Origin of the sequence: Plantibacter lichenum (assembly GCF_050587525.1) — a bacterium.
Taxonomy (GTDB): domain Bacteria; phylum Actinomycetota; class Actinomycetes; order Actinomycetales; family Microbacteriaceae; genus Plantibacter.
The window spans coordinates 1-55,319 of record NZ_JBOBFT010000020.1 but is presented as its reverse complement, the minus strand read 5'-3'; the positions used below and the strand labels follow the sequence as shown (position 1 = coordinate 55,319).

General features: G+C 68.8%; 51 protein-coding genes, 1 tRNA gene, 1 pseudogene and 1 riboswitch. Of the genes and pseudogenes, 26 read left to right on the top strand and 27 right to left on the bottom strand.

Translation table 11 applies throughout. The annotated features are described in order from the left end of the window. Both ACQ3HB_RS19985 and ACQ3HB_RS19980 read left to right on the top strand, forming a co-directional pair. Window positions 1-191 (top strand): annotated as a pseudogene (locus ACQ3HB_RS19985) (hypothetical protein); the annotation flags it as partial. Between the two features lie 167 nt (window positions 192-358). Next, window positions 359-853 (top strand): GNAT family N-acetyltransferase, encoded by a 495-nt coding sequence (locus ACQ3HB_RS19980; protein ID WP_430922568.1) that lies wholly within the window; start codon window positions 359-361, stop codon window positions 851-853. Window positions 854-867: 14 nt separating this feature from the next. On the opposite strand, the gene ACQ3HB_RS19975 is transcribed toward ACQ3HB_RS19980, so the two are convergent. Continuing rightward, window positions 868-1,437 carry an NUDIX hydrolase family protein gene (locus ACQ3HB_RS19975; RefSeq protein ID WP_430922566.1) on the bottom strand — a complete coding sequence of 190 codons (570 nt, stop codon included), beginning with the start codon at window positions 1,435-1,437 and terminating at the stop codon, window positions 868-870. 149 nt (window positions 1,438-1,586) lie between these two features. Between ACQ3HB_RS19975 and ACQ3HB_RS19970 the strand changes: the two genes are divergently transcribed. From ACQ3HB_RS19970 to ACQ3HB_RS19960, 3 genes are all read left to right on the top strand, one after another. Continuing rightward, a complete protein-coding gene (locus ACQ3HB_RS19970; RefSeq protein WP_430922565.1) occupies window positions 1,587-2,231 on the top strand; it encodes an alpha/beta hydrolase in 645 nt (214 codons plus the stop codon). 66 nt (window positions 2,232-2,297) lie between these two features. Further along, window positions 2,298-7,091: an ATP-dependent helicase gene (locus tag ACQ3HB_RS19965; RefSeq protein WP_430922563.1), complete on the top strand. Its 4,794-nt coding sequence runs from the start codon at window positions 2,298-2,300 to the stop codon at window positions 7,089-7,091. 35 nt (window positions 7,092-7,126) lie between these two features. After that, on the top strand, window positions 7,127-7,900 hold the full coding sequence (locus ACQ3HB_RS19960) for a DNA-formamidopyrimidine glycosylase family protein (protein ID WP_430922561.1): 774 nt from the start codon (window positions 7,127-7,129) through the stop codon (window positions 7,898-7,900). Between the two features lie 95 nt (window positions 7,901-7,995). Here ACQ3HB_RS19960 and ACQ3HB_RS19955 read toward each other — a convergent pair whose 3' ends face one another. Further along, window positions 7,996-8,895 carry an HAD family hydrolase gene (locus tag ACQ3HB_RS19955; protein ID WP_430922560.1) on the bottom strand — a complete coding sequence of 300 codons (900 nt, stop codon included), beginning with the start codon at window positions 8,893-8,895 and terminating at the stop codon, window positions 7,996-7,998. A gap of 165 nt (window positions 8,896-9,060) precedes the next feature. On the opposite strand from ACQ3HB_RS19955, the gene ACQ3HB_RS19950 reads away from it, so the two are divergent. Further along, window positions 9,061-10,653: an AMP-binding protein gene (locus ACQ3HB_RS19950; RefSeq protein ID WP_430922559.1), complete on the top strand. Its 1,593-nt coding sequence runs from the start codon at window positions 9,061-9,063 to the stop codon at window positions 10,651-10,653. A gap of 31 nt (window positions 10,654-10,684) precedes the next feature. On the opposite strand, the gene ACQ3HB_RS19945 is transcribed toward ACQ3HB_RS19950, so the two are convergent. The 3 genes from ACQ3HB_RS19945 to ACQ3HB_RS19935 form a co-directional block, all read right to left on the bottom strand. Further along, window positions 10,685-11,677: an SDR family oxidoreductase gene (locus tag ACQ3HB_RS19945; RefSeq protein ID WP_430922557.1), complete on the bottom strand. Its 993-nt coding sequence runs from the start codon at window positions 11,675-11,677 to the stop codon at window positions 10,685-10,687. A 332-nt stretch (window positions 11,678-12,009) separates the two neighbouring features. Beyond that, a complete protein-coding gene (locus ACQ3HB_RS19940) occupies window positions 12,010-12,213 on the bottom strand; it encodes a hypothetical protein (RefSeq protein ID WP_430922555.1) in 204 nt (67 codons plus the stop codon). 156 nt (window positions 12,214-12,369) lie between these two features. Continuing rightward, a complete protein-coding gene (locus ACQ3HB_RS19935; protein WP_430922553.1) occupies window positions 12,370-13,197 on the bottom strand; it encodes an SDR family NAD(P)-dependent oxidoreductase in 828 nt (275 codons plus the stop codon). A gap of 263 nt (window positions 13,198-13,460) precedes the next feature. On the opposite strand from ACQ3HB_RS19935, the gene ACQ3HB_RS19930 reads away from it, so the two are divergent. From ACQ3HB_RS19930 to ACQ3HB_RS19915, 4 genes are all read left to right on the top strand, one after another. Next, window positions 13,461-14,330 carry an aldo/keto reductase gene (locus ACQ3HB_RS19930; RefSeq protein ID WP_430922552.1) on the top strand — a complete coding sequence of 290 codons (870 nt, stop codon included), beginning with the start codon at window positions 13,461-13,463 and terminating at the stop codon, window positions 14,328-14,330. 137 nt (window positions 14,331-14,467) lie between these two features. After that, a complete protein-coding gene (locus ACQ3HB_RS19925) occupies window positions 14,468-14,704 on the top strand; it encodes a DUF2795 domain-containing protein (RefSeq protein WP_430922550.1) in 237 nt (78 codons plus the stop codon). 117 nt (window positions 14,705-14,821) lie between these two features. Continuing rightward, on the top strand, window positions 14,822-15,718 hold the full coding sequence (locus tag ACQ3HB_RS19920; RefSeq protein ID WP_430922549.1) for an SDR family oxidoreductase: 897 nt from the start codon (window positions 14,822-14,824) through the stop codon (window positions 15,716-15,718). Window positions 15,719-15,788: 70 nt separating this feature from the next. Then, window positions 15,789-16,136 carry a hypothetical protein gene (locus ACQ3HB_RS19915; RefSeq protein WP_430922547.1) on the top strand — a complete coding sequence of 116 codons (348 nt, stop codon included), beginning with the start codon at window positions 15,789-15,791 and terminating at the stop codon, window positions 16,134-16,136. Window positions 16,137-16,217: 81 nt separating this feature from the next. Here ACQ3HB_RS19915 and ACQ3HB_RS19910 read toward each other — a convergent pair whose 3' ends face one another. Both ACQ3HB_RS19910 and ACQ3HB_RS19905 read right to left on the bottom strand, forming a co-directional pair. Next, on the bottom strand, window positions 16,218-17,393 hold the full coding sequence (locus ACQ3HB_RS19910; RefSeq protein WP_430922546.1) for an alcohol dehydrogenase catalytic domain-containing protein: 1,176 nt from the start codon (window positions 17,391-17,393) through the stop codon (window positions 16,218-16,220). 98 nt (window positions 17,394-17,491) lie between these two features. After that, a complete protein-coding gene (locus ACQ3HB_RS19905; protein ID WP_430922545.1) occupies window positions 17,492-17,923 on the bottom strand; it encodes a DUF7882 family protein in 432 nt (143 codons plus the stop codon). A 309-nt stretch (window positions 17,924-18,232) separates the two neighbouring features. Between ACQ3HB_RS19905 and ACQ3HB_RS19900 the strand changes: the two genes are divergently transcribed. After that, complete coding sequence (locus ACQ3HB_RS19900; protein WP_430922543.1) at window positions 18,233-19,378, top strand: hypothetical protein; 1,146 nt, start codon at window positions 18,233-18,235, stop codon at window positions 19,376-19,378. A 99-nt stretch (window positions 19,379-19,477) separates the two neighbouring features. On the opposite strand, the gene ACQ3HB_RS19895 is transcribed toward ACQ3HB_RS19900, so the two are convergent. Then, window positions 19,478-20,881, bottom strand: coding sequence for an L-serine ammonia-lyase (locus ACQ3HB_RS19895; RefSeq protein ID WP_430922542.1), 1,404 nt, complete (start codon window positions 20,879-20,881; stop codon window positions 19,478-19,480). Between the two features lie 189 nt (window positions 20,882-21,070). Beyond that, window positions 21,071-21,168, bottom strand: a riboswitch (glycine riboswitch). 157 nt (window positions 21,169-21,325) lie between these two features. Between ACQ3HB_RS19895 and ACQ3HB_RS19890 the strand changes: the two genes are divergently transcribed. The 3 genes from ACQ3HB_RS19890 to ACQ3HB_RS19880 all read left to right on the top strand — a co-directional run bounded on the left by ACQ3HB_RS19890 (window position 21,326) and on the right by ACQ3HB_RS19880 (window position 23,524). After that, window positions 21,326-21,610, top strand: a complete 285-nt coding sequence (locus ACQ3HB_RS19890) for a hypothetical protein (RefSeq protein WP_430922540.1) — start codon at window positions 21,326-21,328, stop codon at window positions 21,608-21,610. 196 nt (window positions 21,611-21,806) lie between these two features. After that, window positions 21,807-22,697, top strand: a complete 891-nt coding sequence (locus ACQ3HB_RS19885; protein WP_430922538.1) for a LysR family transcriptional regulator — start codon at window positions 21,807-21,809, stop codon at window positions 22,695-22,697. Between the two features lie 125 nt (window positions 22,698-22,822). After that, the gene (locus tag ACQ3HB_RS19880) at window positions 22,823-23,524 is read left to right on the top strand and encodes a type 1 glutamine amidotransferase domain-containing protein (protein WP_430922536.1); all 702 of its coding nucleotides are present in this window, start codon (window positions 22,823-22,825) and stop codon (window positions 23,522-23,524) included. On the opposite strand, the gene ACQ3HB_RS19875 is transcribed toward ACQ3HB_RS19880, so the two are convergent. After that, window positions 23,502-24,479 (bottom strand): arsenic resistance protein, encoded by a 978-nt coding sequence (locus ACQ3HB_RS19875; RefSeq protein WP_430922534.1) that lies wholly within the window; start codon window positions 24,477-24,479, stop codon window positions 23,502-23,504. The genes ACQ3HB_RS19880 and ACQ3HB_RS19875 overlap by 23 nt on opposite strands. A 71-nt stretch (window positions 24,480-24,550) precedes the next feature. Between ACQ3HB_RS19875 and ACQ3HB_RS19870 the strand changes: the two genes are divergently transcribed. After that, window positions 24,551-25,516, top strand: coding sequence for an SDR family NAD(P)-dependent oxidoreductase (locus ACQ3HB_RS19870; RefSeq protein ID WP_430922533.1), 966 nt, complete (start codon window positions 24,551-24,553; stop codon window positions 25,514-25,516). 359 nt (window positions 25,517-25,875) lie between these two features. After that, a complete protein-coding gene (locus ACQ3HB_RS19865) occupies window positions 25,876-26,250 on the top strand; it encodes a nuclear transport factor 2 family protein (protein ID WP_430922532.1) in 375 nt (124 codons plus the stop codon). A 57-nt stretch (window positions 26,251-26,307) separates the two neighbouring features. Here the strand turns inward: ACQ3HB_RS19865 and ACQ3HB_RS19860 are convergent, their stop codons facing one another. Continuing rightward, complete coding sequence (locus ACQ3HB_RS19860) at window positions 26,308-30,009, bottom strand: DEAD/DEAH box helicase (protein WP_430922530.1); 3,702 nt, start codon at window positions 30,007-30,009, stop codon at window positions 26,308-26,310. A gap of 178 nt (window positions 30,010-30,187) precedes the next feature. Here ACQ3HB_RS19860 and ACQ3HB_RS19855 point away from each other — a divergent pair, with 178 nt between their 5' ends. The 3 genes from ACQ3HB_RS19855 to ACQ3HB_RS19845 are packed head-to-tail and all read left to right on the top strand — an operon-like array spanning window position 30,188 to window position 32,941. Then, window positions 30,188-31,723 (top strand): SDR family NAD(P)-dependent oxidoreductase, encoded by a 1,536-nt coding sequence (locus ACQ3HB_RS19855; RefSeq protein WP_430922529.1) that lies wholly within the window; start codon window positions 30,188-30,190, stop codon window positions 31,721-31,723. A 9-nt stretch (window positions 31,724-31,732) separates the two neighbouring features. Next, window positions 31,733-32,020: a putative acetyltransferase gene (locus ACQ3HB_RS19850; RefSeq protein WP_430922527.1), complete on the top strand. Its 288-nt coding sequence runs from the start codon at window positions 31,733-31,735 to the stop codon at window positions 32,018-32,020. Between the two features lie 9 nt (window positions 32,021-32,029). Then, window positions 32,030-32,941, top strand: coding sequence for an arginase family protein (locus tag ACQ3HB_RS19845; protein WP_430922526.1), 912 nt, complete (start codon window positions 32,030-32,032; stop codon window positions 32,939-32,941). A 16-nt stretch (window positions 32,942-32,957) separates the two neighbouring features. Here the strand turns inward: ACQ3HB_RS19845 and ACQ3HB_RS19840 are convergent, their stop codons facing one another. Beyond that, window positions 32,958-33,368 carry a VOC family protein gene (locus ACQ3HB_RS19840; protein ID WP_430922524.1) on the bottom strand — a complete coding sequence of 137 codons (411 nt, stop codon included), beginning with the start codon at window positions 33,366-33,368 and terminating at the stop codon, window positions 32,958-32,960. Window positions 33,369-33,378: 10 nt separating this feature from the next. Then, window positions 33,379-33,819 (bottom strand): helix-turn-helix transcriptional regulator, encoded by a 441-nt coding sequence (locus ACQ3HB_RS19835; RefSeq protein ID WP_430922522.1) that lies wholly within the window; start codon window positions 33,817-33,819, stop codon window positions 33,379-33,381. Between the two features lie 322 nt (window positions 33,820-34,141). On the opposite strand from ACQ3HB_RS19835, the gene ACQ3HB_RS19830 reads away from it, so the two are divergent. Continuing rightward, window positions 34,142-34,651: an SRPBCC family protein gene (locus tag ACQ3HB_RS19830; protein ID WP_430922521.1), complete on the top strand. Its 510-nt coding sequence runs from the start codon at window positions 34,142-34,144 to the stop codon at window positions 34,649-34,651. Between the two features lie 142 nt (window positions 34,652-34,793). On the opposite strand, the gene ACQ3HB_RS19825 is transcribed toward ACQ3HB_RS19830, so the two are convergent. The 5 genes from ACQ3HB_RS19825 to arsB all read right to left on the bottom strand — a co-directional run bounded on the left by ACQ3HB_RS19825 (window position 34,794) and on the right by arsB (window position 39,785). After that, window positions 34,794-35,600, bottom strand: a complete 807-nt coding sequence (locus tag ACQ3HB_RS19825) for an aminoglycoside phosphotransferase family protein (protein WP_430922519.1) — start codon at window positions 35,598-35,600, stop codon at window positions 34,794-34,796. A gap of 136 nt (window positions 35,601-35,736) precedes the next feature. Then, window positions 35,737-37,227 (bottom strand): FAD-dependent oxidoreductase, encoded by a 1,491-nt coding sequence (locus tag ACQ3HB_RS19820; protein WP_430922517.1) that lies wholly within the window; start codon window positions 37,225-37,227, stop codon window positions 35,737-35,739. 13 nt (window positions 37,228-37,240) lie between these two features. Next, window positions 37,241-38,227: a thioredoxin-disulfide reductase gene (trxB, locus tag ACQ3HB_RS19815; RefSeq protein ID WP_430922515.1), complete on the bottom strand. Its 987-nt coding sequence runs from the start codon at window positions 38,225-38,227 to the stop codon at window positions 37,241-37,243. A gap of 8 nt (window positions 38,228-38,235) precedes the next feature. After that, window positions 38,236-38,670, bottom strand: a complete 435-nt coding sequence (locus ACQ3HB_RS19810; protein WP_430922513.1) for an arsenate reductase ArsC — start codon at window positions 38,668-38,670, stop codon at window positions 38,236-38,238. A gap of 20 nt (window positions 38,671-38,690) precedes the next feature. Beyond that, on the bottom strand, window positions 38,691-39,785 hold the full coding sequence (gene arsB / locus ACQ3HB_RS19805; RefSeq protein ID WP_430922512.1) for an ACR3 family arsenite efflux transporter: 1,095 nt from the start codon (window positions 39,783-39,785) through the stop codon (window positions 38,691-38,693). A gap of 114 nt (window positions 39,786-39,899) precedes the next feature. Between arsB and ACQ3HB_RS19800 the strand changes: the two genes are divergently transcribed. From ACQ3HB_RS19800 to ACQ3HB_RS19785, 4 genes are all read left to right on the top strand, one after another. Further along, window positions 39,900-40,250 (top strand): ArsR/SmtB family transcription factor, encoded by a 351-nt coding sequence (locus ACQ3HB_RS19800; protein ID WP_430922510.1) that lies wholly within the window; start codon window positions 39,900-39,902, stop codon window positions 40,248-40,250. A gap of 30 nt (window positions 40,251-40,280) precedes the next feature. Next, window positions 40,281-40,586: a hypothetical protein gene (locus ACQ3HB_RS19795; protein WP_430922509.1), complete on the top strand. Its 306-nt coding sequence runs from the start codon at window positions 40,281-40,283 to the stop codon at window positions 40,584-40,586. Window positions 40,587-40,728: 142 nt separating this feature from the next. After that, window positions 40,729-41,412: a SatD family protein gene (locus ACQ3HB_RS19790; RefSeq protein ID WP_430922507.1), complete on the top strand. Its 684-nt coding sequence runs from the start codon at window positions 40,729-40,731 to the stop codon at window positions 41,410-41,412. Further along, window positions 41,409-42,272, top strand: coding sequence for a hypothetical protein (locus ACQ3HB_RS19785; protein WP_430922506.1), 864 nt, complete (start codon window positions 41,409-41,411; stop codon window positions 42,270-42,272). Before ACQ3HB_RS19790 ends, ACQ3HB_RS19785 begins: the two co-directional genes overlap by 4 nt. A 37-nt stretch (window positions 42,273-42,309) precedes the next feature. Here ACQ3HB_RS19785 and ACQ3HB_RS19780 read toward each other — a convergent pair whose 3' ends face one another. Together ACQ3HB_RS19780 and ACQ3HB_RS19775 are read right to left on the bottom strand one after the other, a co-directional pair. Next, a complete protein-coding gene (locus ACQ3HB_RS19780; RefSeq protein ID WP_430922504.1) occupies window positions 42,310-42,600 on the bottom strand; it encodes an antibiotic biosynthesis monooxygenase family protein in 291 nt (96 codons plus the stop codon). Window positions 42,601-42,737: 137 nt separating this feature from the next. Beyond that, a complete protein-coding gene (locus tag ACQ3HB_RS19775; protein WP_430922503.1) occupies window positions 42,738-44,228 on the bottom strand; it encodes an MFS transporter in 1,491 nt (496 codons plus the stop codon). 99 nt (window positions 44,229-44,327) lie between these two features. Between ACQ3HB_RS19775 and ACQ3HB_RS19770 the strand changes: the two genes are divergently transcribed. Continuing rightward, complete coding sequence (locus tag ACQ3HB_RS19770) at window positions 44,328-44,735, top strand: MarR family winged helix-turn-helix transcriptional regulator (RefSeq protein ID WP_430922502.1); 408 nt, start codon at window positions 44,328-44,330, stop codon at window positions 44,733-44,735. A gap of 308 nt (window positions 44,736-45,043) precedes the next feature. Here the strand turns inward: ACQ3HB_RS19770 and ACQ3HB_RS19765 are convergent, their stop codons facing one another. From ACQ3HB_RS19765 to ACQ3HB_RS19750, 4 genes are all read right to left on the bottom strand, one after another. Further along, window positions 45,044-45,526 (bottom strand): AAA family ATPase, encoded by a 483-nt coding sequence (locus tag ACQ3HB_RS19765; protein ID WP_430922500.1) that lies wholly within the window; start codon window positions 45,524-45,526, stop codon window positions 45,044-45,046. Between the two features lie 47 nt (window positions 45,527-45,573). After that, window positions 45,574-45,915 (bottom strand): HepT-like ribonuclease domain-containing protein, encoded by a 342-nt coding sequence (locus tag ACQ3HB_RS19760; RefSeq protein WP_430922499.1) that lies wholly within the window; start codon window positions 45,913-45,915, stop codon window positions 45,574-45,576. Beyond that, window positions 45,905-46,210 (bottom strand): nucleotidyltransferase family protein, encoded by a 306-nt coding sequence (locus ACQ3HB_RS19755; protein ID WP_430922497.1) that lies wholly within the window; start codon window positions 46,208-46,210, stop codon window positions 45,905-45,907. The genes ACQ3HB_RS19760 and ACQ3HB_RS19755 overlap by 11 nt, the downstream gene beginning before the upstream one ends. A gap of 144 nt (window positions 46,211-46,354) precedes the next feature. After that, a tRNA-Ser gene (locus ACQ3HB_RS19750) sits at window positions 46,355-46,444 on the bottom strand. A gap of 198 nt (window positions 46,445-46,642) precedes the next feature. Here ACQ3HB_RS19750 and radA point away from each other — a divergent pair. Further along, window positions 46,643-48,004: a DNA repair protein RadA gene (radA, locus tag ACQ3HB_RS19745; protein WP_430922496.1), complete on the top strand. Its 1,362-nt coding sequence runs from the start codon at window positions 46,643-46,645 to the stop codon at window positions 48,002-48,004. A gap of 188 nt (window positions 48,005-48,192) precedes the next feature. Here the strand turns inward: radA and ACQ3HB_RS19740 are convergent, their stop codons facing one another. The 4 genes from ACQ3HB_RS19740 to ACQ3HB_RS19725 form a co-directional block, all read right to left on the bottom strand. Further along, a complete protein-coding gene (locus tag ACQ3HB_RS19740; protein ID WP_430922494.1) occupies window positions 48,193-48,597 on the bottom strand; it encodes a dehydrogenase in 405 nt (134 codons plus the stop codon). An 82-nt stretch (window positions 48,598-48,679) separates the two neighbouring features. Then, window positions 48,680-49,342 (bottom strand): hypothetical protein, encoded by a 663-nt coding sequence (locus tag ACQ3HB_RS19735; RefSeq protein ID WP_430922492.1) that lies wholly within the window; start codon window positions 49,340-49,342, stop codon window positions 48,680-48,682. A 112-nt stretch (window positions 49,343-49,454) separates the two neighbouring features. Further along, window positions 49,455-54,386: an ExeM/NucH family extracellular endonuclease gene (locus tag ACQ3HB_RS19730; RefSeq protein ID WP_430922491.1), complete on the bottom strand. Its 4,932-nt coding sequence runs from the start codon at window positions 54,384-54,386 to the stop codon at window positions 49,455-49,457. A 285-nt stretch (window positions 54,387-54,671) separates the two neighbouring features. Continuing rightward, window positions 54,672-55,181 (bottom strand): amino-acid N-acetyltransferase, encoded by a 510-nt coding sequence (locus tag ACQ3HB_RS19725; protein ID WP_430922489.1) that lies wholly within the window; start codon window positions 55,179-55,181, stop codon window positions 54,672-54,674. Window positions 55,182-55,319: the final 138 nt, after the last annotated feature.

Sequence of the window (55,319 nt, the reverse complement as noted above, 5' to 3'; positions counted from 1 at the left end):
CCGGTGGCGCAGGCGCGGCGCAGGGCCAGGGCGGCGCTCGCTCCGGCGGCTCGCGTGGGGGCGCCCGCACGGAAGGCGCCGCGGCGTCGACCGGTGGAAGCCGTTCGCACTACAGCACGGGCTACGCCTCGAACTCGCAGGCACCCGCCGCATCGTCACGCCCCCGCACCAACCGCCGGGCACAGAGCTAAGCTCCACACCTCCCGCTCGAGGAGGACCTCCGTTCAGGAGGAACTGCAGGCCAGCCGCATATTGCGGCTGGCCTTCGGTCTGTGCGGGACTCCGCGGTCCTCGATGTCGCCCCGCGGGGCGCATCGGTCGATTTGGGCTGGGCGGCTGGGCGGGTTACGGTCTCACCATGAACGCCAACGCTGTTGTTCGACCCATCCGTGACGTCGACGCCGAATCCCTCGGTCGTGTGCACGCCACCTGCTGGCACGAAACCTACGACCACCTCATCAGCGAGGCCACCCTCGCCAAGCTGTCCCCTCGCCGCATGGCCGAGCTGTGGACGCACTGGGCCGCGCAGGGCCCCGAATACACGCACTTCGCCGCGCTCGTCGACGGCGAGATCGTCGGCTTCTCCGGATCGGGTCCGGGACGCGACGACGACATGCCTCGCGAACGCGAGCTCTACTTCGTCTACCTGCTCGACGCCTGGCACGGCACCGGCATCGGCCAGCAGCTCTTCGACGCGGCCATCCCCGCGGACCAGCCCGCCTACCTGTGGCTCGCGGCCGACAACCCGCGTGCGCACCGCTTCTACGAGCGCAACGGTTTCCGTGCCGACGGCGCCGCGCGCACGGAGCCGTTCCTCGGCGAGACGATCGACGAGGTCCGTCTCACGCGCTGAGCGGAGAGCCCGGCTCAGCGCAAGCGACCGACGGACGCGAGAGCCGCGCGGAGGAGGGTCCCACGACCGCCCTCCATCTCAGCGGCGATCGCATCGGTGCTCGCCTCCTCCGGCGTCATCCAGGTGATCTCGAGCGCGTCCTGACGCGGCTCGCACGTACCGGTCACCGGGACGACGTACGCGAGGGCCACGGCGTGCTGCCGGTCATCGGAGTACGGCGACTGCCCCGGCAGCGGGAAGTACTCGGCCACCTGGAACGGAACCGGAGAGGTCGGTAGCAGCGGGAACGCCATGGGGCCGAGGTCCTTCTCGAGGTGCCGGAAGAGCGCATCGCGGATGGTCTCCCCGTACATCACCCGACCCGAGACGAGCGTGCGCGTCATCTCGCCGAGCGCGGTCGCCCGCAGGAGCACACCGACCTCCGTCACGATGCCGACGCCGTCGACCCGGACGGGCACGGCCTCGACGTACAGGAGGGGCAGTCGACGGCGGATCTGCTCGAGCTCCATGTCCGACAGCCAGCCCGGATTGGAGTCGCCGGGCAGGTCGGGCTCAGGCGTTGGGTCTGGGGTGCGAACACTCATGGTTCTTTCTTACCCCATGGATGCTCCGGACGCGTCGTCACCGCGCGACGGGACGGATCACGAGACGGTTGATCCAGCATCCGGGGAACGCCGATGACGGCGGCCCGTGCGACGATGGATCGCACGATCGCCAGCACCGGGAGGAACCCATGACCGACGCACCCGTCATCGACGCCGACGCCGTCCTCTGGTCGGCGGGAGCCACGGATCGCACCGATCGGCCGCTGCTGGTCCTCCTCCACGGCTACGGTTCCCACGAGGGCGACCTCTTCGGCCTGGCCACCTACCTCCCTCTCGAGCCGGTGATCGCCTCGCTCAGGGCGCCACTGCCCGCTCCGTGGCCCGTCGACGGCAACTCCTGGTACCCGCTCGAGCTGCCGGGCGATCCCGCTCCGGCCGGAGTGACGGCGGCGGCGCGAGCGGTCCTCGACTGGATCGACGCCCTCGAGGTCGCGCCGACCTCGATCGGCCTGCTCGGGTTCTCCCAGGGCGGCTCGCTCACCCTGCAGCTCATGCGCCTCGCGCCGGAACGGTTCGCCTTCGGCGTCGTCCTCGCCGGGTTCGTCGCCTCGGGCGAGATGGCGGGCGATGCCGACCTCGCCGTGCGCAAACCGCCCGTCTTCTGGGGACGGGGAACCGAGGACCAGGTCATCCCGGACGCCGCTGTCGCCCGCACGACGGACTGGCTGCCATCGCACTCGACGCTGTCCGGCCGCATCTACGAGGGACTCGGGCACTCCGTCAGCGAACAGGAGCTCGCGGACATCCGCGCGTTCCTCGACCGCCAGTACTGACGACCACACCCGTCACGATTCCGCCACCCTGGACGCCGTGTCGGTGGTGTGATGGATGATGGACGGATGAGCGACGTGCTCGACCGATTCTCCCCGGCCACCCGCGACTGGTTCCAGGGGGCGTTCGTCGCGCCCACCCCCGCGCAAGCAGGTGCGTGGGATGCGATCTCGCGCGGAGCGCACGCACTCGTGGTCGCCCCGACGGGCTCCGGCAAGACGCTCTCAGCATTCCTGTGGTCCATCGACCGGCTCATGTCGCAGGACCTCCTGACGGACGGCCTGATCGCTCCGGGCTCAGCACCCGCCGCTCGCCGCGGCACGCGCGTCCTCTACATCTCGCCGCTCAAAGCACTCGGCGTCGACGTCGAGCGGAACCTGCGCACGCCGCTCGTCGGCATCGGTCAGGCCGCCCGGCGCCTCGGCGTGGAACCGCCGCACGTGAGCGTCGGCGTCCGCTCCGGGGACACGCCGTCGGCCGATCGCCGCGCGCTCGTGAAGGAGCCGCCGGACATCCTCATCACCACGCCGGAATCGCTCTTCCTGATGCTCACGAGCGCCGCCAGGCAGACCCTCACCTCGGTCGACACCGTCATCATCGACGAGGTGCACGCCGTCGCGTCCACGAAACGCGGCGCCCACCTCGCGGTCTCGCTCGAACGACTCGACGCCATGCTCGAGAAGCCCGCCCAGCGCATCGGCCTCTCCGCCACAGTGCGCCCGGCGGAAGAGGTCGCTCGATTCCTCGGAGGCAACGCAGCCGTCGAGATCGTGTCGCCTCCGGCCGCGAAGACCTTCGACCTGAAGGTCGTCGTCCCGGTCGACGACATGACGAACCCGGATGCGGGGATGGCGGGTGCCGGCCGACCAGACGCGTCGGGCGAAGGCGGCGGCTTCGACGGCCCGACCCCGCACGGCGACACCGGCGGGGAGGACCGTGTCGGCAGCATCTGGCCGCACGTCGAGGAGGCGATCGTCGACCGCGTGCTCGCGCACCGCTCGACGATCGTGTTCGCCAATTCACGGCGGCTCGCCGAACGCCTCACCGCACGGCTCAACGAGATCTACGAAGCCCGCATGACGGAGACAGACCTCGTCACACCGGGCGCAGGACGTCCGCCGGCGCAGCTCATGGCGCAGAGCGGGCAGACGCGAGGCTCGGCATCGCTCGCGGCAGTCGCGGCGGCACCGGCAGCACCGGCGCCCGGCAACGTCAACGACGCCGCTTCCGCCGACGAGCCCCTGCTCCTCGCCCGCGCCCACCACGGTTCCGTCTCGAAGGACCAGCGCGCCGGCATCGAGGACGACCTGAAATCAGGGCGCCTCCGCTGCGTGGTCGCCACGTCCAGCCTCGAACTCGGCATCGACATGGGCGAGGTCGACCTCGTCATCCAGGTCGAATCGCCGCCGAGCGTCGCGAGCGGGCTCCAGCGCATCGGTCGTGCAGGCCACCAGGTGGGCGAGATCTCTCGCGGGGTCCTCTTCCCCAAGCACCGAGCGGACCTCGTGAGTACGACCGTCGCCACGGAGCGCATGGAGGCCGGGCTCATCGAGTCGATCGCCGTGCCCGCGAACCCGCTCGACATCCTCGCCCAGCAGACCATCGCCGCGGTCGCGCTCGACGACCTCGACGTGGAGGCGTGGTTCGCCACGGTCAAACGCAGCGCACCCTTCGCGTCGCTCCCCCGCTCCGCCTACGAGGCGACGCTCGATCTCCTCGCCGGCCGCTACCCCTCGGACGAATTCGCCGAACTGCGCCCCCGCGTCGTCTGGGACCGCGACGCGGGAACCCTTTCTGGCAGACCCGGAGCGCAACGGCTGGCGGTCACGAGCGGCGGAACGATCCCCGACCGCGGGCTCTTCGGCGTCTTCATGGTGGGCGAGGCCGAGGGTGCCGGATCCCGGGTCGGCGAGCTCGACGAGGAGATGGTCTACGAGTCTCGCGTGGGAGACGTCTTCGCACTCGGCGCCACGAGCTGGCGCATCCAGGAGATCACCCACGACCGCGTGCTCGTGACGCCGGCATTCGGCCAGCCCGGTCGTCTGCCCTTCTGGAAGGGCGACGGCATCGGCCGCCCCGCGGAACTCGGTCGCGCGATCGGCGCGTTCGTCCGCGAACTCGACACGACTGGCAACGGCTCCACGCCCCGCCTGGAGGCCGCCGGACTCGACGAACGGGCCATCACCAATCTCGTCTCCTACGTTCGCGAGCAGAAGGAGGCGACGGGCGTCGTCCCGAGCGACACGACCCTCGTCGTCGAACGATCCCGCGACGAACTCGGCGACTGGCGCGTCATCCTCCACTCCCCCTACGGCATGCGCGTGCACTCCCCGTGGGCGCTCGCGGTCGGCGCGCGGGTCCAGGAGCGGCTGGGCGTCGACGGCTCCGCCATCGCGAGCGACGACGGCATCATCGTGCGGCTGCCGGACACGGAGAGCGAACCGCCCGGAGCGGAACTCTTCGTCTTCGAGCCGGAGGAACTCGACGCGCTCGTGACCCAGGAGGTCGGCGGGTCCGCGCTCTTCGCCTCCCGGTTCCGCGAGTGCGCGGCGCGGGCGCTGCTCCTCCCGAACTACAGCCCGCAGAAGCGGTCGCCCCTCTGGCAGCAGCGGCAGCGATCCGCGCAGCTCCTCGAGGTGGCCAGGAAGTACCCGACGTTCCCGATCATCCTCGAGACCGTCCGCGAATGCCTGCAGGACGTCTATGACCTGCCCGCGCTCGACGCGATCGCGCGGGAGCTGCAGGCGCGCACCATCCGCATTGTCGAGACCACGACCGATCAGCCCTCCCCCTACGCCCGCTCACTGCTCTTCGGCTACGTCGGCGCGTTCATGTACGAGGGCGACAGCCCGCTCGCCGAGCGCAGAGCTGCCGCGCTCGCGGTCGACAGCACGATGCTCGGCGAGCTGCTCGGCCGCGTGGAACTCCGCGAACTCCTCGACCCGGCCGTCATCGAGCTGACGGAACGCGAACTGCAACGCCTCACCGAGGACCGCAGGATGAAGGGCGTCGAGGGCGTCGCCGACCTCCTCCGCCTGCTCGGTCCGCTCACCGTCCCGGAGATCGCTGAACGCTGCACGTTCGAGGGCGTCGCGGTGTCCGCCGATGCCGTCGCCTCCCCCGTCGCGGAAGGCGTCGCAGCGCAGACCGCTGCAGCGCAAGCGGCCGTGACCACGCTGGAGCGAGCGAAGCGCGTCATCCGGATCCCCATCGCTGGAGACGAACGCTTCGCCGTCATCGAGGACGCCGGTCGTCTGCGGGACGCGCTCGGATCCCCGCTCCCCATCGGCATCCCCGTCGCCTTCACCGAGCCCGTCGCGGACCCGCTCGGCGACCTGATCGCCCGCCACGCGCGCACCCACGGCCCAATCACAACGGGCGAGGTCGCGAAGCGCTTCGGTCTCGGCACCGCCGTCGTCCAGCACGCGCTCAGCCGACTCGCCGACGCCGGTCGCATCGTCCGCGGCGAATTCCTCCCCGCAGGCCGCGGCGACACGACGAGCACCGACCCGCGCGACAACGGCGAGTGGTGCGACGCAGGGGTCCTCCGCAGGCTCCGCATCCGGTCACTCGCCGCGCTCCGCCACGAAGTCGAACCCGTCGACCATGCGACGTTCGGCCGTTTCCTCCCGTCGTGGCAGCACATCGGCGGGTCGCTCAAGGGAATCGACGGAGTCGCTGCCGTCATCGACCAACTCGCAGGCACGTTGATCCCCGCGTCGGCATGGGAGTCGCTCATCCTGCCGTCTCGGGTCTCCGACTACAGCCCGGCGATGCTCGACGAGCTCACGGCGACGGGCGAGGTCGTGTGGTCCGGTGGCGGAACCCTGCCGGGCAACGACGGGTGGGTCGCACTGCACCTCGCGGACACGGCGCCGCTGACCCTCCCGATCGCGACCGACCACGTCCCCGACGCCCTGCAGACCGAACTGCTCGCCACGCTCGGCGGCGGCGGCGCATACTTCTTCCGGCAGCTGGCCGAGTCGGTCGGGTCGACCGATGACACCCTCCTCGTGAACGCGCTCTGGGAGCTCGTGTGGGGCGGGCTCATCACGAACGACACGTTCTCGCCACTGCGCACGCTCGTCGGCGCGGGCAAGTCCGCGCATCGTGTGCAACGACAGACGCCGCGCGCACGCATGTACCGCGGCCACTCCCTGCAACGGCCCACGATGGCCACACGAGCCACTCCGACACTCGGCGGCCGCTGGTCGATCCTGCCGCTCGCCGAACAGGACGCCACGGTCCGCGCGGCTGCGACGGCGGAGACCCTCCTCGAACGGTACGGAGTCGTCACGCGCGGCTCCGTGATGAACGAGGGGGTCGTCGGCGGCTTCGCGCTCGCCTACCGCGTGCTCAACACCTTCGAGGAGAACGGCCGCTGCCGACGCGGCTACTTCGTCGAACGGCTCGGCGGCGCGCAGTTCGCCGCATCGGGAACGGTCGACCGGCTCCGCGGCTTCGTCCGCACCGATGAGTCGCCGGCCTTCGACGCCGTGACGCTCGCCGCGACCGACCCCGCGAACCCATACGGCGCCGCCCTGAACTGGCCGGGCGCCGACGCGACGGGCGTGAAGCACCGTCCGGGCCGCAAGGCCGGCGCGCTCGTCGTCCTCGTCGACGGCGTGCTCGCCTGCTACCTGGAGCGCGGCGGCAAGACGGTCCTCACCTTCGTCACCGACGCCGACGTCCTCGCCGCCGCCGGACGATCGCTCGCCCACACGGTGCGGAGCGGCAGGGTCGAGAACCTCGCGGTCGAGAAGGTCAACGGCGAGTTCGTGCTCGGGACGGCCACCGGGATCGCCCTCCGAGAAGCAGGATTCCAGGAGACACCCCGTGGACTCCGGCTGCGCCGTGGGTAATCTGGTCTCCAGGAACGACCACGGAGGTCCGCGCCATGCCAGAAGGTGACACCGTCTTCCAAGCCGCGCGTCGACTGCGAGAGGCGATCGGCGGCGAGACCGTGACCGGCTTCGACCTGCGCGTGCCGCACTACGCGACCGTCGATCTCACGGGCAGCGTCGTCCACGACGTCATCCCGCGTGGCAAGCACCTCCTGCATCACATCGGCTCGGAAACCGTTCACACACATCTCAAGATGGAGGGCGTGTGGCACGTGTACCGGCCGGGCGAGCACTGGCATCGGCCCGCGTGGAAGGCGCGCGCGATCATCTCGACGCGCGAGTGGATCACGGTCGGCTTCGATCTGGGGATCGTCGAGGTCTTCCCGACCGTGGAGGACTCGGAGCACTTCGGCTGGTTGGGCCCTGATCTCCTCGGGCCCGATTGGAACGAGGAGGAGGCGATCGCGAGGCTCGCCGCAGACCCGCGGGAGATCCACGTCGCCCTGCTCGACCAGCGCAACCTCGCCGGCCTCGGCAACGAGTACGTCAACGAACTGTGCTTCCTCCGAGGGATGCTGCCGACGAGGCCGACGAGCGAGGTCGACCTGCCCGCGACCGTGCACCTCGCGCATCGGCTCATCATCGCGAACCGTGATCGCCGCAACCGGGTCACGACGGGCGACACCAGGCCGGGCCGCACCTCGTGGGTGTTCTCGCGCGACGGGCAGCGATGCCTCCGCTGCGGAACGCGCATCAAGCGCGGCAAGCTCGGCGCCGACCCCACGGCGCTCCGCGACACCTACTGGTGTCCGTCCTGCCAGCGGTGAGGCCCTTCGACAGGCTCAGTGACCGGGACCGACAGGCTCAGCGACCGGAGCGGCAAGCTCAGCGGCCGGGGCCGGTCCCTGAGCGTGTCGAAGGGCTAGACCTGGTCGTCGTCTGTGGCCTCGCCGCGCACCATCGCCGCCCAGCGGGCCAGGTACAGCGCTCCGGCCTCGTCGTGGATGAGCGAGGGGTGGCTGAGGACGGGGTAGGGCTTCTCGGGCACGCCGTCTGCCGGGCGGACGTCGACGTGCGCGACCCTGTGGCCGTGCTCGTGCAGCCAGTCGGCCATCGCGTAATCGCCGCGGGAATCGCCCATCGTCCGCCACGAGAGCGGGAGCGGTCCGCCGTCGGCTTCGAGCAGTTCGAACGCGCGCTCCGCGCCGAGGTCCTTGCCGAGCCGTGACGACTCGATGTCGGTGGAGATGATCGTAGGGTCGATGCGGTACTGCACGAGCCCTGCCGCGTCAGGGAAGACGTCGTGGCCGTGGACGATGCCGACGCCGCGGCTCGCGAGCTCCGCCTGCGCCTCCGCGTCGAAGTGGCCGCGGACGGCGTCGTACTGCTCCGGCGTGACATGCACGTGCTGTTCGACCGAGACCATCGCGCGTTTGGTCGCGTCGAAGAACACGGTCTCCGCGTAGCGTGCCTCGACGATGCGCTCGACGGCCTCCGGGTAGCCCTCGGGCAGTGCGACGGTGTCGTCGACGCGGAGCTCGTCGATCCCGTCGGCGGTGAAGCGGAACCAGACGGCGCCCTTCTCGCAGATCCCGTAGAGCCGGACGTCGTCGGCGAGTCCGGCGGCCTGGAGCGGCGGGACGACGACCTCGCGGAGGAATGCGTCGCTGCGGCCCGTGTTGAAGGCGATGGGCACGCCCGCGTTGGCGAGTTCGGCGAGATCGGAGGCGATGCTCGGGATGTTGATCGTCCGCGTGATCGGGCTGGCGATGGGCCCGTCCACGTCGAGGAGGAGGCCGAGGATGGGGCGCTGTGCATTCACCCAGCCAGCCTAGCCGCCCGCCCAAACCTCCGTTTTCGTGCAATCCGCCCCTTTTCGGAGGCACATCTTGCACGAATACGGAGGTTTGGGGGTGGAGGGAGGGACTCGGCATAGACTCTGTTCACCTCCGATGGCGGAGGCGTCACGACATCAAAGGAGATTCTCGTGTTCAGCAGCCCCTTGCCCGACGTCGACGTACCCGATCTCAGCGTCTACGACTTCCTCTTCGGCAGCATCACGCCCGTCGACCTCGACCGCGTCGCTCTCGTCGACGGCTCGTCCGGAGCGGAGACGACGTACCGTCAGCTCATCGGGCAGGTGAACGCGCTCGCGGGCGCCCTCGCGGCACGCGGCATCGCCGTCGGCGACGTCGTCGCGCTCCACTCGCCCAACGTGCCGGCCTTCGCGACCGTGTTCCACGGCATCCTCCGCGCCGGAGCGACGGCGACGACCGTCAACGCGCTCTACAACGCCGAGGAGATCGCCGCCCAGCTGCGAGACGCCCACGCCACGATGCTGTTCACCGTGTCTCCGTTGTATCCGCAGGCGAAGGAAGCGGCGGCCGCGGTCGGCATCCCCGACGATCGGGTCATCGTCCTCGACGGCTTCGACGGACACCTCTCGCTCCGAGACCTCCTGAGCGCGCGTGAGCCCGCACCGGACGTGTCCTTCGATCCGGCCACCCATCTCGCCGTCCTCCCGTACTCCTCCGGAACGACCGGGCGACCCAAGGGCGTGATGCTCACGCATCGCAACCTCGTCGCCAACGTGCAGCAGTCCACCCCGCAACTCGGCATGGTGCCGGACGACCGCATCCTCGCCGTCCTCCCGTTCTTCCACATCTACGGGATGACGGTGCTCCTGAACCTCGCCCTCTCCCGCCGCGCCTCGCTCGTCACGATGCCCCGCTTCGACCTCGTCGAGTTCCTGCGGATCATCCAGGACTTCCGATGCACGTACGTGTTCATCGCCCCGCCGATCGCCGTGGCCCTCGCGAAGCATCCGCTCGTCGACCAGTACGACCTCTCGAGCATCCACACGATCTTCTCCGGCGCCGCGCCCCTCGACGGCACGCTCGCGCACGCGGTCGAGACGCGCCTCGGCTGCCGTGTGCGCCAGGGCTACGGCATGACCGAGATGAGCCCCGTGAGCCATGCGATCCCGCTCGACGCGACCGACGTGTCCCTTGACTCCGTAGGGCTGACGCTGCCCAACATGGAGTGCAAGATCGTGGACCCGGAGACCGGCCTCGAGGTGGAGTACCCGGCCGACGGCGAGAGCGTCGCCGGCGAACTCCTCTGCCGCGGACCGAACATCATGCTCGGCTACCTCGGCAACGAGGAGGCGACGAAGGAGACGCTCGACGACGACGGCTTCCTCCACACGGGCGACATCGCGACCGTCGACGGTCACGGGCGCGTCCGCATCGTCGAACGTCTCAAGGAGCTCATCAAGTACCACGGCTACCAGGTCGCGCCGGCGGAACTCGAGGCGCTGCTGCTCAGCCACCCGGAGATCGCGGACGCGGCCGTCATCGGGGTTCCGGACGACGACGGCCAGGAGGTGCCGAAGGCGTTCGTCGTCCGACAGGGCGATGCGACGCCCACTGCAGAGGACATCATGGCCTGGGTGACCGAACGGGTCGCGCCGCACAAGAAGATCCGCCGAATCGAGTTCATCGACGTCATCCCGAAGTCGTCCTCGGGCAAGATCCTCCGCAAGGATCTGCGAGCGGCGGAAGCGGCGGCGCGGGCCTGAGGTCCTCGGGCCCGCGCTGCGTCGGCCCCGGCTACTCGGGACGGGCCGCTGCGACGAGCCGATCGAACGATGCGTCGAGCGCTTCGTCCACGACCTGACGTTCCGGGTGGGCGTCGTAGTAGTCGACGATCTCCTCAGCGCCCGTCCAGAACGGAACCATCGTGCGGAACTCCGGAACGACCGTCCGCAGCTTCGTGGTGTCGAAGATCATCGAGTGCGCCTTGTCGCCCAGAAGGCCCGGGCCGAGCGACGGCACCTCGGCCGCGATGCCCTCGGAGGAGACGTGCACGAGGTCCGGCTCGACACCGGCCGCGGCGCCGAGCCACGAGTAGATCTCGTTCCAGGTCGGCGCGTGGTCGCCCGTGATGTGGAAGGCGTCGCCGATGACGTCCGGCCGGCCGAGGAGACCCGTGAAGCCGACCGCGAAGTCGTCCGTGTGGGTGATCGTCCATCGACTCGTGCCGTCGCCGTGGACGACGACGGGCTTGCCTGCACGCATGCGGGCGATGTCCGTCCAGTGGCCGATCGTGGGGATCGAGGTCCGGTCGTAGGTGTGCGACGGGCGGACGATCGTAATGGGGAACGCGGCATCGCGGTAGGCGGCGACGAGGAGGTCCTCGCACGCGATCTTGTCGCGCGAATACTGCCATTCCGGGTTGACCAGAGGCGTCGACTCCGTGACCGGGAGCCGCGAAGGCGGCGTCTGGTAGGCGGAGGCCGAACTGATGAAGACGTACTGACCGGTGTGCCCTTCGAAGCGGGCGATGTCGTCACGCACCTGTTCGGGCGTGAACGCGAGGAACTGGCTCACGACGTCGAAGTCGCGGCCGCCGATCGCGGCCTGGACCGCCGCCGCATCGGAGACGTCGGCCCGCAGCAGTTCCACGCCGTCGGGCAGGGGCCGTTCCGAGGAACGACCGCGATTGAGGACGGACACCTCATGCCCCTGCTCGACCGCGCGTTGCACGCACGCCGAGCTGATGACACCGCTGCCGCCGATGAACAGGATCCGTTTCGCGCTCATCCGTCCATCCTGGCACGGCGGGTGTCCATCGCGATCGATGCGGACGGAATGCACAGAGCGGGTGCGCGACGGGCGAGAGCGCGGACGGTGTGCAGGCGGACCGTGTGTGTGCGGACGATGTGTGCGCGGACGGCCGGCCCCCGGACTGGCCGTCCACGCCGTGAGGGGTCCGGACGCCGACTCATCCGGCCAGGGCACCATGCCTGGTTCAGAGCGGCGTCGGGGGCGGGACCCTTCGACGGCCATCGTACGTCCGCCACCGCCCCCGTTCAAGGGGCTTTCGACGGACTCGTGGGCGGCAGCCCCGAGCCCCGCAGCCTTCTGGCCTGACGCTATCGACGAGCCTTCACTGCGCTCATTCCAGCGATGACGAGCGTCAACAGGACGCCGGAGACCATGCCCCAGAGGATCGGTGTCGTGGGCCCGCCGATGAGGAGCGCGACGAGGGCGAGCACGGCGAAGCCGCCCGCGAGGATGAGCCAGGTGGCCCATTCCGGTCGCGGCCGTTTCGACTGCTGCTGCTGTTCGGCGTCCACCAGACCAGCCTAGATCGCGCGGGTAACACCCGGTCACTGAGCCGCACCGGTCACTGAGCCCGTCGAAGTGCCCCACACCGCACCCTTCGACGAGCTCAGGGACCAGATCCGGTCACTGAGCCCGTCGAAGTGCCCCACGCTCAGGTCCGACCCGCATCACCGCGCGGCGAGCATCGCCTCGCTCCGGTCCCACAGCTCACGGGCGAGCGCGGGATCGGACGCCTGCCGGCTGGACCTGGCGACCTTCCGCTTCACGTAGTACTCGCCGGGCTTCCAGTCGAGGCCCGGCTGCGTCTCCGCGAGCCAGAAGAGCGTGTCGGCCCCTTCATCGGGCGAGGTGAGGAAGCGACGGCCGAGCGCGGTCGTGTACATGAACCGCATCGCACCGTCCGGCGAGTTCGAGAAGTTCGTGGCGATCGTGCCTGGGTGGAACGACGCCGCGGACAGGCCGTCGCCCCCGTACCGGCGCTGCAGTTCGTGCGCGTGGAGCACCTGGGCGAGTTTCGCGTTGCCGTAGGCGCGCGTCGCCGAGTAGGAACGTTCCGCGTCGAGGTCGTCGATGCGCAGCTTGGAGAACAGTCGACTCGCGGCGCTCGACGTGTTGATCACGGTGGCCTCCGATGCGATGAGCCGGTCGTGCAGGAGCGACGTCAGGAGGAACGGGGCCAGATAGTTGACCTGGAACGTCTGCTCGTGGCCGTCGACGGTCGTCTTCCGCGCTCCGAAGATCCCGCCCGCGTTGTTGGCGAGCACGTCGATGCGCGGGTAGCGCTCGAGGAGCTGCGCCGCGAGGACCTCGACCTGCGCGAGTTCGGAGAAGTCGCTCACGAGGGAGTCCGCGCCGAGCGCTGCGGCCACGGCAGAGGTCTTCTCCGGCGAGCGCCCTACGACGACGACCTGTTCGCCCGCCGCAGTGAGCGCTTTCGCTGCTGCCGCGCCGATGCCGTCGCTCGCACCCGTGATCACGATCGTTCGTCCGGACACGTGTCCTCCTGTCGGCCGCGGGTCGACGCGGTCGTGCTCAGCCTAGATCGTGCCTGCAGTGTGGTGAGCGCGCCGGCGGAAGGAGGCCGGGGCGGAAGGAGGCCGGGCGCAAGCGAGGTTCGAGCGTGGTCGAAGCACGTATTCCCGCGCCGGGCGTCCCATCGCTGTCAGCGGAATCCATCCGATCGGGGTCGTTCCGTCACGACGCGGGCATAGGCTCTGATCCGTCCCACCCACCGTCCCCGGACCTGTTTTGGAGCATCATGTCGGATACGTCCACCCTCTCCGCCGCCGCGAGCGGCACGTTCCTCCTCGGCGGCGACCGCCCCGTCAACCGTCTCGGCTACGGGACGATGCAGCTCACGGGCGAAGGCGTCTGGGGCCCGCCCGAGGATCCTGCTGAGGCCGTTCGCGTGCTGCGCCGCGCCGTCGAACTCGGCGTGAACTTCATCGACACCGCCGACTCCTACGGTCCCCTCGTCGCGGAACCGCTCATCCACGAAGCGCTCGCGCCCTACAACGACGACCTCGTCATCGCGACGAAGGCCGGCCTGTCCCGCTCGGGCCCAGGCGACTGGCGTGCACTCGGGCGCCCCGAGTACCTGCGACAGCAGCTGGAGATGAGCCTGCGCATCCTCGGCCAGGAGCGCATCGACCTCTTCCAGCTGCACCGCATCGACCCGAAGGTGCCGCTCGCGGACCAGGTGGGCGAGCTGAAGCTCCTGCAGGACGAGGGCAAGATCAGGCACATCGGGCTGAGCGAGGTCTCCGTCGACGAGCTCGTCGCCGCCGGCGAGATCGCGACGATCGCCTCGGTCCAGAACCTCTACAACCTGACGAACCGAAAGTCGGAGGCGCTGCTCGACCACGCCGAGGCCAACGGCATCGCGTTCATCCCGTGGTTCCCGCTCGCCACCGGTGGCCTCGCCGCCCCCGGAGGCGTCCTCGACGACCTCGCGAAGCGACACGATGCCACCCCGTCGCAGCTCGCGCTCGCGTGGCTCCTGAAGCGCTCGCCCGTCATGCTGCCGATCCCCGGCACCTCGTCGGTCGCTCACCTCGAGGACAACGTGCGCGGTGCTGAGCTCGACCTGAGCGATGCGGACTTCGCCGAGCTGAGCGCGCTCGCATAGCCCGAAGATCCGAGTACCCGGCTCACCCCGGATCGACCCGCGAGAGGCGGCGTCGACGGCTCCCCCGGCCGTCTACGCCGCCTCTCGCGCAATTGCAAGCGCTGGTTTCCCGTTCCCTGTCCGCGCACACTGGTCGCATGATCGACACGACCCGCCCCACGGACGCGGAGCTTCGGCGCGAACTCGCCGAGGCCGCCCTCGTCTCATCGCTGCGCACGATCGACTTCCCGGCCTCCCGCGACGACCTCGTCCGTGTCGCGATGGAGGACGGGCTCGACCAGGAGAGCATCGACGCCCTCCGCTCGCTTCCGGAACATGCGTACGAGGGCACCTTCCACGTCATTCGCGCGATCGAACAGGGCGCCTCGACCTGATCGTCCTCAGGCACGGAGGATGCGGTCTCGCGCAGAGACTGTCAAGCCCCCGACACCCCGCGGGCCGTGCTCGTAGCCTCGAAGGACCGAACACATCGAGCGAGAGGATCCACCCGCATGGGCACCGACCAGTACACCCTCGAGGACCCCACCACCCGCTACCCGCGCATCTCCCCGCCGGAGCAGGAGCAGCCGGAACCGGGTCTCGATTCGGAACTCGACCCCAAGGCCGACCTCGGTGAGGAGAGCTACCGTGGCACCGGCCGTCTGCTCGGCCGGAAGGCGCTCGTGACGGGTGCGGACTCCGGCATCGGTGCAGCGGTCGCGATCGCGTTCGCCCGAGAAGGCGCGGACGTCGCGCTCTCCTACCTGCCGAGCGAGCAGTCCGATGCCGAGCGCATCGCCGCCCTCGTCCGCGATGCCGGTCGCACCGCCGTGACCATCCCCGGCGACGTCCGCGACGCGGAATTCTGCCGTCGCCTCGTGCAGGAGGCGTCCGACGGACTCGGCGGCATCGACCTCCTCGTCAACAACGCGGGCAAGCAGGTCTTCTGCGAGCGCCTCGAGGACCTCTCGGACGACCAGTTCGACGACACCTTCCGCACGAACGTCTACGCGATGTTCTGGATCACGAAGGCCGCGCTGCCGCTCATGATGCCGGGCTCGACGATCATCAACACGACGTCGATCCAGGCGTACAACCCATCGCCGGTGCTCGTCGACTACGCCTCGACGAAGGCGACGATCAACGCGTTCACGAAGGGTCTCGCCCAGCAGGTCGCACCGCGCGGCATCCGGGTGAACGCGGTCGCTCCCGGCCCCATCTGGACGCCGCTGCAGGTCACCCACGGGCAGCCGCAGGAGAAGATCACCGAGTTCGGCCAGGACACCCCGCTCGGTCGCGCCGGACAGCCTGCGGAGCTCGCTCCCGCGTACGTCTTCCTCGCTTCGGGCGAGTCGAGTTACGTCGCTGGCGAGACGCTCAACGTCAACGGCGGAACGCCCACACCGTAGCCGATCGGCCGAGCACACGAGGAGCAGCCACGGCCCGGCCTGCGCGACGGAGGGGAAGGGAAGGAACGACATGACGGTGAAGCTGAATCGGGCGGCGCTCGCGCATGCACGCAAGCTCATCACGGACGGCGACGTCGTTCACGACGACCGCGACGACTGGAGCGAGGCCGCACCGACCGCGGATGAGGAGAACCGATTCATCGAGCGCCACGGCTTCGGCGAGTACGGCCGGTGGCATCTCGGTGTCGACGACGACAAACCGGAGGACACGAAGGGGCACTACAGCTTCCCCTTCGGCGACTTCCGGAAGGTCCGTCGCGGCGGCGTGATCTCCCTCGAGAGCCGTGCAGCTCAGAACGATCATGACGACATCGCGAAGGCCTCGAAGGAGCTGCTCGACCTCATCGATGGCGAGTAGCGCCGGGCAGCTGGCGGGAGCCCCTGCCGCCGACACGAAACCTCCGTTCCGCGAACACGCGTGGGAACGGAGGTTTCGTCGTCACGGCTGCAGGACGACCTTGACGCAGCCGTCCTCCTTCTTCTGGAACGTCTCGTACATCTCGGGCGCACGATCGAGCGGCACCCGGTGGGTGACGAGGTCGAGGGTGCCGAGCGGGTCGGACGGATCCTCCACGAGCGGCAGGAGCTGTGGAATCCACCTGGCGACGTTGCACTGCCCCATCCGGAGCGTGATCTGTTGGTCGAACATCGACTTCATGGGCAGAGGGTCGAGCTCTCCCGCGTAGACGCCGCTCAGCGAGACGACCCCTCCGCGTCGCACGAGTTCGAGCGCGCCGTGGAGAGCGGCGAGCCGATCGATGCCGGCGTGCTCCATGGCAGGCCGGGCCACGGCGTCCGGCAGTAGCCCCACCGCAGCTTGTGCGAACGCTGCTCCCGGTGAACCGTGCGCTTCCATCCCCACGGCGTCGACCACCGCATCCGGACCGCGCCCGTCCGTTGCGTCGCGGACTTCCGCGATCACGTCATCGGTGAGATCGTACGTCCTGATGCCGTGCCGCTCGGCCATCGCCCGCCGTTCGGGGACGGGGTCGATCGCGTGCACCTCGTACCCGCGATGGGCTGCGATCCGCGCGGCGAACTGTCCGACGGGGCCGAGACCGAAGATCCCGATCGAACCGCCCTCGGGAACGTGGGCGTAGTGGACGCCCTGCCAGGCCGTCGGGAGGATGTCGCTCAGGAAGAGGTAGCTGTCGTCAGGGAGTTCGGCGCCCACCACGATGCAGTTCGCGTCGGCGAGGTGCACCCGCAGCAGTTCGGCTTGTCCACCGGGGACTTGTCCGTAGAGCTTCGTGTAGCCGTAGAGGGTCGCCCCGCTCCCGTACTCGGTGACCTGCGTTCTCTCGCACTGCGACTGCAGCCCCCTGCGGCACATGAAGCAGTCGCCGCACGCGATCGTGAACGGGATGACGACGCGATCGCCCGGCTTCACCATCGTGACCGCGGAGCCGACCTCCTCGACGATCCCCATCGTCTCGTGGCCGAGGACGTCACCGCGATCGATGAACGGCCCGAAGAGCTCGTACAGGTGAAGATCGGAACCGCAGATCGCCGCAGAGGTCACACGGATGATCGCATCGGTCGGCTCGATGATGCGTGGATCGGGCACCGTCTCGACTGAAACCGTTCGTTTGCCCTGCCAGGTGAGTGCTCGCACGTCCTGTCCCTTCGTCGTGAACCTCCACCATCCGCGCGCGGACGGGGCCGGACAAGGGGTGGAGGCTGCGCGACAGGGGTGCTACGGGACGATGCCGATCAGGGCGCGGCGGTGGACGTGCTGGACGTGCCGGCGGTTTTCGCGGTCGCGTTCGTCTTCGCGTTCTTCGCCGCCTTCGCCGCCTTCGCCGCGGACGTGCGGGCGGTCTTCGCGACCGGCTGCGCGTCGGAGGCATCGAGTTCCGGGCCGATGTGGAGGTCGCCGGACTTGTTCGCGTCCTGCATCATCGATTCGAGCCAGGTGCGGTTGAGCTCCGGACGCGTCGCGTCGTCGAACTCGAACTGGAGTGAGATCGAGGGGTGCATCCAGATGGACACGCGTCCGCCGCCTGCGTCCTCGCTGCGCTGCCACGAGACGGTGAAGGACTCGTTGCGGCGGAGCTTCATGACAGCGATGGACTTGACGTGCGCGAGGGTTCGGTCGTCGAGCTCGAGTTCTCTCGCGGAGCTGCCGTAGATCAATCTGCCCATCGGGACGGTTCCTCACTCGGATCAGGTTGTCGCGCTTTCACCGGCGGTGATCGATCCGGGCGCGGGATGTGTTGCCCACTGGGCACGCTCCCATCGTAAACGGACACTCGTTGACCTGCGCCTTCCCACCCCTCCCCACACCTCCGTTTTCGTGCAAGAAGTGCCCTCGAAAACGTGCGGATTGCACGAAAACGGCGGTGTGGAGGATGCAGGGGCGACCCGTTCATCGCGTCGGGTGCTGCTAGCGTGTGCCCGGGGCCATCGCAGGCACCGCTATCGCGCAGGGGGCTCCGCATGCACAATCGATCGATGAATCGTCCAGGCATCGTCTTCGGAGGTGTCGCTCTCGCGGCTCTGTTGTTGTCCGGCTGCAGCGCGCCTGCCGCACCGCGGAGCACGTCCGCATCGCCCACGGCAACCGCGGCTGGAGAAGCCACCGCACCGAGCTTCCGTCTCCCGCTGGGCTGCGACGACCTCGTCTCGGCGGCCGACGCGGAGTCTGCACTGCAAGCGCCTGCGACCGCCACGGACTGGCCGACGTCGTCCGACCACGCTTCCCTCGCAGACGTCGCCATCCAGAACGCCGGGGGCATTGTCTGCCAGTGGGCGGTCGATCCCGCAGACTTCGGGGGCCAGATCACGGCCACGGACTCTCCGGCGCCTCGACTCATCGTCTCCGTCCTTCCGGACGCCGCGGACGCCTGGAATCCGGGCTGGCAGGGCGACGCCGAAGCGACGGAGACCCGCACCTTCGGTTCGACCGAGGCGTATGCGTCGTGCGGTGACATCGGTTGCCGCGCGAACGCGCTCGTCGGTTCCAACTGGGTCAACATCCTCATCTACAACCCCGGCGCGCAGGTTGCGACGACGTCCCTCGGCACACCGGACGAGACCTTCGAGCACGCGACTCCGGCGTTCACCTCGATCTTCGACCACCTCGCATCGGCCGGCGAACCGGCACCCGCATGGATCCCACCGACAACCTCGAGCCCATCGCCGGCGAACTGCGAGACGCTCTTCCCACTCGCGATCGCCGCATCGGTCATCAACGCGCCAGGGGCGGTCGATGTCCTTCCGGCAGCCGAGGACACGCTCCCCGCCTCATCGACCATCGCGCTCAAACAGGCCGGCGCGCTCACCTGTTCCTACGGCGGCCCAGACGCCACCGCATTCTCCGCGCCGATCACGGTCACCGCGCTCCCGGGCGGCGCATGGGTCCTGCCGAAGCTCTCCTCGGAACTGCCGGCCTCCGGCACCCAGGCGGCGTTCGCGTTGACCGGATCGGCGACGAACCCCGCGCTCATCTGGTGCAGCGAGAACGGGAATTTCTGCGAGGTGCTCTTCAGCTCCGACGGTCAGGCCGTCTCGGTGATGACCCAGCAGTTCTCGGGGGCGACGCCGTCCGCGCGCGAACTCGCGACGTCGGCGGCAGAGCACATCGTGGCGCTCCGCTGACCCCCTCGCCGCCGGGCGTCCCCCGCCACACCTCCGTTTTCGTGCAAGACGGACGTTTTCGAGGGCACCTTGTGCACGAAAACGGAGGTTTGGGGAGGGTCAGCATTCCACGACGTTGACCGCCAGACCACCCATCGCCGTCTCCTTGTACTTCGACGACATGTCCCGGCCCGTCTCCCGCATCGTGACGATGACCTCGTCGAGCGAGACGCTGTGCGAACCGTCGCCCCACAGCGCCATCTTCGCCGCGTTGATCGCCTTTGCCGCAGCGATCGCGTTCCGCTCGATGCACGGGATCTGCACGAGTCCGCCGATGGGATCGCACGTGAGGCCGAGGTTGTGCTCCATCGCGATCTCCGCCGCGTTCTCCACCTGCTCCGGGATGCCGCCGAGCACCTCCGCGAGTCCCGCGGCGGCCATGGAGGAGGCGGAACCGACCTCGCCCTGACAGCCGACCTCGGCACCGGAGATGGACGCCTGCTCCTTGTAGAGCACTCCGACGGCGCCCGCCGCGAGGAGGAACCGCACGACGACATCGTCCTTCTGTTCCGTCGTCGCCGTGTCCATGCCTGGCCCGTAATGCGTCGCGTAGAAGAGGACCGCTGGGATGATGCCGGCCGCACCGTTGGTCGGCGCCGTCACGACCCGACCGCCGGAAGCGTTCTCCTCGTTGACGGCGAGCGCCACGAGGTTCACCCACTCCTGCCAGAACTTGAGGTCCCGATGCGGGTCCTCGGCGCGCAGTCGATCGTGCCAGGCCGGTGCGCGACGCCGCACGTTGAGGCCGCCGGGGAGCGGCCCCGTGCGCTGCAGACTCGAGTTCTTGCACTCCTCCATGACGTCACGGATGTGGAGGAGGCCGGATCGCACGTCCGCTTCGGACCTGGTGACGAGTTCGTTCTGCAGCATCACACCGCTGAACGGGAGACCGTGCTCCGTGCAGTGCGCGAGCAACCCCGCGGCCGTGCGGAACGGCATCGGCACGATCGCGTCGCCCTCCACCCCCGCGGGTCCCGTGCGGGCGACCGGCTCCCCGCCCTCACGGACGACGAACCCTCCGCCGACGGAGTAGAAGACCGCTTCGTGCAGGACGGTGCCCGCGGCATCGGTCACGGCGAAGCGCACGCCGTTCGTGTGGCGGTCGAGGACCGTGAGCGGGTGGAGCACGATGTCGTCCACGCCGTACCGGAGCGGTCGTCGTCCGCCGAACAGGAGCTCGCCCGTCTCGGCGAGCGCCGCGAGACGCGATTCCACCTCCTCCGGCAGGATCTCGTCCGGACGGTACCCTTCCAGCCCGAGGAGGACGGCGGTCATCGTGCCGTGCCCTCGCCCGGTCGCCGCGAGGGACCCGTAGAGGTGGACGTCGATGCCCGCGACGTCCTCGAGAAGACCCGCAGCCGTCACGTCCTCGACGAAGGTGCACGCGGCACGCATCGGCCCCACCGTGTGGGAACTCGACGGGCCGATGCCCACCGAGAAGAGGTCGAACACACTGATCGTCATGGTCGGTGAGCCGATGGTGACGGGATGCGGGACATGAGGAACTCCGATGCTGTGGCGCGCACGTGCGCGACCGATGGTCGAATCCCTCCCCGCTCTGTCTCGGACCTGAGAGTTTCCGACCTCCCCTGGCGGGAGAGGACTTGCACCGTCGGTGAGCGACGGCGGACCGTCGCTGCTTTCCAGAGTCGCCCAGCTGCTGCGGTACGGGGGCCTGAGAGATTCCCGGAGAGGATTTGCTCCTACGGCGCCCGCCCAGGCCACAGGCGGAACTCTCCCGCAGCTGCTCGAAGGCGTGTGATGTTGTGCCGCCACGATACACGATCGTGCGGAGTCCGAGAATGGCTGGATTGCAGGTGCGCCCCGGGCCTAACCTGATGACGGACCCGGCACGATCGACGACTGCTCGAGCCGCCGTGGAAGCGCGGGCCACCGAAGGAGTTCGACATGAGCGATCAGAACCTCGAGAACCCGAACATCAACAACCCGGGTCCGCACGACGAGGCGGTCGACGAGGAGCTGCTCACCAACGCGAGCATCAACAATCCCGGCCCGCACGACGAATCCGTCGACGAGGAGCCGCTCGCGAACCCGAGCATCAACAACCCCGGCCCGCACGACGGCCCCGTCGACGACGCCGTCGCCGAGGAGACCGCGACCGTGAACAACCCGGGACCGGACGAGAGTCAGATCCCGCATCACGAGCATAAGGATCACCACCACAAGCACTAGGGCTGCGCTTCGACAGGCTCAGCGACCGGATAGGGGTCCGGTCCCTGAGCCTGCCGAAGGGGGACGAGCTCAGGGACCAGATAGGGGTCTGGTCCCTGAGCCTGTCGAAGGGGGACGAGCTCAGGGACCGGTGGCTGACCCGTGTGGAAGCCGACCGCGTGACAGCCCGCCCGAGCGATGCGAGAATCAGCCTCTGATGGCACTCCACGATCTCGACCACCTCCGCACGTTCCTGACGGTGCAGCGCGCCGGCTCCCTCACGGAGGCCGCGGCCCTCCTCGGGATCTCGCAGCCGACCGTCTCAGCGCACGTCCAGGCGCTCGAGGCGTCGCTCGGCTATCCCGTGCTCGTGCGCGACCGCTCGGGCGCGACCGTCACGACCAAGGGGGCGGCGCTCGCCCGTGAGGTGGCGGTGCACATCGACGCGCTCGACGACATCGCCTCGCTCAGCACGGATGCGGGAGGCACACCCCGAGCCGTGCACCTCGGCGGCCCGGCCGAGCTGCTCACGACGGTCGTCCTGCCGAGGCTCCCCGAACTGCTCGAAGCAGCCGGGGTACCCGTCCACGTCACCTTCGGCCTGGCCGAGCCGCTCCTGGAAGCGCTGCGCACCGGCGCGCTCGACGTCGTCGTGAGCGCCGTGCAGCCGCGCGTCCGCGGAGTCGAGGCCGCCCCGCTGATCGACGAGGAGTTCGTCCTCGTCGCAGCCCCTGCCTGGACTCCTCCCGTCGGGACGGAGGCGCCCGCCTCCCTCGCGCACATCCCCGTCATCACGTACGCCACGAACCTGCCGATCGTCCGACGGTACTGGCGCACGGAGTTCGACCGTCGCCCCAACGGGGTCATGATCGCCGCCGTCGTGCCTGATCTCCGTGGGGTGCTCGCGGCTGTGATCGCCGGCACGGGCATGTCGGTGCTGCCCCGCTACCTCGCCCAGGACGCGCTCGACTCCGGCGCGCTCGTCCTGCTCCACGAGCCAACGATCGCCCCGCTCAACACCGTCTATCTCGCGCGGCGCATCGGCGAGGCCAATCGGCAGGGGCCGGTGCGGGCGCTCAGCGCAGCGCTCGAACGGGTCGTCGGCTGAGCGCAGCCGTTCCCGCCTCGGCTCTCCCGACGGAGCGACCTCACCAATCGGCCGATGAAGGACCAAGGATTTCCGATCGATCCCTGATCATCGCAGCGCGAGACTGGACGGGTCGAAAGGAAACGATGTCCTCCATCCTCATGGTCGTCACGGCCGCAACCTCACTCACCCTCACCGACGGCACCGAGCACCCGACAGGGTTCTGGGCCGAAGAACTCGTCGTCGCGCACCGCGAACTGCTCGCTGCCGGTCACACCGTCACGCTCGCCAGCCCCGGCGGTGTGCGCCCGCAAGCCGATCCCGGCTCGCTCACAGCCGAGACGGTCGGCGATGCGACGCGCGCCGAGGAGTTCCGCAGCTATCTCGCCGGAATCGAGGACGCCATCGCGCACCCGATCACGCTCGCCGACATGACCGTCGCCGACTTCGACGGGATCGTCCTCCCCGGCGGACACGGCCCGATGACCGACCTGGCGTTCGACGCCGATCTCGGCAGGATCCTCGCAGAGGCCGATGCCGCGCAGACCCTCATCGCCCCGTTCTGCCACGGCCCAGCCGGTCTGTTGAGCGCGACCAGCCTCGACGGGAGCTTCGTATTCTCCGGCCGTCGACTCACCGTGTTCACCGACGAAGAGGAACTCACCGGCGGGACGGGCGAACGGACGCCGTGGTTCGTCGAGCGCACGCTCGCAGAGCGCGGAGCGGTCATCGAGAGCGGCCCGGCGTGGTCCGGCCACGTCGTCCGCGACGGCAACCTCATCTCCGGCCAGAACCCGCAGTCGAGCGAAGCCGTCGCCGCCGCCGTCATCGAGGCGCTGTCGGCCTGACCCTCACGAGGAACGGCACCAGCCGCACGAGCACGACCATCCCGACGAGTTCCACGAGCGTCTGCGTCACGACGACGAGCGGAGCGATCCCGAGGGACGCCGGGAGCGCGAGTGCGAGCGGCAGGACCACGAGCGAGTTGCGTGTCGCGCCGCTGAACACGAGCGCCCGTCCGGCGGGGACGTCGAGTCCCGCCGGGCGGCGCATCACCGCACCGAGCGCCACCATCACGACCAGGAACAGGGCGAAGACCGGCACCACTCGGAGGAGTGCGCCCGCCTGCTCCCCCGCGGCCGCGATCTGCGACCCGATGACGACCGCGAGCGTCAGCATCATGACCGGCACCATCGCGCCCTCCATGACCGTCACCACCGCACGTCCTGCGCGATGCCGTCGCGCGATCACCTGCACGAGCGCTGCAGCACCGAGCGGCAGGACGATGAGCAGCAGGAACGCTTCGACGAACGGGCCCACCTCGACGAGCCCGACGGTCTCCGGTCCCGCGAACACCCACAGGTAGGCCGGCAGCAACAGGATCTGCAGGAGCATCAGGACGGGCGTCGCGGCGAGGAGCCGGTCCCGGGCACCGCCCGCCAGCCCCGTGAAGACGATGACGTAGTCCACGCACGGGGTCAGGAGGACGAGCAGGACGCCGAGCAGCAGCCCGCGGTCGTCAGCGACGAACCGGGACAGCACGAACACGACCGCCGGCACGACGATGAAGTTGAGCACGACCACCGCGCCGAGGAACCGGATGTCGCGGAACGCGCGGACCACCTCGATGATCGGCACCGCCAGGAACGTCGCGAACAGGAGCAGCATGAGCGACGGGTTGATCGATGCGGCGAGCGCAGGAGCCGTCCAGGGCAGCGTCCAGCCCACGACGCCGCCGAGGAGGATCGCCGCGAGGTACAACGGGACCTGTCGACGATCCCACCACCCCACGATCCGCTGCATCCCCACAGCCTAGGGACTCCCGGGCGGACCCCATTGACTGCGAGTGCACTCGAAGTCGTAGTCTGACGACTATGACAACAGCACAGCACCGCATCGGGTCCGGTTTCGACGCTTCGAGCACGGCGAGCGAGGTCCTCCGGGGCATCGATCTCACCGGCAAACTCGCGATCGTCACCGGTGGCTACTCGGGTCTCGGCAAGGAGACCGTCCGCGCGCTCGCAGCCGCCGGCGCGCACGTCGTCGTTCCCGCCCGCCGGGTCGACGCTGCGCGCCAGGAGCTCGCGGACATCGAGGGCGTCGAGGTCGACGAGATGGACCTCTCCGACCTCGCGAGCGTCCGCGCCTTCGCGGAGCGCTTCCTCGCCTCGGGGCGCGGCATCGACATCATCATTGACAACGCAGGCGTGATGGCCGCCCCGGAGACCCGCGTCGGCCCGGGCTGGGAACTGCAGTTCGCGACCAACCACCTCGGACACTTCACCCTCGTGAATCTGCTCTGGCCGGCAATCGTCAAGAACGGCTCGTCACGCGTCGTCGCCACGTCCTCCGCTGGACACCGCCGCTCCCCCATCCGCTGGGACGACGTCGACTTCACGACGGGCTACGACAAGTGGCAGGCCTACGGGCAGGCGAAGACGGCCAACGCCCTGTTCGCCGTGCACCTCGACGAACTGGGCAAGGCCGAGGGCGTCCGCGCCTTCTCCGTCCACCCGGGAGGCATCCTCACGCCGCTGCAGCGCCACCTCCCGAAGGAGGAGATGGTCGCGCTCGGCTGGATCGACGAGGACGGCAACGGGCTCAACACCGCTTTCAAGACGCCTGAGCAGGGCGCCGCGACGCAGGTGTGGGCGGCGACGTCTCCGCAGCTCGACGGGCTGGGCGGCGCGTACCTCGAGGACGTCGACATCGCGGAACCCACCGCGGACGCCGTCGCTCCGGCGGCCGGTGTGGCCGACTACGCCGTGGACCCCGCCGAAGCCGCGCGTCTGTGGGCGCTCTCGGCAGAGCTGACGGGCGTGAACGCGTTCGCGCGCTGATCTCCTCCCGGTCACCGAGCCTGTCGAAGTACCCGGTTACTGAGCCAGCCGAAGTGCACGGTCACCGAGCCTGTCGAAGTACCCGGTCACCGAGCCAGCCGAAGTACCCGGTCACCGAGCCTGTCGAAGTACCCGGTTACTGAGCCTGTCGAAGTGCCCGGTCGCTGAGCCTGTCGAAGTACCCGGTTACTGAGCCTGTCGAAGTACCCGACCTCACGGGACCCACCCCTCGACACGCTCAGGGACCGGAGGCACGAGCGGTTCCGATCCTGAACACGGAGGAAGGCGGGAGGTGACGGGAGTAGTGTGGCGACACACCGACCGCCCGACGCATCCCGCCTTCCGATTGGACCGCTGACATGGCCGACGAAACGACCGCAGACCTCGCCGAGACCTGGGTGGACGCGTACCAGCGCGCCTGGTCGAGCAACGACCCCGACCACATCCGGGCGCTCTTCACCCCGACGGCCGAGTACCGGACGGAACCGTGGGTGGAGCCATTGCGCGGGCACGACGCGATCGTCGCCTCGTGGCTGGAACGGCGCGACGAACCGGGCACCTTCACCTTCGACTGGACCGTGCAGGGAACCGACGGACCGCTCGCCTTCATCCAGGGCGAGACCGCGTACACCTCGGGGAAGACCTACAGCAATCTGTGGGTGGTCTGGCTCGCACCGGACGGCCGCGCCATGTCGTTCACCGAGTGGTGGATGGACCAGGCGAAGCCCAGCTGACGCCTTCCTCGACCGGCCCGCCGCAGCCGACGTACGCTGCAACGGACACCGTTCGTCTCAGGCCTCCAGGAGCCCCCGGATGTCCTCGGCCGTGAGCGCCTGGCTGAAGACGGCGTCGTCGTCGAGCACGGCGTCGAAGAGCTTCGACTTGCGCGCCTTGAGCGCCATGACCTTCTCCTCGATCGTGTCGCTCGCGACGAGCCGGTACACCATGACGTTGCCGGTCTGCCCGATGCGGTGGGTGCGGTCGATCGCCTGCGACTCCGACGCCGGATTCCACCACGGGTCGAGGAGGAACACGTAGTCCGCCTGGGTCAGGTTCAGCCCGAACCCGCCCGCCTTCAGGCTGATGAGGAAGACGGGCGCTTCGCCCATCTGGAACCGCTTGATGATCTCCGGCCGCTTCCGGCTGGAACCGTCGAGGTACTCGTAGGCGATGCCCGCAGCATCGAGTCGTGCCGCCGCCTTCTGCAGGAACGACGTGAACTGGCTGAAGACGAGCGAGCGATGCCCCTCCGCGACGACGTCGTCGAGCTGCTCGAGGAGGGCGTCGAGTTTGCTCGAAGGGATGTCGGCGTACTCGGGATCCACGAGCGACGCGTCGAGGCTCAGCATCCGGAGCAGCGTGAGCGATCGGAAGACGATGAACCGGTTGCGGTCGAGGTCCTCGATGAGTCCGAGGAGCTTCTGCCGTTCCTTCTGCAGCATCGTGTCGTAGAGGTGGCGATGCGCCGGAGCGAGGTCGATCTGCAGCACCTGCTCCTGCTTCGCCGGGAGTTCCGGCGCCACGAGTTCCTTCGTGCGGCGCATCATGAGCGGCCGGATGCGTCGACGCAGCGTCCCGAGGAGACTCACGTCGAGTTCGCGCTCGATCGGTCGGACGAAGCGTTCCGCGAACCGGTGCGCCGACGGGAACAGGCCGGGCGCGACGATCGCGAAGAGCGACCACAGTTCCATGAGGTTGTTCTCGAGCGGGGTGCCGGTGATCGCGAGTTTGAAGGGGGTGTCGATCTGGGCCGCGCACTCGTGCAGTTTGGCGCGGTGGTTCTTGACGAACTGCGCTTCGTCGAGGATGAGCCCCGCCCACTGCTCCTCGCGGTAGACCTCGGCGTCGAGACGGAACAGCGTGTAGCTCGTGACGACGATGTCCGCGCCCTCCGCGACATCGGCGATCGTCTCCTTGCCGTTCGCCTCCGTCGTGGTCATCGCCCGGACGACGAGGCCCGGCGTGAACCGCGCGGCCTCGACGAGCCAGTTGCCGACGACGGAGGTGGGTGCGACGACGAGGAACGGGGGCCGGGCGGCGGGTGCGTCCTGACTCTCCGTCTGCGACGGCGTCGGCGACGGCGACGGCGACGGCGACGGATCCTCCTCACGCGCGTGCGCCATCATCGCGAGCGCCTGCAGCGTCTTGCCGAGGCCCATGTCGTCGGCGAGCACCCCGCCGAGCCGATGCTTCCAGAGGAACGCGAGCCAGTGGTAGCCGTCGAGCTGGTACGGCCGCAGATCCGCCACGAGACCGTCCGGGAGCGGCGTCGCTGGCACCGCGGTCAGGTCCGTCAGCCCGGCGACGGACTCGCGCCACGCGACCGCCTGCACCGTCTCATCGGCCAGGTCCTCGAAGTCGTCCCAGAGGCTCGCCTGGTACCGGCTGATCCGCGGGCCCGTCTCCCACTCGCGGAGCGCATCGGCCTCGTCGAGCAGTTCGCGGAGACGATCGAACGCGGGATGCTGCAGCGACAGGTAGGTGTTGTCGACCATCAAGAGCTTCTTGGCGCGCTTCGACAGGGCCTTGAACAGCGGCCCGAAGGGGATGCGATAGCCGGCGAGGTTCACGACGATGCCGAGATCGAACCAGTCGCGCTTGTCGCTCTCGACCGTCGTGATCGTGAGTTCCGGATCGCCGATGAGCTCGCGGTACTCCGGCCGGGTGCCGACGATCTCGACGCGTACGCCGTCGACCGATTCGATGACGGGCAGGATGCGCTCCGTGAAGACGGCGGCGTCCACCCCGCGCAGGATCGTCCGTCCCTCCGGCGGCCAGGGGACGGAGATGGTCGGGGTGATGCGGCGAGCGCGCACACCGAGCAGGGCGGCCGATGCGCCGGGGCGGGAATCGGTCGCTGGCTGCGCGGCTCCGTCCTGGCCGGTCTGCAGCACGTCGTCGGTCCCGGGGGCGTCAACGGTCTCTTCGGTTTCTTCAGTCTCCGCGGCGAGCGCGGCCGCTCCGAGCGCCTCGCCGACCCGCTCCACGATCGTGCGCTCCGTGCGCTCGTCGTGGAGGACGTCGTCGTCCGGTGCATCGTGGACGCTCGCGCCCTCCGCGGCGAACGGCACGCGCTGATCCGGCGCGTAGAGCCACGACCAGTCGAGCTGCAGTGTGTGTTTGGGGCCGTAGCCGGCCGTCAACACGAGCACCGGCGGCACGACGGCCGGCAATGGCAGCGACCCGTCGACGCTCGTCAGCTCGATGCTCCTGCGCAGACGCGGAACGAAGTCCGTGAGGAACTCCTCGATCTCCGCGGGCGGTACGACGGTCGGTTCCGTCGGACCGAGCAAGGCGCGCTGCTGCTCGCTCAATCGGCCCTCCATCGGCGCGATCGTGATCGCCGCACGAGGGGTCAAGCGGTAGTTGTACAGCCCGTGGTCGCCGATCGCCCCGGTCATCGCCGCATCCGCGTGCTCGCCGTCGATCGAGACGACGGGAGACAGGCGGATCGCGCCCTCCGCGTCGATGAGGGCGTCGAGCCGCACCCCGGCCTCCCGACCGATGTGAACCGTCCCCTTGCGCGTCGCGACGAGGGCGACCCCGATCCGATGAGCCTCCTGCAGCAGATGCCAGAGGATCGGGCTCGCGAAGTCGTCGAGGAAGAACCAGTCGCTCTCGTGCCCCGTGTACGCTCCGCGCGTCGACCGGTGGAGTGCGGCGAACTGCGAGAACCAGCGGTGGTGCTCCGGATCGAGGCCGAGGCGGTTCACCTGGTGAGCGAAGGACGCCCACGTCACGTTGGCCTTCACGAAGTTGCCGGAGGAGTTCTTGATGACGGGCCGCACGGCGAGGCGCCTCGTCTGGCCCGGTTCCGGCTCGCCGGCAGCCGTCGCGGTCGTCGGCCCCCGCCATCGCTCCGCCGTCCGCGGTACGAGCTGTCTGACCTCGAACTGCAGGCCCATCGTGGTCGACTGGACGGTGCGGCCAGCGTCGGGTTTCGCGGCCAGCGCGCCGACGACCGTGCGCCAGGTGGGCGGCTCCGGCTCGGGGAGCGGGTCCTCGGCCCAGCCGGTCATCGCCCGAGCGGAGGAGAAGTCGAACGGGTCCGCGTCGTGCGGACGCACCGCGAAGTCCGGGCGCACCCGGCCCGTCGTCGGCTCCGCGCCGGAACCGCCACTCGATCCGCCGCCGGGCAGGCCTCCCGCCGGGAGCGTCCACCGGTCGGTCGAGCCCTCTTCACGGAGCCTCGCAGCATTGCTGCTGAGGAGCAGTGCGGCGACGTGCTTGCAGTCGCCGGTGACGGGACAGGTGCAGTCGCTGCGGAGGAGCTTCGCGAAGCCGTTGACCTGTGCGCCGAGGCTGACGTGGCAGTCGTAGGGCAGTGGACCGGTGCCCTGCACTCGGCCGGAGACGCGCTCGGTCGCCGGATCCCAGTCGACCTCGAGCACCATGCCGGTCCGTGCATAGCCACGGCCGCGGTCGAACGCCAGACGCCCCACCATCCGCACGATGTCGGCGACGTCCACAAGGGGTGACGCCGTGGCTGACATGTGCTCCATGCTCTCACGGACCGGCGACATCCGAGTCGCCTCCGGCCACGGCCCGGCTGGCGATGCGACGGGCGTTCGGCTGGTGATGCGACGGGCGATCCGGCGGGCGATCCGGGGCCACGCCCGTCCGCGGAACCGCGCCGATCCGACACCCAGGCCGGGATCGTAGAATGAAGCAATGACTTCCTCGCCCGACGCCACGCCCCAGCACGACGAAGCGTCGCACGAACCGACCACCGACACGACGCCGGAGAACCCCACGGACCTCGGCGACGGCATCGACCCGACCGACCTCGACGTCACGCTGCGCGTCCTCGAGTACATGGCCGGCATGGATGAGGAGCACCCCGACTACATCACGGTCCGCCGCGCCACAGCGAAGATGTTCAAGGCCGTCAAGAAGGAGCGCCGCCTCGGCAAGCGCGCCGCCATCGCGGACGCCGATCGCGCCGTCATCGCCGCCACCGCGACGGGCGCACCGGACCGCATCGACGACGAGACCCGCGGCATCCCCCTCTCCACGAGCACGGAGGCGCCCGTCGCCGGCGAGCTCCTCGTGCCGCGCAACTGCTACATCTGCAAGCAGCCGTACACGCTCGTCGACGCGTTCTACCACCAGCTCTGCCCAGACTGCGCCGCCATGAGCCACGCCAAACGCGATGCACGCACGGATCTCACGGGCAAGCGTGCGCTCCTCACCGGTGGGCGGGCCAAGATCGGCATGTACATCGCCCTGCGTCTCCTCCGCGACGGTGCGCACACGACCATCACCACCCGCTTCCCGCGTGACGCCGTCCGCCGCTTCTCCGCGCTGCCGGACTCCGCGGACTGGCTGCATCGCCTCCGCATCGTCGGCATCGACCTGCGCGACCCCGCCCAGGTCATCGCGCTCGCCGACTCGGTCGCCGAACAGGGCACGCTCGACATCCTGATCAACAACGCCGCGCAGACGGTGCGCCGGACGAAGGGCTCGTACCAGCCGCTCGTCGACGCCGAGCTCGCTCCCCTGCCCGACGGCCCGCTCCCCGAGCTCGTCACCTTCGGCCACACGAACGATCAGCACCCGCTGTCGCTCGCGGCATCGGTGTCGGCGCACCCCATCCTCGCTGCGGCCGCAGCCAAGGCCGAAGCACTGACGGAAGCGGCGATGTCGGCCGGTTCGTCATCGCTCGAACGGCTGGCGGCCGGAACCGCGATCGACGCCGGCGGACTCCTCCCAGACCACGACCACATCAACAGCTGGACGCAGAACGTGGAAGAGGTCGACCCGCTCGAGATGCTCGAAGTGCAGCTCGCCAACACGACCGCGCCGTTCATCCTCGTGAGCCGTCTGCGCCCGCAGCTCGCGGCATCGCCCTCGAAGCACACGTACGTCGTCAACGTCTCCGCCATGGAGGGCGTCTTCGGGCGTGGGTACAAGGGGCCCGGCCACCCGCACACGAACATGGCGAAGGCCGCCGTCAACATGCTCACCCGCACGAGCGCGCGAGAGATGTTCGAGACCGACGGCATCCTCATGACGAGCGTCGACACCGGGTGGATCACCGACGAGCGTCCGCACCCCACCAAGGTGCGTCTCGCCGAAGAGGGCTTCCACGCTCCGCTCGACCTCGTCGACGGTGCCGCCCGCGTCTACGACCCCATCGTCCGCGGCGAGGCCGGCGAGGAGCTCTTCGGCGTCTTCCTCAAGGACTACGCGCCCTCCTCCTGGTAGGGCGACGCGATGCTCGGCTCTCACGCGGTCGCGTTCCTCCGGGGCGCGGCTCTCGGCACGCGGGTCGTCGTGCGATACCGCCTGGACGACGGCACTGCCGGTGCGACCGACGCGCTCGGCGAACTCGTGTCGTGTGATGCGGCGCACTGCGTCATCGCCACGAAGCGCGGTCCAGAACAGGTGTCGCTCGCCGCTGTCATCGCCGCGAAACCCGTTCCCCCTGCGCCTGCTCCGCGTCAGCGTCGTCGGAACAGCGCAGAGCCGGGGCAGACGGACGGCGTCGGAGGCCGCCGGTAGCGTGAGCGCATGATCGCCATCGTCTCCGCCCCCACGAACCTCGGTCTGCGACCACCGGAACCCACATCGACGCCGGGCACGTCGAAGGCGCCGGAAGCCCTGCGTGAAGCAGGCCTCCACGCGGCACTGCTCGCCGACGGCGCGATCGATGCCGGAGTGGTCCTCCCCGGCAGATACGTCGATGACGCGAACCCTGGCTCAGGCCGGATCCGCAACCAGGATGCGGTGCTCGACCACGCGCATCGCCTCGCCGATCGCATCGGCGCAGTGCTCGATGCAGGCCACCGCCCGCTCGTCCTCGGCGGCGACTGCTCGATCCTCCTCGGTACAGGACTCGCGCTCGCCCGACGCGGCCGACACGGTCTCGTCCACATCGACGGCCACACCGACTTCCGCCACCCGGGCAACAGCGACGAGTGCGCGAGTCTCGCCGGCGAGGACCTGGCCGCGGCCATCGGTCTGCACTGGCCGGCGATCAGCGACATCGATGGGATGGGCCCGCTGTTCTCGGGGACGGATGTCGTGCACGTCGGGGCACGGGACGACGACGAGGAGCTCGTCGAGGTCAGACGGCTGCTCGGCGATGTCGTCACCGCCTCCGAAGTCCGAGCGCACGGCGTCGTCGATACCGCACATCGCGCACGATCCGTCGTCGATGCGGCGCCCGACGGCTCCTGGCTGCACCTCGACATCGACGTCCTCGACGCCGCCGTGTTCCCTGCCGTCGACAGCCCCGACCCCGGTGGTCTGCAGGCGGACGAGCTCATCGAACTCCTCCGGCTCCTCGCCCCCACCGCCGTCGGCGCCCAGGTCACGGTCTTCGATCCGGACCTCGACCCGGACGGCCGATATGCAATGCTCCTCAGCCGCATCATCCGCGAAGGGCTCGGTGCACTCGGCACCGCTCGCGCACCTCGCTGAGGGGGCGCCGCCGGCCTCAGGCCGCGACAGCCTGCGAGATCCGGACGGTGTTGCCGGACGGGTCGCGGAACGCGCAGTCGCGTGGTCCCCACGGCTGGTCGATCGGCTCCTGGAGGACTTCCGCGCCGAAGGATCGGGCGGTCTCGAAGGTCGTGTCGACGTCGTCGGAACGGAAGATGAGCATCGGCAGGAGCCCCTTCGTCAGGAGTTCCTGGAGAGCGTCGCCGTCGGACTGGGACCGGCCGGCGTGCGGCTCGGAGAGTACGAGCTCGACCCCGGGCTGGGCGCCGCTGCCGATCGTGACCCAGCGGAATCCGCCGGACGCCACGTCGTTGCGGACCTCGAAGCCGAGCGCGTCGCGGTAGAAGGCGATCGACTCGTCGACGTCGTTGACGGTGATGTTCACGTATTGGAGTGAGATGGTCATGACGGCAACTCTAGACAGCGGTCCGTGCGTTCGCTTCTCGGATCCTGCTCGATCCGTCACGAGCCGGTCTGGTGGCCGTCTTGACGATGCACGCGGGCATCGCGTTGACCGCCGGATGCTCCCGCAGACGATAGGCGGTGGGGGTTTCGCCCGCGATCTCGGTGAAGCGGGAGCTGAACGATCCGAGGGAGGTACAGCCGACGGCGATGCACGCGTCGGTGACGCTCATGCCACTGCGAAGGAGCGTCATCGCCCGCTCGATCCGCCTCGTCATCAGGTAGTTGTAGGGGGTCTCGCCGTACGCCGCGCGGAACTGCCTGGAGAAGTGGGCGGGTGACATCAGTGCGCGTGCGGCGATCGTCGGGACGTCGAGCGGCTTCGCGTACTCGCGGTCGATGAGGTCGCGGGCGCGGCGGAGGTGCGCGAGATTCTCGAGCTCCTGCGGGGTCATGAGGATGACGCTACCACCGGCTCCCGTCGCTGTCAGCGGCTCGCTCCCGCACGCCGCATCACTCGCTCCGGCACACGGCATCACTCGCTCCTGCCCACGGCATCGCTCGCTCCGGCACACGGCATCGGCCCTCCCCCCAGACCTATCCAACATCCGTTCGACACCTGGCAGACTGTTCACAACTCAGGAGCGCCTCGGTGCGTCGCGGCCGACACGCCGCGTGCGGCATCCGACACGCCGCACCCGTCCTGAGTTGTGAACACCCCGCACCCGATGACCGCACACGATGACTCGATGACTCGACGACGAGAGGATCCGCCCCATGGCCTACCGCAGCCTCACCACGAGCCGCGTGATCGCAGCACCGCCCGAAACCGTGTGGCGGCTGCTCGCGGACCCGCTCAAGCGCCTCGACGACCACCCCGTTGCGATCGAGCCCGATGGCGAACTCCGCGCGGCAGTCGGCGACAGCTGGGTCAAGGTCCACGGGCCGGAATGCGAGAACGATCGAGTGCGTTGGCGGACGATCGAGGCTGCATCGCCGCACGTCTACCGGTTGCGCGGCAAACAGCGCGGGATCACGCAGACCTGCGAGTACCGGATGACGGCGGTCGATGGCGGGACGCTCGTCGAGGACCGGCTCATCTTCTCGCCGAGCTTTGCCGGCCGGTTCCCGCAGCAACTCTTCCCGTGGTTCCTGCTCGCCATCGGTGTGCTCCCGAAGCTCGCCGCTGGCGAGGGCGGCATCTTCGAGGGCCTCGAGCGCGAGCTCGGCCTGGCCCCCGACGCGGATACCGCCACCGACGCGGGCACCCTCACCGACGCCGACTAGCCGGGACCGCTGTTCACAACTCAGGAGCGATGCGGCGCGTCGCGGCCGAAACGCCGCTGTCCGACGCCGACACGCCGGGGCCGTCCTGAGTTGTGAACACCCCCAGACGCGCCTGTCATGAATCGTGCAGGGCGACCGACGGTCAGACCGTGTCGGCGAACTGCCGACGGAGGGATGCCGCGTCGAGCCGGTACCCCGCGGCGTGTTCGTCGAGTTCGGGTTTGCCGAGCTCAACGGCCTTGCGTTCGGAGAACACCGCCAGGTCTTCGAGCCGCTCGATCGCGGTGTCGATGAGCGCTCCAACCGGCTCGCCCGAACCGTATGCCTCGAGCAGCATATGGATTCGCCGCACCCGCTCATCGCGCATCGCCGCCCCACCCGGAAGTCCGATCGGAGCCGCGTCCGGGGCCGCGATCGCAGCCTCACCGGTACCCGCCGCATCGGGCCCCTCCGATGCGCGATCCAGCGGCACGATGCGAGTGGCGAGGTAGGCCAGATCCCACAAGCGGTTGCCGGGCGATGCCGTGTCGAAGTCGATGACGCCGATGATCTCTCCACTCGAGAACACCAGATTGTGCGGCGCGAAGTCGTTGTGGCAGATGACTTCGTCGGCTCCATGGGATGGCAGCTGCCACACGGCATCAGCGCGTGGAAAATCTTCGGTCGCATCGTGCCAGATGCGCAGTCGGCTGGCCGCATCGGTCAGGACGGAGTCCGCCCACACCCAGTCGGGCAGCGGGTAGAGCGGTACTTCGCCCGCGAGGTAGGACAGCACCTCCCGCCCGCGCTCGTCCGTTCCGAGCGGTTCCGGGATCCACTCGACACCGGCGGCACGCACGTGCTCCAACAGACGGTGGACGGTCGGCGTCCACGGACCCGCGGCGCGATGGACCGTGTCGCCGATGCGTTCCACGGCGTTCATGTTGCCGCCCGCGAGCTGTTCTCCCATCCGGACAGTGTGCCATCCAGCGTGGCGGCGTGCGCCCGGCCCCTGTTCACAACTCAGGAGCGATGCGGCGTGTCGCCGCCGACACGCCGGCGAACGGCGCCGACATGCCGGGACCGTCCTGAGTTGTGAACAGCACCTAGCGGTTGAGTGTGAGGGGAAGGGCTGTCCGCGCCTGGGGCCCGACCGATGCGTCCGGCACGCCCGGCGCAGCACACGTAGCCCCGTCGGACGTGCTGCACGAGTTCGAAACGGACACATCCGACACGGACGCATCCGACGCCGGCACACCGACCCCGCACGAGCCCGACGCCCCCGCACCCGTCCCCGACCCCGACCCGTCATCGGTCGAGCAGACCCCCGTCTCGGGTAGTACAAGATGCACTATCCTCGCCGCCTGGTGTCGTCCGGCGAGTTCGTCCGCGATCGATCTGACCTGCTCGTACCCCGTGAGCAGCAGGAAGGTGGGCGCGCGGCCGTAGCTCTTCATCCCGGCGATGTAGAAGTCCCGCTCCGGATGGGCGAGTTCGGCGACGCCGTGCGGATAGACGGTTCCGCAGGAGTGCTCGTTGGGATCGATGAGCGGTGCGAGTGCTTTCGGCGCCTCCACGATCTCGTCGAGGGAGATCCGGACTTCCCTGAGGAGGTCGAGGTCTGGTCTGAATCCGGTGGCGTTCACGATGACGTCGGCTTCGAGCGCGAGCGGCTCGCCGGCACGACGGCCGTGGATCCTCACCTGTCCGTCGTCCGTGGGAGCGAGTTCGTCGATCTCGAACCGTTCGAGCAGCGCGACCGCGCCCGATCGGACGAGACCGTGGGCGAGGCTCCCGAGCGCACCCCTCGCCTCGAGTTCATCGGCGGGCGAGCCGTAGACCCGTGTCGGGCGCCCTCGACGGATCGCCCAGGTGATCGTCGTGCCCGGCTCGTCCTCCGCGAGGGCGGCGAGCTTCAGCAGTGTGTTCGCAGCGGAGTGTCCTGCGCCCACGACGACGGTATGCCTGCCTGCGAAGCGCGCGCGGTCCGTACCGAGGACGTCGGGGAGCGCACGACTGAGGTGCTCGCGGACGAGGTCGCTGCCGAGCGGTTCGATCCCGCTTGAGGCGATGCTGTTGGACGTCGAGTACGTGCCGGAGGCGTCGATGACGGCGCGCGCGAGGACCTCGCCCCGCCCCTCGACGCCGTCCACGCGCAGCAGGAAGGGTGCGGCTTCGCGTCCGGCCGAGCGGGTCCGGTCCATCCCCTGTCGCGTGACCGCCGTGACCCGATGGCCGTAGCGGATGCGCGGGGCCAGTTCCGCGGTGGCGGCGAGCGGTGCGAGGTAGCGCTCGACGAACTCGCGTCCGGACGGCAGCCGTTTCGCGTGCGGCGCCTCCCAGTCGGCGTCGTCGAGCAATCGGACGGCCGCTTCGTCGACGACGTACTCCCACGGGGAGAACAGTCTCGTGTGTCCCCAGTCGAGCACGGCGGCGCCCGCAGAGTCTCCGGCTTCGAGCACGATCACCTCGATGCCGCGTTCGAGGAGCTGCGCGGCGGCGGCGAGCCCGACGGGTCCCGCGCCGATGATCGCGACGGGCAGTCCGGCCCGTCGATCCTCAGCTGTTGCGGGCTGCGTCGTGGGATGCGATGTCATGGTGTGCTGCCTTTCAGATGGATGCGGAGAGGGTGTCGTCGAGGGCGCCGATTCCCTGCGGATACCACGCGAGGCCACGGGCTGCGAGGAAGTGTTCGGCGTCCTGCGCTGCGGCGCACCCGGTTCCGGCCGCTGTGATCGCTTGTCGGTAGCGGTGGTCGACGAGGTCCCCGGCCGCGAAGACGCCGTCCAGCCCGGTCTCGGTCGTCGGGGACGACACGCGCACGTAGCCGTCGTCATCGAGCGCGAGTTGTCCGTCGACGAGCCCGCTGCGGGGATCGTGCCCGATGGCGATGAACAGGCCCGCGGCCCGGATGGTGGATTCCTCGCCGGTCACGGTGTCGCGCAGGAGGAGTGAGTCGAGTGCGTCGGCGCCGAAGGCTTCGACGACTTCACTGTTCCATCTGATGGCCAGCTTCGGGTTCGCGAGGGCTCGTTCCTGCATGATCTTCGAGGCCCGCAACGTCCCTCGGCGATGCACGAGCGTGACCTGATCCGCGAACCGGGTCAGGAACATCGCTTCCTCGAGCGCTGAGTCGCCGCCGCCGACGACCACGACCTCCCGCCCGCGGAAGAAGAAGCCGTCACATGTCGCGCACCAGGAGACGCCGTGCCCTGTCAGCCGTTCCTCGCCCGGGATGTCGAGTCTCCGGTACGCGGATCCCATCGCCAGGACGACTGCGCGGGTGTCGAATGAGCCGCTGGATCCGGTCGTCACGGTCTTGACGGGTCCCGTGAGGTCGAGTGCCGTCGCATCGTCGATGATCATGCGGGCGCCGAAGCGTTCGGCCTGCCGACGCATGTTCTCCATGAGTTCCGGCCCCATGATTCCGTCGGGGAAGCCGGGAAAGTTCTCGACCTCGGTCGTGTTGATCAGGGCACCGCCCGCGTCGACCGAACCGGTGATGACGACGGGATGCAGACCCGCGCGGGCGAGGTAGATCGCTGCCGTGTAGCCGGCGGGTCCGGAGCCGACGACGACGACGTTCTCGATGGTCATGGCGACGTTCAGGCGTTCGTCGGGAGGATGTCGGCGAGCAGCGCTTCGGCCCGCGCCCTGATCGCATCACGGATCGGACGCACCGCCTCCAGATCCTGCCCGGCAGGATCCTCCAACGCCCAGTCCTCATATCGCTTGCCCGGGAAGATCGGACACGCATCACCACACCCCATCGTGATCACGACATCGGAATCCCGCACCGCCTCCGTCGTCAACACCTTCGGGATGTTGTTCGCGATGTCGATGCCCACCTCCGCCATCGCAGCGACCGCGACCGGATTGATCTCGTCCTTCGGCTCACTCCCCGCTGACAGGACCTCGACACGATCCCCGGCGAGCGCGGCAAGATACCCCGCAGCCATCTGGGAACGGCCGGCATTGTGGACGCAGACGAAGAGCACGGACGGTTTCTCGGACAGTGGGTTGTGGATCGTGGTCGACATGGGTTCTCCTTCGATGGTGATCAGGCGGGTGTGGAGTCGAGCGGGGCGGTGTCGTGCTCGATCTTCGTGGCGGGGAACAGGCGGGGACGCAGCCAGAGGGCGGCATAGACGAGGGCGACGAGGACGGGGACCTCGATGAGCGGACCGACGATCCCGGCGAGCGCTTGACCGCTCGTGGCGCCGAACATGCCGATGGCCACGGCGATCGCGAGTTCGAAGTTGTTGCCCGCGGCGGTGAACGCGAGGGTCGTGGTGCGCGCGTACCCGAGGCCGATCAGCTTGCCGAGGACGAAGCCGATGAGGAACGTGACCGCGAAGTAGACGAGCAATGGCAGCGCGATGCGAACGACGTCGAACGGCCGGTCGATGACCTGTCTCCCTTGGAGCGCGAACAACATCACGATCGTGAACAGGAGCCCGTAGAGCGCGAACGGCCCGACCCGCGGCAGGAACCGATGCTCGTACCAGGTCCGTCCCCTCGTCGACTCCCCGATGCGACGGGTCAGATACCCCGCAACGAGCGGGATGCCGAGGAAGACGACGACGCTCAGGGTGATCGCCCAGATGGAGAAGTCCGCGCTCGTCGTCGGCAGCCCGAGCCATGCGGGGAGGACCTGCAGGTAGAACCAGCCGAGGACACCGAATGCGAGGACCTGGAACACGGAGTTCACGGCGACGAGGAAAGCGGCCGCTTCTCGATCTCCGCAGGCGAGGTCGTTCCAGATGAGGACCATGGCGATGCAGCGGGCCAGTCCGACGATGATCAGACCGGTCCGATACTCGGGCAGGTCGGGGAGGAGCAGCCACGCGAGGGCGAACATCAGAGCTGGACCCACCAGCCAGTTCATGACCAGGGAAGAGACCAGCAGTCGACGATCCCCTGCGACGGCGGCAGCGTCCGCGTATCGGACCTTCGCGAGCACCGGGTACATCATGACGAGGAGTCCGATCGCGATGGGGATGCTCACCGAACCGATCTGGACGGCGTGCAGGGCCTCTCCGACGGCGGGCACGAACACGGCGAGGAGGAGTCCGGCGCCCATGGCGAGCAGGATCCAGAGCGGAAGGAATCGGTCGGCGGTGCCGAGTTTCACGGACGTGGTCACGTCGGACATGCATCTCCTCAGACGGTCGTCTCGGACAATTCATCGACATCCATCAATATCGACAAACATCGATACAGAGTATTGCTACAATATCGATGCCTGTCAATTCTTTGGAGGGTCCACATGTCGGTCACCGAACTGCTCCCGCTCACGGACGTCTCGACGTGCGCCGCCCCGCTCACTCGAGAAGCGATCTCGCCGGAACGAGCCGAGGCCCTCGCGAAGACCCTCAAGGCCGTCGCGGACCCCGCGCGCCTCCGACTGATCTCCATGGTCGCTGCGCACGATGATGCCGAGGCATGCGTCTGCGACCTGACCGAACCGCTCGGGCTGGGGCAACCGACCGTGTCGCACCACCTCAAGATCCTCGTCGAGGCGGGCATCCTGTCTCGCGACAAGCGGGGCACCTGGGCCTACTACCGCCTCGTCCCGGGCGCGCTCGATTCGATCGCCGGACTCCTCGTGGCCGTCTGACGACGCGAGCACACCCCTTAGGCTGACTGCGTGACCCCGGAACCCGCCGCACCGACCCGCCGCCTCGAACTCACGCTCCGGAAGCCCTGGCTCGGCTGGTTCCCCAGACCCACGATCGTCTTCGACGGCCGCGGACACCCTGCACAGTGGGGCACCGGCACGTGGCAGATCGCGGCAGACGGCGCCACGACGATCGAGGTCTTCCTCTACAACCGCCTGTGGCGATTCGGGGAAGCCTCGTCGACTGTTCCAGCCGGGGCCGATGCGCCCACGCCGCTCGCCTATCGCGCCCCGTGGCTTCCGTTCGGACGAGGACGGATCGGCACCGCGCCCTGAGGTCCGTGCCAGGGGTGCCTCGCCGTGGAGCGCCCGCGCGGGATCACCGCAGAGCTTCTTTTCCTCTCTTATAAGCCCATTCCTTATATTGACGCTTTATAAGAACCTGGCTTATATCGGTGGTTCCAACTACACTGGCCGCATGCCCGACCGGATGCGTGCAACGACCGTCATCGGTGATCTCGTCAGTTCACGGGACATCGACGACCGCCCCCGCCTGCAACCGCTGATCGAACGTGCGCTCATCGATGCCAACGAGACGATCGATGCCGTCCAGCCGCTCGCCTTCACGATCGGCGACGAGTTCCAGGGCGCCTACCGCTCCCTCCCGGATGCCATCCTCGCGACGACACTCGTTCGTTTGAGCTTGCCCGCAGGCGTCGACTGCCGTTTCGGCATCGGCCACGGCGGTATCGAACAGGTCGGCGAGGGCACCTGGATGCCCATCCAGGACGGCCCCGGCTGGTGGACGGCGAGGGACGCGATCACCGAAGCGCACCGGCTGGAAGACAAACGGGTCCCCAGCACACGCAGCTGGTTCAGAGCGGAGGACCCCGTAGAGGCGCCGCACGACCCCGGCCTCGTCAACGCCTACCTCCTCCTCCGTGACCACCTCATCGGACGGATGAATGACCGCGAGCAGCACATCGCCCTCGGCACGATGCAGGGACGCAACCAGCAATCGCTCGCGACGGAACTCGGGATCTCCCAGTCCGCCGTGTCGCAGGCGTCGCAGCGGTCCGGCGTGCCAGCGTTGCTCACGGGTCTCACCGCGCTCACCGGGGCCGGCTCCCCCGAACGCACCACGAAGGAGCGAACCGCATGATCGCCGCCGCCCTCCTCCTCTTCCTCGTCGGATCGGCCGACCTCGTCCGCGCACGCGGCAACGCGATCGCCACCTGGTGCATCGTGCCGATCGCGTGGGCGGGCGCCCTGTGGTTCACCATTGCCGTGCGGACTCCGCTGTGGGCCTGGATCCTCGCCGTCGCCGTCGCGGTCTTCTGGTGGAGCACGATGCGACGACGCGGCTCCGCAGACGCGCCTCGCCTCGGACTGGTGCCCGTCGCCGTGCTCCTCGTCACGCTCGCCGCACTCGTCCTGTTCGCGGGAGGCCTGCCGCAACCGGAGTGGCGAATCGACGGGTGGACGCTCGACTCCCCCGATTTCTGGATCCTAGGGGCGCCGGCCACAGGCGTCGCGATGGCGATCGCGGTGACCCTGTTCCTCTTGGAATCCGCCAACGTGCTCGTCCGAGCGGCGCTCCGTGACGAGCTGGAGGACGCGGAGAGCACCCCGAGCCCGACTCCGCCGCACGCCACCGCTCACGCCGCCGCCACGCACTCGCCCCGCGCCCGCGCCCGCAGGCGTCGCTGGTGGCAGCAGCCCGCCCCCGCACCGGAATCGATATCGGAACAGCCGCCCGCAGCGCAGCCCAGCCGCGTGAGCACCCTGAAAGGTGGCCGCCTCATCGGTCCGCTCGAGCGGCTCGTCCTCGTCGCCCTCCTCCTCACGAACGCGTATGCCGTCGTCGCCGCCATCATCGCCGCGAAGGGCATCGTCCGCTTCCCGGAGATCTCGAAGGACGGTGCGACGGGGCGCAACGCGGAGACCTTCCTCGTCGGCAGCATGGTGAGCTGGGCACTCGCGGTCGGTGCCGCCGGGCTCGTCTGGCTCGCGTTCCACTGAGGCGATGTTCCGCTGACGCGACCGCCCGCCGACGGGATCACACGACGCGCGTGAAGTGCTCCACGATCGGGAACGGCTCGTAGAAGCGGTGGAGCAGGGCACGCCAGTCCTGGTACTCCGCCGACCCGCGGAAGCCGATCGTGTGATCCTCGATCGTGTCCCACTCCACGAGGAGCAGGTACACGTTCGGCGTTTCGACCGATCGGGACAGCGAAAGCGAGCGGAACCCCGGCATCGCCGAGATGATCCCGCGGGCCTCCGCGAATGCGTCTTCGAACTCGACCTCACGGCCGGCGATGACGGGCAGGAGCGCATGTTCGGTGATCATCCGCCCATGATGCCAGCTGCGAGGCGGCCCGGCCTGCTCCTCAACCGCCCGTCCCCACCAACGCCGAAAGCCCCGGCCGCCCCGATCGCGATGGTCACGATGGCGGGAACAGCCGAGGCTTTCGAGAGCGAATGGACTTAGTCGCGCGGGCCCGGAGCAGCAACGGGCGAGGCGGAAGCGGAGGCCAAGGGCGCCCCACCACGCGACCGACCACGCGGCCACGCAGCGACCGCGAATCCGATGACGGCGATCCCAGCACTGAGGAACAGCCCAGGTCGGAACTGGTCGAGCATCGCAGCGGACGTCGCGTCCGGACCGGGCGCCGCACCCGCGATGAGCGCTGCCGCGACGGCGAGCGCGAGCGCCCCGCCCACCTGCGAGCTCGTCTGCACGAGCCCTGCGGCGAGCCCCTGCTCGTCGTCGTGGATGCCGGCGGTCGCCTGCACCTGGACGGACGGGAATCCGATGCCGAATCCGACGCCGAGCAGGAGGACAGACGGCAGGATGTCGAGCACGTAGTTGGGGGTGGTGCCGATGCGCAGGAACAGCAGGTAGCCGATCGCGAGCGCTCCGAGGGCGATCGGGATCAGTCGTTTCGAGCCGAAGCGGTCGATGAGCCGATCCGCGAACGGCGCGCTCGCCAGGACCACGACGCCCGTCGGGAGCAGCGCGAGCGCCATCCCGAGCGGCGACCAGCCGAGGATGTCCTGCAGGTAGAGCGTCAGGATGAACTGGAACGCGACGTAGGAGCCGAAGAGGGCGATGGCGCTCACGTTCGCCCGCCACACGCCGCCTTCGCGGAGGATGCCGAAGCGGATGAGCGGGTGCTTCACCCGCAGTTCGATGAGGACGAAGGCCGTGAGGACGAGGACGGAGAACACGAGTCCGCCGATCGTCTGGAGCGAGCCCCAGCCCACCGACGGTGCCGACACCACCGTGTAGACGAGCGCGAGCATGCCGATGGCGAGGGTGACCGCACCCCAGATGTCGTGCCCGCCCGTCTTCGCCTTGCTGTCCTTCGGGATGAAGAAGAAGCCGAGGATCATCGCGGCGAGCGCGAACGGCACGGAGAAGAGGAACGTCCAACGCCAGCTGAGCGAGGTCATGAGCCCGCCGACGATCAGGCCGAGGGAGAAGCCGCTCGCCGCGAAGATCGTGAAGATCGAGATCGCGCGGTTGCGGACGGGGCCTTCCGCGAAGTTGGTCGTGATGAGCGAGAACGCGGCGGGAGCGGTGAACGCGGCGGCGACGCCCTTGATGAAGCGGGTGGCGATGAGCATGGTGGGGTCGCTCGAGAGTCCGCCGGCGAGCGAGGCGACGGCGAAGACGGCGAGGGCGATGAGGAGGAGCTTGCGGCGGCCGAGCAGGTCGGCGAGGCGTCCGCCGAGGAGCAGGAGGCTGCCGTAGCCGAGGACGTAGCCGGAGACGATCCACTGGAGGGAGGTGGTCTCGAGGCCGAGTTCGGTGCCGATGGACGGCAGGGCGACGCCGACCATGGAGACGTCGAGGCCGTCGAGCGCCACGACGACGCAGACGACGATGAGCAACAACCAGGCGGCCTTGCCCCACTTGGCCGATGCGACGACCTCAGGGGTAGGGATGCTGGTGGGGATGGTGGATGTAGACACCGGATAACTATATGACACGGAATGTAATGCGCGTGCATACTATGCAAAATCATAAAATGAAGGGGTCTGGATCCGAGAACCGCGCGTACACTCGAAGTTGTGAGCACGGAATCGGAAGCCATCGACAACTGGCGCGAGATGCAGCGCGTCTACCTCTCCACGTCGTCGATGCTGGACCGCGCGTTGCAGGACGGGTTCCAGTTGGGCCTCAGCGAGTTCGAGGTGCTCGACCTCGTGGCCGTCGCCCAGGGCGAGGACTGCACCATGCGCGACCTCGTCGCCGAGACGCCCATGACGCAGAGCGCCCTCTCCCGAGTCGTCGACCGCCTGCAGAAGTCCGGCATGGTCGAGCGCAGCGAGTGCACCTTCGACCGACGCTCCCTCTTCGTCGGCATCACGCGCAAGGGTCGCGACGTCCACGCCGAGGCGAAGCGCGCCTACGAGGCGCTGCTCGCCTCCCAGCTCGCCGGGGTCTCCGTGCCTGCGTCGGCATCCGCCGGCAACTGACTTCGGGTCTCCTCCACGGTTCGGAGTCCGCGCCGTAGCGCTTCTCCTCCGCGTCGTACGCTCCGTTGTTCAGGCACGCGCTGAACGGTTTCCGTGCCAGTCTGTGGCGTTTCTGGAACGTTTTCGTGCCACCATCGCTTCGATCCAAGCTCTCGCGAGCATCTGCCAACATGCGTTTCTCGCAGCCCGAGACGCCCGAATGCTCACCCGCGAAGGGCCGCTGACCATCCCGCCGCACGTCGCCAGGCGGAGCGAAGCAGGTTGCGTTCACGCGGGCCGAGCTGCAGACCGGTTTCGCGTGCGACCGTTTAAGCGACGTCCGCGATGCTGCGGCCGGTCGTGTCGATGTGGGTCGCGAACGCAGGGTCCTCAAGGAGTGCTGCGCGCGTGTCGAACTGCTGCGCCGCCCAGCTCTTCGGCCCGTCCAGACGCTTCCGGAGCCGCCCCGCGATGGTCTCCCGCGCCGCGAGCAGCGTCACATGGCGAACGTCATGGCCGGCGCCCCGAAGACCGCCGACGATGCTGTCCATCAGCCGTCGATCCGTGATCGTCATCGGCACCAGGATCGGGCCGGGGTGCCGTTCAGCGAGATCCACGAGCACCGTGGTGATGAGCGGCGCCCACCACTCGCTCTCTTGGAAATCACTCCGGAGGGTGACCGGATACATGCGCTGAACGCCGATGCCTGGCAGTTCCGGATCCGCGATCGTGCTGCCGGGAAGTCGCTGCCGCAGCTCATTCGCCGTCTGCGTCTTGCCGACCCCGAACATGCCGTTGATCCAGATGAGCATGCTCGACCCTAGGCCACGCACGGTCATCGAGGCCAGAGAGACGAGCCTCAGGCGCTAGCGAGGAGGATCCGAACGCGCTCAAGGAGCTCCGGTACCCGACTGGAAGCAGCGAGCCACACGACGGTGTCGTCGACGACGGCATAGCCGTGAGCGAGAACGTTGCGCAATCCGATGATTCGCGACAGATTCGGAATCTGCTCAGCAGTCTCCTGGTCCACCTTCCGCAACTGATTCAACGCCTCGCCGACGATGAGCAGCTGACGCTCGACGGCTGATCTGCGCAGTTCATCAGCCGCGTACGAATCCGGCGTGAGGCCGTCGATGAAAGTCGCAATGCGCGATGCAGCGTTCTGCACGTCCCAGAGCAGAGCCGCAGACTCAGGCTGCATAGAGTTCCTCGGCAGAAGCGAGCGCGGACTGTGCAAAGAAGGGGTTCGTCACGGCTCCGGCCATCACGAGGTCGACCCGTCGACCCAACAATGCCTCGAGATCCTCCTGCAGGCCGAAATACGCGTCGAACCGATCCGTCACCTCGGGACCGAAATCAACGAAGAAGTCGATGTCACTCCGCACCGGATCGAATCGGGCAGAAACCGCAGACCCGAAGACGAGCAAACGCGAAACTCCGTAGGCGCGACACAACGACGCGATCGACTCGCGCTCGATATCAACTGCCGTGGTCATGACGCGAGTCTACCGATCCCCTCCGGCGCCGCGCAGAACCCGTCGTAGGCGCAGCCCAGCGGTGGACGAGAACGAGCGTCGTCCACGGCTACGAACAACGAAACCCCCGCACATCACGATTGCCCGGATGTGCGGGGGTTTCTGTGGCGGTACCGGTGGGATTTGAACCCACGGTGCGCTTTCACGCACACAACTTTTCGAGAGTTGCACCTTCGGCCGCTCGGACACGGTACCGGGATCGAGTGTAATGGATCACCGCGCGCGACGCGAATTGACGAGGCCACCAGGATCGCCCAGCAGCTCGCCTCGTCGGTGCCACCACCGATGCGTCTCACGCGGGACACGCGATCCGTCCCCAGGTCCCGCCGGCTCACTCATCCACAGGCCGCCGGGTCCCCGTCCGATGTCGGTGCCCGCACGTAGGCTTGCCGCATGGCCAAGGCATCCACTCCCGCGTTCCGCTGCTCCGAGTGCGGGTGGACCACCGCGAAGTGGGCCGGCCGATGCGGTGAGTGCCAGCAGTGGGGAACCGTCGTGGAAGCAGCGGCCCAGACCGGCATCCTGCGGAACCTCGTCGCCGTGCAGATCAGTGAGGAACGGGCAGCCCGGCCGATCACCGAGGCCAACGCCCAGGACGCACCGCGTTGGCCGAGCGGCATCGCCGAATTCGACCGCGTGCTGGGCGGCGGCATCGTCCCTGGTGCGGCAGTCCTCCTGTCCGGGGAACCGGGCGTCGGCAAGTCGACGCTCCTCCTCGAAGTCGCCTCGCGCGCCGCGAAGACCGGCTCGCGCGTCCTCTACGTGAGCGCGGAGGAGTCGGTGAGCCAGGTCCGCCTGCGGGCCGGACGCACGGGCGCCCTCCACGACGAGCTCTTCCTCGCCGCAGAGACCGACCTCGCCACCATCCTCGGCCACATCGACCAGGTGAAGCCGAAGCTCCTCATCGTCGACTCCGTCCAGACCGTGTCATCCCACCTGTCCGACGGCCTCGCCGGTCAACCGAGCCAGGTCCGCGAGGTCGCGGCATCGCTCATCCGTGTCGCCAAGGAACGGAACCTCCCCGTCCTCCTCGTCGGCCACGTCACGAAGGACGGATCGATCGCCGGCCCGCGCCTCCTCGAACACCTCGTCGACGTCGTCTGCCAGTTCGAAGGCGACCGCCACACCGCCCTCCGGTTCATCCGCGCCCTCAAGAACCGCTTCGGCCCGACCGACGAGGTCGGCTGCTTCGAGATGACGGGCGACGGCATCGCAGAGGTCGCCGACCCGAGCGGCCTCTTCCTCAGCCGCGGCATGGCCGTCTCCGGTACGTGCGTGACGATCGCGATGGAAGGGCGCCGCGCGCTCCCCGTGGAAGTGCAGGCCCTCGTCGTCAAGAGCAGCGCACCGAACCCGCGCCGCGTCACCAACGGCGTGGACTCCTCCCGGGTCGCGATGCTGCTCGCCGTCCTCGAACGACGCATCGGCATCCCGCTCGGCGACAAGGACGTGTACGTCTCCACGGTCGGCGGCGTCCGCCTCATCGAACCGGCGGCCGACCTGGCGATCGCCATCGCCATCGCCTCGGCTGCGGGCGACAGCTCCGTGCTCCACACGCTCGCGGCCTGCGGCGAGATCAGCCTCGCGGGCGAGGTCCGGCCCGTCGCGGCATCGAAGCAGCGCATCTCGGAAGCGAAGCGGCTCGGCTACGACACCCTGCTCGACTCCGAAGTCGGCCACCTCCGCGAAGCACTCCGCCGCACCACGATGGCGGCGAGCTCCGCCATGGACCGCGAACTCGACGCGTCGTTCTGAGCCGCGGCCGGGCACCCGCTCGTCGCCGGACGGCACCTGCACCACAGCAGGAGAACCGCGCGAGAGAAGGGTCCGATCGCGGAGACCGTCCTCCTGTCGCGCGGTTCTCCTTCTCTCAGGCAGCACGGCGCAGGCGGTCGGCCTGTGCAGCGCCTGCGCAGCACTCGCGCAGCACCTGCACCGCACCGTCACTCGGACGCAGGGACCTCCAGGTCCAGCACGCGCAGGAGCTCGACGGGGTCGGCCTGCATGGAGTTCGGACCGGCGATGTCGAAGAGGACGGTCTCGATGTCGTCCCCGTAGGTGCGCAGGAACCCGCGCAACCAGGCGCCGTCCTGCAACCCGACGAACGGCGGCAGCGCAGCGGGCTTGTTCTTCGCGTCGGAGAACAGCAGGAGCGCGAGGCGCGCGGTCTCCGGCTGGCGGAACATCCACACCTCGCCCGGATCGCTCGGCTTGTCTCGCGGCGCCGCCTTCATGAGCGGGACGACGAACCGCCCGTGCCGCAGTGCATACGCGACGGCGGCCATGTCACCTGCGGCAAGCGCGGCGGCAAGCTCTTCTGACCGGAACTCGGGCTTCTTCTTCGCCATGTCTCCATTGTCTCAGGCCGATCGCTCAGCTCAGGTCGGGCCGAGCGTGGCCGAGTACGGCCGAGAGCGAACCGCCCTACGGTCAGTTCAGCAGGAACTGCGCAGAGTCCTTCGACGCGAAGCCGCCGATCGATGTCTTCAAGTGATAGGAGGCACCGGCTGCGGGTACGGGATCACGAGTGGCACTGCAGGTGTCGGGCGCGGAGCGCGTGCGGTCCCAGGTGATCGGCGGATTCGAGCTGACCGTCTTGCCCGGTTCGAGCAGCACGTCCTGGTCGCTCGGCGCCGTCTGGCAGTCGGTCGACGTCCAGTAGACCTCGTCGCCGCTCAGCACGGTGAAGACCTGCTGGCTCGTGCCCGCGTTCATCGTGCACGGCGCCGCGCCCGTGTTGGTGATGCTCAGCGACAGCTGCGGCTGCTCACCGGCGGCATAGCTCGTGGCGTTCGTGATGGCGTCGACCCGGATGTCGTCCGCAACGCACGCCTTCGCTTCACCGGAGTCGGCGGTCGCCGCATCGGAGATGGGCGGGGGCGTCGCGTCGGCGGGGGGCGTGGTGGCGGGTGTGGTCGTCGTCGCTTTCGGCGTCGAGGTCGTCATCGCTGCGATCTCGGATCCGGATCCCGGACGCACGAGCAGCAGCACGACGATGACGATGACCGCGACGAGGGCAAAGAGCACGGCGAACCGGCGCCGACGGTAGACGGCGGCGGACGGCCTGGCTCCCGGGGTCTGGCTCGACGTCATACGACCAGGGTAAACGCCGCCGACCGCACGGGCCGCTTGGCTCGCCGCCGCGCACGACGAAGGGCCGCCGCCTCTCGGCGACGACCCCTCGATCGATGCGGTTCAGTCGGGACTAGCTGGTGGCCGGTCCGTCAGATCCGGTGGAACCCGCTCCATCCGCGATGCTCTCGACGCGACCCTGGCGGGCGCGGCGCACGAGCATCGTCGCGATGCCTGCCATCAGCAGGAGGGCTGCGAAGCCGACACCCGCCCACAGCTCGACACCGGTGGAGCTGAGCTTGCCGGACGAGGAGCCACCGGTCGATCCGCCGGCCCCGGCACCGTTCCCGCTGCCGTTGCCGCCGCCGTCACCAGGGGTGACCGCAGCATCCTTGACGGTGACGTTCTGCCAACCGATGACCGATCCGTCCGCAGCCTGCACGACGAGCTTGTGCTCGCCGAGCGGCGCGTCCTTCGGGACCAGGACGCTGACGTTGCCGTCTTCGCCCACCTGCACGAGGCCGTCGCCGAGGAGCACGGGTTCGGAGTGCAGCCACACGCTGACCCAGGCGCCCGCGTGGCCGGTGCCGATGGAGACGGTCGCCGTCTTGCCTCGCACGAGGTCGGTGAGGGACTTGATGAGGTCCTTCAGCGCATCCGTGAGGGCGTCGTCCGAGACCGGCACGGGAGCGATCGTGAGCGGCACGGTCGCAGTGGTGCTCGATTCGAGCGCGGTCACCCGGACGGTCGCAGCACCGGCTGCGGCCTTCGGAACCGTGAAGGACACGGTCGCCGCGCCCTTCGTGATCGGCACCGTGCCGACGGCTGCACCGTTGAACTCGATCCCGAGGGTCGCGTTCACGGGGCTACCGGTCGACGTGAGGTCGAGCTTGGCGACGTCGAACGTGACCGTCTCACCCGGCTTCACGGCCGCGGTGGGGACACCGGAGACCTGGACGCTGCGGCGGTTGAAGTCGGGCGCCACCGGCGACTTGGTCGCGAGGTAGCTGATCCACGCGTCGCTGTCGACGAGACCGGAGTCCTTGGTGCCTGAGCCCTTCGCGAACTCACGGAAGTTGTCGCCGCCCTGGAGGAGGAAGCTGAACGATCCGATGCGGTAGCTGCGCTTCGGGTCGATCGGCTGGTTGTTCACCGTGATGCCGGTGATCCGATCGCCCTCTGCACGGGTCGGGTCGAAGGTGTACTGCACGTTCTTCGACAGACCGAGCTGCAGGTACGGACGCGACGGGATCTCGCCCTTCGCGTCGCGCTGCCACTGCTGCTCGAGCACCGTCTTGAACTGCGCGCCCGTGAGCGACGTCGTCCAGAGGTTGTTGAGGAACGGGAGCACCGCGTTCGCCTGCGCGTACGTGATGTCGCCCTGCTTGAGCTCCTCACGCATGCCGCCGGGGTTCACGATGCCGATCTCGGCGCCACCGCGGTCCGCGGTCGCGAGCGATGCGAGGAGCGAGTCCGCCACGAGCCCACCGAGGGTGGATTCGGCCGAACGGTCGTCCTTCACACCGTTGTTGAATGCGCGGGTGATGTCGGCACTTGCGCTCGCGACGACCTTGTTGCCGAGTACGGCGGCCTTCGCGAGTGCGTCCTTGACGATGACGTCGACGGCCGCGACGGCCGGGTACGTCGAGATGAGCGTCGCGTCGTCGACCGTGGTGCGAGCCACGTTCTTCGCCGTGTACGCCGTGACCTCGTGCGTCGAGCGGTCGACGGTCAGGGTGATCTGGCCGATGAACTCGCCGTAGCTGCCGGTCTGGAGGATCGGCCGCGTCTTGCCGGCCTTGCCGGGGATCGGTGCGTCCCACGCGTACTGCTTGTGCGTGTGGCCGGTGTAGATGGCGGCGACTGCCGGGCTCGTCTTGGTGACGATGTCGGTGAATGCGCCGTCTTCTGCGATCTCCTGCTCGAGCGTCGCGCCGTCGGGCGTTCCCGCTCCAGCGCCCTCGTGGTACTCGGCCACGATGACGTCGGCTTCACCGTTCGACGGGTCGCCGTCGGTCAGCTGGGCCGCGACACGGTTGACGGCTTCGACGGGATCGCCGAACTCCAGGTCCGTGATGCCGCCGGGCGACACGAGCGTCGGGGTCTCGCCGGTCACGGCGCCGATGACGGCGACCTTGAGGCCGTCGACCTCGATGAGCGCGTACTCGGGCAATGCGGGCTTGGTGGTGCCCTTCTCGTAGACGTTCGCGCCCAGGTAGGTGAACTTGGCGTTGTTGCCACCGTCGACCACGCGGTCGACGAGGTCACGGTAGCCCTGGTCGAACTCGTGGTTGCCCACGGCCGAGGCCTTGAGGTCGAGTGCGTTCAGCACATCGATCGTCGGCTGGTCCTTCTGCGAGGAGGACGCGAACAGCGATGCGCCGATGTTGTCACCCGCGGAGATGAACGCCGTCTGGTCAGGGCCGAACTTCGCCTTCAGCTGCTCGATCGTTCCCGCGAACTTGTTGGTGTTCGCATCGATCCGGCCATGGAAGTCGTTGATGTTCAGCAGGTTGACGGTCGCGTCCTTCGACTGGAAGCCGAGTCCGACGACCACGGGGTCGTGGTCGCTGGAACGGTAGGCGTCCGGCTGGTAGAAGTTCGTGACGTTCGCGTTGAAGCGCGAGTACTCGAGGGCGATCGACTCGACGGAGTTGATGTTCCACACGTCGGAACCGGTGACGAGCGCTTTCGCGTCGGCGGAGGCGAACACGTGGTCGAGGGAGCCGACCGCGCCGTTGTACGCGTAGGTGTACTTACCCGTCGCGCCTTCGAGGCTCGTGTAGCCGGCGTCGCGGATGACGTCGATGGGGTCTTCAGCGTCGTACGAGTTGAAGTCGCCGACGAGGAACACCTTCGAGGTGCCGAGGTCCTTCTGCAGACCGGTCGAGAACTCGACGAGCGCCGTCGCCTGACGGACGCGGTCGCCCGTGAAGGCGCCCTGCCCGGTGTCGGCGTTGTCGCCCGTGGCCGCGGGGCCCGTGCTCTTCGACTTGAAGTGGTTGGAGATGACGAGGAACGTGGAGTCCTTGTCGCCGCCGACCGGCTTGAACGCCTGCGCATCGGGCTCACGGGCGTTGTCGAACGCCTTCGAACCGATGAGGATGTGCGTCTCCCCCACCGTCTCGACCTTCGCGGACTTGTAGATGAAGCCCGTGCGGATGAGGTCCTCGTCCGTCGGCAGTTTGGACGGCGACGGGACGAACGACCACGTGCCGGCTCCGGCCTTGGCGTTGAGCGCGGCGACGAGCTTGCCCAGCGCGTCATCGCGGTCCTTGCCGACGGTCAGGGAGTTCTCGATCTCCTCGAGGGAGACGACGTCGGCGCCGAGCGCGTTGATCGCTTCGACGATCTTCGCCTGCTGACGCTCGAAGTTGGCCTTGTCCGCCGCGCCACGCACGCCGCAGCCAGCCGCGTCGGACTTGTTGACGGTCGTCGGCTTGCCCTCGCGGTCGGTGTAGAACGTGCAGCCGGTGCGGTCGGCGCCGGTGGTCGGGAAGTAGTTCAGGACGTTGAACGTCGCGAGCTTCAGGTCACCGCCGACCTCTGCCGGGGCAGCGGTGCGGGTGTCGGCGAAGGTGGCCGGCTGGACGTCGGCAGCGTTGGCCGGGGTCAGCGCGGTCGTGGGCTGGAACTTCCAGCCGTCGTTCCGGAAGTCGAACACGACGGGTTTGGTGAACGTGACGGGGGCGCCGATCCGGACCGGGTCGGTGGTCGACACGTACGGGACCGGGGTACCGGTGTTCGCGGGCTTCAGGAAGTCGGTCGTGGCGCCGTCGTCGAGGATGACCTTCTGCTTGGCGACCCGATCGGTCTCGGCCTTGAACGCATCGCTGTTCGGCTTGCCGGCGACCGTCGGGGTCAGGAACGGCTTGTCGGCCGCTGCGAGCGTGACTTCGCCGTACTGGTTCGTGCGGTAGTTGTCGGTGACCGTGTACGCGCCGGCGGGAGCGAGGAGCATGCCCTCGAGGCTCTCGCGCTGTACGTCGTTGTCCGGGAACTCGACGGCTGCGGGGATCGGTGCTGCGACGCTCGTGGCATCGAGCTGCTTGACGGCCGCGGTGTCGTCGACGGTCAGCTGCGTGAGGCCGTAGAACTCCGCGACCTTGCCCGTGATCTGCAGGTACTGGCCGACCGCGACCGTGCCGACGGTCTTCGGCGAGTAGATGAAGATGCCGTCGGATGCGGTGTGCTTGGAGAGGTCGAGCGCGCCGCCCGTGCCCTCCGTCTGCAGGTAGTAGCCGTTGAAGCCGCCCTCGGGGAAGCTGGCGGTGACGAAGCCCTTCGTGGTGACCGTCCGGCCGACGATGGGGCTCGCTGCACCGGTGCCCTGGATGTCGGCGATCGCGACGTTCGTCGGGTCGACGGGCGGCACGGTCTCCGTGGGCTGCGGAGTGGGCGTGGGGGTCGGCTCGGGCGTCGTTCCGGGCAACTCGACCGGCGATGCGCTGTTCTGCGGCGTCAGCGCGTCAGTGAGCGTGATGTCGGAGCTGTTGTTGTTCGTGTCCGCGAAGTTCGTGCGAACGAGCGACTTCACAGCGTTCGGGCCCGGCGCTGCGGCGCCTTCGAAGGTGTTCGACGATCCGTATCCGACCAGGTCGACGACGTCGGGATTGGCCGACGAGTCGCCCGCAGGAAGAGTGACCGCAGTGGCAGTGCGCACGAGTGCGAGCGTCCCTGCGGACGCCGAGGGGTTGAGGCTACCGATCGCGTCGGGGACGGCGGGGAGAGCAGCACCGTTCGCGCCCGGGGCGCCCCCGACGAGGTAGAAGCCTCCGGCGGGAATCGTGCCGGTGAGGGCGACGACGTTGTTCGCGGCTCCGACGCCCGATGCGCTGCGGTACTGAACCGACCACCCGTCGACATTGACCGGTGCTGAGGAGGGGTTGTGGAGTTCGACGAACTTGCGGTTGTACACAGAGCCGTTGTTGCCGCCGGCCGCGTAGATTTCGTTGATGACGACATCGCTGCCGTCGGGAGCTGCTGCGGCGGGAAGGGCCGCGAGGGGTGCGACGACGAGCCCGGCGAGGGCTGCGAACGCGGTCAGGCGCGAGAATCTGCGCAAAGGATGTGGAGGGGCGGACGACGACATGAGGCTCCGTATCGAGGATCTGTTTCGAGGTGTGCACACGACCATGCGTGTGCCCTGTTCACGGGACAGAACAGGGACAGTGCCTCACAAGCTAATGGAGATGCGTGACGCAAAGCCACCCTCAATGTGAACGGGAGGTAAATCCGAACACGAAACAGACCCCGCGGAGCAGCCTCATACGAATCGAATGAATCCCAGATCAGTCCGCAAGAATGCGTGCGTCAGACACGCGACCCGCCGTGGCGAAATCGGAGCGGATCAGACGTTCAGAAGTTTGAGCATGCGCGTGTTGCCGAGCGTATTCGGCTTCACCCGCGCGAGCTCCAGGAACTCTGCGACGCCCTCGTCCGAGGAGCGCACGAGCTGCGCGTAGACCTCTGGGGGAACGATGTCCTCACCGATCGGCTGGTAGCCGTGCTTCGTGAAGAACGGCACCTCGAAGGTCAGGCAGAACAGACGGCTGAGGCCGAGCTCGATGGCGTCGGCTTCGAGGCGTGCAACGATGGCGTGCCCCACACCGGTTCCGAGGACGTGCTGGGCCACGGCGAGCGTGCGGACCTCGCCGAGGTCCTCCCAGAGGACGTGGAGCGCCCCACAGCCGATGATCTCGCCGTCGCTCGTCTCCGCGACTCGGAACTCCTGAACGGCCTCGTAGAACACGACGTCGTCCTTGCCGAGGAGGATGCGTTCCTGCACGAGCGGTTCGACGAGGGACTGGATGCGGCGGACGTCGCTCGTTCGTGCTCGCCGGACCGTGTAGTCGACCATCGTGAGCGTCCTCTCCGCATCGGCATCGCGCCAGACCCCGATTCTATTGCGCCCGGCGCGATGCGCTCGCGTGCGCGCGCCCCTGCGCTGCGAGCGCGGGTCGGACCGCACCCGCGCTCGCGGGTCGGACCGCAGCCG

Bases quoted from the DNA above. Each gene is read 5' to 3' on its own strand.
- ACQ3HB_RS19960 (WP_430922561.1), top strand. From the start codon at position 7,127: ATGCCAGAAGGTGACACCGTCTTCCAAGCCGCGCGTCGACTGCGAGAG.
- ACQ3HB_RS19870 (WP_430922533.1), top strand. From the start codon at position 24,551: ATGACAACAGCACAGCACCGCATCGGGTCCGGTTTCGACGCTTCGAGC.
- radA (WP_430922496.1), top strand. From the start codon at position 46,643: ATGGCCAAGGCATCCACTCCCGCGTTCCGCTGCTCCGAGTGCGGGTGG.
- ACQ3HB_RS19900 (WP_430922543.1), top strand. From the start codon at position 18,233: ATGAATCGTCCAGGCATCGTCTTCGGAGGTGTCGCTCTCGCGGCTCTG.
- ACQ3HB_RS19975 (WP_430922566.1), bottom strand. From the start codon at position 1,437: ATGAGTGTTCGCACCCCAGACCCAACGCCTGAGCCCGACCTGCCCGGC.
- ACQ3HB_RS19925 (WP_430922550.1), top strand. From the start codon at position 14,468: ATGATCGACACGACCCGCCCCACGGACGCGGAGCTTCGGCGCGAACTC.
- ACQ3HB_RS19865 (WP_430922532.1), top strand. From the start codon at position 25,876: ATGGCCGACGAAACGACCGCAGACCTCGCCGAGACCTGGGTGGACGCG.
- ACQ3HB_RS19880 (WP_430922536.1), top strand. From the start codon at position 22,823: ATGTCCTCCATCCTCATGGTCGTCACGGCCGCAACCTCACTCACCCTC.
- ACQ3HB_RS19930 (WP_430922552.1), top strand. From the start codon at position 13,461: ATGTCGGATACGTCCACCCTCTCCGCCGCCGCGAGCGGCACGTTCCTC.
- ACQ3HB_RS19825 (WP_430922519.1), bottom strand. From the start codon at position 35,600: ATGGGAGAACAGCTCGCGGGCGGCAACATGAACGCCGTGGAACGCATC.
- ACQ3HB_RS19830 (WP_430922521.1), top strand. From the start codon at position 34,142: ATGGCCTACCGCAGCCTCACCACGAGCCGCGTGATCGCAGCACCGCCC.
- ACQ3HB_RS19915 (WP_430922547.1), top strand. From the start codon at position 15,789: ATGACGGTGAAGCTGAATCGGGCGGCGCTCGCGCATGCACGCAAGCTC.
- ACQ3HB_RS19810 (WP_430922513.1), bottom strand. From the start codon at position 38,670: ATGTCGACCACGATCCACAACCCACTGTCCGAGAAACCGTCCGTGCTC.
- ACQ3HB_RS19780 (WP_430922504.1), bottom strand. From the start codon at position 42,600: ATGATCACCGAACATGCGCTCCTGCCCGTCATCGCCGGCCGTGAGGTC.
- ACQ3HB_RS19945 (WP_430922557.1), bottom strand. From the start codon at position 11,677: ATGAGCGCGAAACGGATCCTGTTCATCGGCGGCAGCGGTGTCATCAGC.
- ACQ3HB_RS19860 (WP_430922530.1), bottom strand. From the start codon at position 30,009: ATGTCAGCCACGGCGTCACCCCTTGTGGACGTCGCCGACATCGTGCGG.
- ACQ3HB_RS19725 (WP_430922489.1), bottom strand. From the start codon at position 55,181: ATGGTCGACTACACGGTCCGGCGAGCACGAACGAGCGACGTCCGCCGC.
- ACQ3HB_RS19855 (WP_430922529.1), top strand. From the start codon at position 30,188: ATGACTTCCTCGCCCGACGCCACGCCCCAGCACGACGAAGCGTCGCAC.
- ACQ3HB_RS19885 (WP_430922538.1), top strand. From the start codon at position 21,807: ATGGCACTCCACGATCTCGACCACCTCCGCACGTTCCTGACGGTGCAG.
- ACQ3HB_RS19760 (WP_430922499.1), bottom strand. From the start codon at position 45,915: ATGCAGCCTGAGTCTGCGGCTCTGCTCTGGGACGTGCAGAACGCTGCA.
- ACQ3HB_RS19820 (WP_430922517.1), bottom strand. From the start codon at position 37,227: ATGACATCGCATCCCACGACGCAGCCCGCAACAGCTGAGGATCGACGG.
- ACQ3HB_RS19765 (WP_430922500.1), bottom strand. From the start codon at position 45,526: ATGCTCATCTGGATCAACGGCATGTTCGGGGTCGGCAAGACGCAGACG.
- ACQ3HB_RS19980 (WP_430922568.1), top strand. From the start codon at position 359: ATGAACGCCAACGCTGTTGTTCGACCCATCCGTGACGTCGACGCCGAA.
- ACQ3HB_RS19840 (WP_430922524.1), bottom strand. From the start codon at position 33,368: ATGACCATCTCACTCCAATACGTGAACATCACCGTCAACGACGTCGAC.
- ACQ3HB_RS19785 (WP_430922506.1), top strand. From the start codon at position 41,409: ATGATCGCCGCCGCCCTCCTCCTCTTCCTCGTCGGATCGGCCGACCTC.
- ACQ3HB_RS19735 (WP_430922492.1), bottom strand. From the start codon at position 49,342: ATGACGTCGAGCCAGACCCCGGGAGCCAGGCCGTCCGCCGCCGTCTAC.
- ACQ3HB_RS19755 (WP_430922497.1), bottom strand. From the start codon at position 46,210: ATGACCACGGCAGTTGATATCGAGCGCGAGTCGATCGCGTCGTTGTGT.
- ACQ3HB_RS19850 (WP_430922527.1), top strand. From the start codon at position 31,733: ATGCTCGGCTCTCACGCGGTCGCGTTCCTCCGGGGCGCGGCTCTCGGC.
- ACQ3HB_RS19790 (WP_430922507.1), top strand. From the start codon at position 40,729: ATGCCCGACCGGATGCGTGCAACGACCGTCATCGGTGATCTCGTCAGT.
- ACQ3HB_RS19895 (WP_430922542.1), bottom strand. From the start codon at position 20,881: ATGACGATCAGTGTGTTCGACCTCTTCTCGGTGGGCATCGGCCCGTCG.
- ACQ3HB_RS19740 (WP_430922494.1), bottom strand. From the start codon at position 48,597: ATGGCGAAGAAGAAGCCCGAGTTCCGGTCAGAAGAGCTTGCCGCCGCG.
- ACQ3HB_RS19835 (WP_430922522.1), bottom strand. From the start codon at position 33,819: ATGACCCCGCAGGAGCTCGAGAATCTCGCGCACCTCCGCCGCGCCCGC.
- ACQ3HB_RS19965 (WP_430922563.1), top strand. From the start codon at position 2,298: ATGAGCGACGTGCTCGACCGATTCTCCCCGGCCACCCGCGACTGGTTC.
- ACQ3HB_RS19890 (WP_430922540.1), top strand. From the start codon at position 21,326: ATGAGCGATCAGAACCTCGAGAACCCGAACATCAACAACCCGGGTCCG.
- ACQ3HB_RS19920 (WP_430922549.1), top strand. From the start codon at position 14,822: ATGGGCACCGACCAGTACACCCTCGAGGACCCCACCACCCGCTACCCG.
- ACQ3HB_RS19905 (WP_430922545.1), bottom strand. From the start codon at position 17,923: ATGGGCAGATTGATCTACGGCAGCTCCGCGAGAGAACTCGAGCTCGAC.
- trxB (WP_430922515.1), bottom strand. From the start codon at position 38,227: ATGACCATCGAGAACGTCGTCGTCGTCGGCTCCGGACCCGCCGGCTAC.
- ACQ3HB_RS19970 (WP_430922565.1), top strand. From the start codon at position 1,587: ATGACCGACGCACCCGTCATCGACGCCGACGCCGTCCTCTGGTCGGCG.
- ACQ3HB_RS19875 (WP_430922534.1), bottom strand. From the start codon at position 24,479: ATGCAGCGGATCGTGGGGTGGTGGGATCGTCGACAGGTCCCGTTGTAC.
- ACQ3HB_RS19800 (WP_430922510.1), top strand. From the start codon at position 39,900: ATGTCGGTCACCGAACTGCTCCCGCTCACGGACGTCTCGACGTGCGCC.
- arsB (WP_430922512.1), bottom strand. From the start codon at position 39,785: ATGTCCGACGTGACCACGTCCGTGAAACTCGGCACCGCCGACCGATTC.
- ACQ3HB_RS19845 (WP_430922526.1), top strand. From the start codon at position 32,030: ATGATCGCCATCGTCTCCGCCCCCACGAACCTCGGTCTGCGACCACCG.